Origin of the sequence: Okeania sp. KiyG1, from assembly GCF_014132355.1 — a bacterium.
GTDB lineage: Bacteria > Cyanobacteriota > Cyanobacteriia > Cyanobacteriales > Microcoleaceae > Okeania.
This window is the reverse complement of the sequence record NZ_BLZO01000089.1, coordinates 115,344-160,410: the sequence shown is the minus strand read 5'-3', so window position 1 is coordinate 160,410 and position 45,067 is coordinate 115,344. Positions and strand designations below refer to the sequence as shown.

At 34.6% G+C, this 45,067-nt stretch carries 47 protein-coding genes and 2 pseudogenes (1 of these 49 running past the window's edge); 31 read left to right on the top strand and 18 right to left on the bottom strand.

Annotation, left to right across the window (positions count from 1 at the left end):
- Nucleotides 1-144 precede the first annotated feature (144 nt).
- Nucleotides 145-2,173 (top strand): annotated as a pseudogene (ltrA, locus tag SAGCYANO_RS45125) (group II intron reverse transcriptase/maturase).
- Here ltrA and SAGCYANO_RS20660 read toward each other — a convergent pair.
- The 9 genes from SAGCYANO_RS20660 to SAGCYANO_RS45110 form a co-directional block, all read right to left on the bottom strand.
- Nucleotides 2,165-2,380 carry a dynamin family protein gene (locus SAGCYANO_RS20660; RefSeq protein ID WP_237396422.1) on the bottom strand — a complete coding sequence of 72 codons (216 nt, stop codon included), beginning with the start codon at nt 2,378-2,380 and terminating at the stop codon, nt 2,165-2,167. The pseudogene ltrA and the gene SAGCYANO_RS20660 overlap by 9 nt on opposite strands.
- Before the next feature lie 239 nt (nt 2,381-2,619).
- Nucleotides 2,620-3,039: an RNA-guided endonuclease InsQ/TnpB family protein gene (locus tag SAGCYANO_RS50555; RefSeq protein WP_375339967.1), complete on the bottom strand. Its 420-nt coding sequence runs from the start codon at nt 3,037-3,039 to the stop codon at nt 2,620-2,622.
- A gap of 46 nt (nt 3,040-3,085) precedes the next feature.
- A complete protein-coding gene (locus tag SAGCYANO_RS50550) occupies nt 3,086-3,508 on the bottom strand; it encodes an RNA-guided endonuclease InsQ/TnpB family protein (RefSeq protein ID WP_375339966.1) in 423 nt (140 codons plus the stop codon).
- Between the two features lie 20 nt (nt 3,509-3,528).
- The gene (locus SAGCYANO_RS50545; protein ID WP_375339965.1) at nt 3,529-3,699 is read right to left on the bottom strand and encodes a hypothetical protein; all 171 of its coding nucleotides are present in this window, start codon (nt 3,697-3,699) and stop codon (nt 3,529-3,531) included.
- Between the two features lie 98 nt (nt 3,700-3,797).
- The gene (locus SAGCYANO_RS45120) at nt 3,798-3,980 is read right to left on the bottom strand and encodes an HNH endonuclease (protein ID WP_237396421.1); all 183 of its coding nucleotides are present in this window, start codon (nt 3,978-3,980) and stop codon (nt 3,798-3,800) included.
- A 124-nt stretch (nt 3,981-4,104) separates the two neighbouring features.
- A complete protein-coding gene (locus SAGCYANO_RS47855) occupies nt 4,105-4,314 on the bottom strand; it encodes a hypothetical protein (protein ID WP_255502631.1) in 210 nt (69 codons plus the stop codon).
- A 4-nt stretch (nt 4,315-4,318) separates the two neighbouring features.
- Complete coding sequence (locus SAGCYANO_RS47850; protein WP_255502630.1) at nt 4,319-4,744, bottom strand: reverse transcriptase domain-containing protein; 426 nt, start codon at nt 4,742-4,744, stop codon at nt 4,319-4,321.
- A complete protein-coding gene (locus tag SAGCYANO_RS47845; protein WP_375339968.1) occupies nt 4,671-4,991 on the bottom strand; it encodes a reverse transcriptase domain-containing protein in 321 nt (106 codons plus the stop codon). Before SAGCYANO_RS47845 ends, SAGCYANO_RS47850 begins: the two co-directional genes overlap by 74 nt.
- 46 nt (nt 4,992-5,037) lie before the next feature.
- Complete coding sequence (locus SAGCYANO_RS45110) at nt 5,038-5,484, bottom strand: reverse transcriptase N-terminal domain-containing protein (protein ID WP_237396420.1); 447 nt, start codon at nt 5,482-5,484, stop codon at nt 5,038-5,040.
- Between the two features lie 2,193 nt (nt 5,485-7,677).
- Between SAGCYANO_RS45110 and SAGCYANO_RS20640 the strand changes: the two genes are divergently transcribed.
- The 3 genes from SAGCYANO_RS20640 (at nt 7,678) to SAGCYANO_RS20630 (ending at nt 14,394) form a co-directional block, all read left to right on the top strand.
- Nucleotides 7,678-8,427, top strand: a complete 750-nt coding sequence (locus SAGCYANO_RS20640; protein WP_202221778.1) for a peptidylprolyl isomerase — start codon at nt 7,678-7,680, stop codon at nt 8,425-8,427.
- A 458-nt stretch (nt 8,428-8,885) separates the two neighbouring features.
- Complete coding sequence (locus SAGCYANO_RS20635; RefSeq protein WP_202221777.1) at nt 8,886-11,888, top strand: peptidase domain-containing ABC transporter; 3,003 nt, start codon at nt 8,886-8,888, stop codon at nt 11,886-11,888.
- Between the two features lie 325 nt (nt 11,889-12,213).
- Nucleotides 12,214-14,394 carry a biotin/lipoyl-binding protein gene (locus tag SAGCYANO_RS20630; protein WP_202221776.1) on the top strand — a complete coding sequence of 727 codons (2,181 nt, stop codon included), beginning with the start codon at nt 12,214-12,216 and terminating at the stop codon, nt 14,392-14,394.
- A gap of 368 nt (nt 14,395-14,762) precedes the next feature.
- Here SAGCYANO_RS20630 and SAGCYANO_RS20625 read toward each other — a convergent pair whose 3' ends face one another.
- Together SAGCYANO_RS20625 and SAGCYANO_RS20620 are read right to left on the bottom strand one after the other, a co-directional pair.
- Nucleotides 14,763-16,193: a serine/threonine-protein kinase gene (locus SAGCYANO_RS20625; RefSeq protein WP_202221775.1), complete on the bottom strand. Its 1,431-nt coding sequence runs from the start codon at nt 16,191-16,193 to the stop codon at nt 14,763-14,765.
- Nucleotides 16,194-17,934: 1,741 nt separating this feature from the next.
- Nucleotides 17,935-18,099, bottom strand: a complete 165-nt coding sequence (locus SAGCYANO_RS20620) for a hypothetical protein (RefSeq protein ID WP_202221774.1) — start codon at nt 18,097-18,099, stop codon at nt 17,935-17,937.
- A gap of 166 nt (nt 18,100-18,265) precedes the next feature.
- Here SAGCYANO_RS20620 and SAGCYANO_RS20615 point away from each other — a divergent pair, with 166 nt between their 5' ends.
- Both SAGCYANO_RS20615 and SAGCYANO_RS20610 read left to right on the top strand, forming a co-directional pair.
- Nucleotides 18,266-19,108 (top strand): hypothetical protein, encoded by an 843-nt coding sequence (locus SAGCYANO_RS20615; protein WP_202221773.1) that lies wholly within the window; start codon nt 18,266-18,268, stop codon nt 19,106-19,108.
- Between the two features lie 80 nt (nt 19,109-19,188).
- The gene (locus SAGCYANO_RS20610; RefSeq protein ID WP_202221772.1) at nt 19,189-19,353 is read left to right on the top strand and encodes a hypothetical protein; all 165 of its coding nucleotides are present in this window, start codon (nt 19,189-19,191) and stop codon (nt 19,351-19,353) included.
- A gap of 752 nt (nt 19,354-20,105) precedes the next feature.
- Here the strand turns inward: SAGCYANO_RS20610 and SAGCYANO_RS20605 are convergent.
- Nucleotides 20,106-20,303: pseudogene (locus tag SAGCYANO_RS20605) on the bottom strand (transposase); the annotation flags it as partial.
- 656 nt (nt 20,304-20,959) lie between these two features.
- Here SAGCYANO_RS20605 and SAGCYANO_RS20600 point away from each other — a divergent pair.
- From SAGCYANO_RS20600 to SAGCYANO_RS20505, 22 genes are all read left to right on the top strand, one after another.
- Entirely contained in the window at nt 20,960-21,826 is an 867-nt protein-coding gene (locus SAGCYANO_RS20600; protein WP_202221770.1) for a bifunctional 2-polyprenyl-6-hydroxyphenol methylase/3-demethylubiquinol 3-O-methyltransferase UbiG, read from the top strand.
- A 593-nt stretch (nt 21,827-22,419) separates the two neighbouring features.
- The gene (gene rfbC, locus SAGCYANO_RS20595; RefSeq protein ID WP_202221769.1) at nt 22,420-22,965 is read left to right on the top strand and encodes a dTDP-4-dehydrorhamnose 3,5-epimerase; all 546 of its coding nucleotides are present in this window, start codon (nt 22,420-22,422) and stop codon (nt 22,963-22,965) included.
- 97 nt (nt 22,966-23,062) lie between these two features.
- On the top strand, nt 23,063-23,608 hold the full coding sequence (rfbC, locus tag SAGCYANO_RS20590) for a dTDP-4-dehydrorhamnose 3,5-epimerase (RefSeq protein WP_202221768.1): 546 nt from the start codon (nt 23,063-23,065) through the stop codon (nt 23,606-23,608).
- A gap of 2,393 nt (nt 23,609-26,001) precedes the next feature.
- Entirely contained in the window at nt 26,002-27,120 is a 1,119-nt protein-coding gene (locus tag SAGCYANO_RS20585) for a hypothetical protein (RefSeq protein ID WP_202221767.1), read from the top strand.
- A gap of 41 nt (nt 27,121-27,161) precedes the next feature.
- Entirely contained in the window at nt 27,162-28,043 is an 882-nt protein-coding gene (gene rfbD / locus SAGCYANO_RS20580) for a dTDP-4-dehydrorhamnose reductase (protein WP_202221766.1), read from the top strand.
- 828 nt (nt 28,044-28,871) lie between these two features.
- Complete coding sequence (locus SAGCYANO_RS20575) at nt 28,872-29,618, top strand: thioesterase II family protein (protein WP_202221765.1); 747 nt, start codon at nt 28,872-28,874, stop codon at nt 29,616-29,618.
- Between the two features lie 181 nt (nt 29,619-29,799).
- Nucleotides 29,800-31,092 (top strand): hypothetical protein, encoded by a 1,293-nt coding sequence (locus SAGCYANO_RS20570; RefSeq protein WP_237396419.1) that lies wholly within the window; start codon nt 29,800-29,802, stop codon nt 31,090-31,092.
- The gene (locus SAGCYANO_RS45105) at nt 31,062-31,454 is read left to right on the top strand and encodes a hypothetical protein (protein WP_237396418.1); all 393 of its coding nucleotides are present in this window, start codon (nt 31,062-31,064) and stop codon (nt 31,452-31,454) included. The genes SAGCYANO_RS20570 and SAGCYANO_RS45105 overlap by 31 nt, the downstream gene beginning before the upstream one ends.
- 231 nt (nt 31,455-31,685) lie before the next feature.
- Nucleotides 31,686-31,826: a hypothetical protein gene (locus tag SAGCYANO_RS20565; protein WP_202221764.1), complete on the top strand. Its 141-nt coding sequence runs from the start codon at nt 31,686-31,688 to the stop codon at nt 31,824-31,826.
- Between the two features lie 64 nt (nt 31,827-31,890).
- The gene (locus tag SAGCYANO_RS20560) at nt 31,891-32,031 is read left to right on the top strand and encodes a hypothetical protein (protein ID WP_202221762.1); all 141 of its coding nucleotides are present in this window, start codon (nt 31,891-31,893) and stop codon (nt 32,029-32,031) included.
- 133 nt (nt 32,032-32,164) lie between these two features.
- Nucleotides 32,165-32,305 carry a hypothetical protein gene (locus tag SAGCYANO_RS20555; RefSeq protein ID WP_202221763.1) on the top strand — a complete coding sequence of 47 codons (141 nt, stop codon included), beginning with the start codon at nt 32,165-32,167 and terminating at the stop codon, nt 32,303-32,305.
- Nucleotides 32,302-32,442: a hypothetical protein gene (locus SAGCYANO_RS20550; RefSeq protein WP_202221762.1), complete on the top strand. Its 141-nt coding sequence runs from the start codon at nt 32,302-32,304 to the stop codon at nt 32,440-32,442. Before SAGCYANO_RS20555 ends, SAGCYANO_RS20550 begins: the two co-directional genes overlap by 4 nt.
- A gap of 64 nt (nt 32,443-32,506) precedes the next feature.
- Nucleotides 32,507-32,647, top strand: a complete 141-nt coding sequence (locus SAGCYANO_RS20545; protein ID WP_202221761.1) for a hypothetical protein — start codon at nt 32,507-32,509, stop codon at nt 32,645-32,647.
- Nucleotides 32,644-32,784 (top strand): hypothetical protein, encoded by a 141-nt coding sequence (locus SAGCYANO_RS20540; protein WP_202221760.1) that lies wholly within the window; start codon nt 32,644-32,646, stop codon nt 32,782-32,784. Before SAGCYANO_RS20545 ends, SAGCYANO_RS20540 begins: the two co-directional genes overlap by 4 nt.
- The gene (locus tag SAGCYANO_RS20535; RefSeq protein WP_202221760.1) at nt 32,781-32,921 is read left to right on the top strand and encodes a hypothetical protein; all 141 of its coding nucleotides are present in this window, start codon (nt 32,781-32,783) and stop codon (nt 32,919-32,921) included. The genes SAGCYANO_RS20540 and SAGCYANO_RS20535 overlap by 4 nt, the downstream gene beginning before the upstream one ends.
- Nucleotides 32,922-32,985: 64 nt before the next feature.
- The gene (locus SAGCYANO_RS20530) at nt 32,986-33,126 is read left to right on the top strand and encodes a hypothetical protein (protein ID WP_202221759.1); all 141 of its coding nucleotides are present in this window, start codon (nt 32,986-32,988) and stop codon (nt 33,124-33,126) included.
- Nucleotides 33,123-33,263 carry a hypothetical protein gene (locus tag SAGCYANO_RS20525; RefSeq protein ID WP_202221758.1) on the top strand — a complete coding sequence of 47 codons (141 nt, stop codon included), beginning with the start codon at nt 33,123-33,125 and terminating at the stop codon, nt 33,261-33,263. The genes SAGCYANO_RS20530 and SAGCYANO_RS20525 overlap by 4 nt, the downstream gene beginning before the upstream one ends.
- A gap of 64 nt (nt 33,264-33,327) precedes the next feature.
- Entirely contained in the window at nt 33,328-33,468 is a 141-nt protein-coding gene (locus SAGCYANO_RS20520) for a hypothetical protein (protein ID WP_202221757.1), read from the top strand.
- Nucleotides 33,465-33,605 carry a hypothetical protein gene (locus SAGCYANO_RS20515; RefSeq protein WP_202221756.1) on the top strand — a complete coding sequence of 47 codons (141 nt, stop codon included), beginning with the start codon at nt 33,465-33,467 and terminating at the stop codon, nt 33,603-33,605. Before SAGCYANO_RS20520 ends, SAGCYANO_RS20515 begins: the two co-directional genes overlap by 4 nt.
- Nucleotides 33,602-33,742 (top strand): hypothetical protein, encoded by a 141-nt coding sequence (locus SAGCYANO_RS20510; RefSeq protein WP_202221755.1) that lies wholly within the window; start codon nt 33,602-33,604, stop codon nt 33,740-33,742. The genes SAGCYANO_RS20515 and SAGCYANO_RS20510 overlap by 4 nt, the downstream gene beginning before the upstream one ends.
- A gap of 778 nt (nt 33,743-34,520) precedes the next feature.
- Nucleotides 34,521-34,649 (top strand): hypothetical protein, encoded by a 129-nt coding sequence (locus SAGCYANO_RS47840; protein ID WP_255502627.1) that lies wholly within the window; start codon nt 34,521-34,523, stop codon nt 34,647-34,649.
- Nucleotides 34,646-35,482, top strand: coding sequence for a glycosyltransferase family 2 protein (locus tag SAGCYANO_RS20505; protein ID WP_307785944.1), 837 nt, complete (start codon nt 34,646-34,648; stop codon nt 35,480-35,482). The genes SAGCYANO_RS47840 and SAGCYANO_RS20505 overlap by 4 nt, the downstream gene beginning before the upstream one ends.
- Before the next feature lie 325 nt (nt 35,483-35,807).
- Here SAGCYANO_RS20505 and SAGCYANO_RS20500 read toward each other — a convergent pair whose 3' ends face one another.
- The 4 genes from SAGCYANO_RS20500 to SAGCYANO_RS20485 form a co-directional block, all read right to left on the bottom strand.
- Nucleotides 35,808-36,305: a DUF3368 domain-containing protein gene (locus SAGCYANO_RS20500; protein WP_202221754.1), complete on the bottom strand. Its 498-nt coding sequence runs from the start codon at nt 36,303-36,305 to the stop codon at nt 35,808-35,810.
- Nucleotides 36,299-36,538: a hypothetical protein gene (locus SAGCYANO_RS20495; RefSeq protein ID WP_202221753.1), complete on the bottom strand. Its 240-nt coding sequence runs from the start codon at nt 36,536-36,538 to the stop codon at nt 36,299-36,301. The genes SAGCYANO_RS20500 and SAGCYANO_RS20495 overlap by 7 nt, the downstream gene beginning before the upstream one ends.
- 288 nt (nt 36,539-36,826) lie before the next feature.
- Nucleotides 36,827-37,495, bottom strand: a complete 669-nt coding sequence (locus SAGCYANO_RS20490; protein ID WP_202221752.1) for a pentapeptide repeat-containing protein — start codon at nt 37,493-37,495, stop codon at nt 36,827-36,829.
- Nucleotides 37,496-37,720: 225 nt separating this feature from the next.
- The gene (locus tag SAGCYANO_RS20485; RefSeq protein WP_202221751.1) at nt 37,721-38,494 is read right to left on the bottom strand and encodes an amino acid ABC transporter substrate-binding protein; all 774 of its coding nucleotides are present in this window, start codon (nt 38,492-38,494) and stop codon (nt 37,721-37,723) included.
- Nucleotides 38,495-39,104: 610 nt separating this feature from the next.
- Between SAGCYANO_RS20485 and SAGCYANO_RS20480 the strand changes: the two genes are divergently transcribed.
- The 3 genes from SAGCYANO_RS20480 (at nt 39,105) to SAGCYANO_RS20475 (ending at nt 41,319) form a co-directional block, all read left to right on the top strand.
- Nucleotides 39,105-39,539: an ArsC/Spx/MgsR family protein gene (locus SAGCYANO_RS20480; RefSeq protein WP_202221750.1), complete on the top strand. Its 435-nt coding sequence runs from the start codon at nt 39,105-39,107 to the stop codon at nt 39,537-39,539.
- 566 nt (nt 39,540-40,105) lie between these two features.
- Nucleotides 40,106-40,228, top strand: coding sequence for a hypothetical protein (locus SAGCYANO_RS47835; RefSeq protein WP_255502626.1), 123 nt, complete (start codon nt 40,106-40,108; stop codon nt 40,226-40,228).
- Nucleotides 40,229-40,500: 272 nt separating this feature from the next.
- Nucleotides 40,501-41,319 carry a hypothetical protein gene (locus SAGCYANO_RS20475; protein WP_202221749.1) on the top strand — a complete coding sequence of 273 codons (819 nt, stop codon included), beginning with the start codon at nt 40,501-40,503 and terminating at the stop codon, nt 41,317-41,319.
- Nucleotides 41,320-41,327: 8 nt separating this feature from the next.
- Here SAGCYANO_RS20475 and rsmG read toward each other — a convergent pair whose 3' ends face one another.
- Together rsmG and SAGCYANO_RS50540 are read right to left on the bottom strand one after the other, a co-directional pair.
- Nucleotides 41,328-42,095 (bottom strand): 16S rRNA (guanine(527)-N(7))-methyltransferase RsmG, encoded by a 768-nt coding sequence (rsmG, locus tag SAGCYANO_RS20470; protein ID WP_202221748.1) that lies wholly within the window; start codon nt 42,093-42,095, stop codon nt 41,328-41,330.
- 758 nt (nt 42,096-42,853) lie between these two features.
- A protein-coding gene (locus SAGCYANO_RS50540; RefSeq protein ID WP_202221747.1) for a WD40 repeat domain-containing protein crosses the window boundary here: on the bottom strand, nt 42,854-45,067 show its 3' portion. Its footprint extends 378 nt past the window's final position; 2,214 of the gene's 2,592 nt are visible here — the last part of the coding sequence; its start codon lies beyond the right edge, outside the window; the stop codon is at nt 42,854-42,856.

Sequence of the window (45,067 nt, the reverse complement as noted above, 5' to 3'; positions counted from 1 at the left end):
AAGAATATAGGTCGAGAACTTAGGAAGCCATTCAAGGTCAATCTACGCAAAGGACGTAGGTCTTAGGGAGAGTAGGATTGGGTAAAAAGCTATCAATGCAGACGTACCCACTGTTAGGCGTAATGTAAAGTAACGAACTAGCTAATGAATAAAGCTAAAACACTAAAAAGAAAACTAGGAAACCCTAAACCATTTCTTGAGTGCGTCTTACATTCTGAGGAGACCTCAGAATTACGCACTCGCTTTTAAGCGTGGCATGGGATACAGAGCGATACACCTACATCAAGTCTCAGTGTCAATCCTAATCTTAAATGGAAAGATATTAACTGGAAGAAGGTAGAAAAGTATGTATTCTAAGTTGCAAAAGTTAATTTACAGAGCATCCATGAGTGGCGAAATCCGCAAGATGCGCAAATACCAAAGACTTCTGTAAAAAGTTATTACGCTAGGTTGCTAGCTTTCCGGCGCGTGACACAGGATAACCAGGGAAGAAAACTGCTGGAGTAGATGGTATTAAAAACCTACCTCCCATGCAGCGACTTAACTTGGTTGAACTTATTAAGCATCACGTTACCTCAAAGCAAGTCCCACCCGCAGAGTCTGGATACCAAAACCAGGAAAGGATGAAAAACGCCCGTTAGGCATACCTACAATGTACGACCGAGCGTTACAAGCCTTGGTTAAATTAGGTATGGAACCAGAATGGGAGGCACGTTTTGAACCTAATAGCTATGGTTTTAGACCAGGACGGTCCACACATGATGCCATTGAGGCTATTTATGCCAGCATCAACCTAAAGCCAAAATATGTGCTGGATGCTGATATATCAAAGTGTTTTGATCGAATTAACCATGATGCACTGCTAGGAAAAATTGGTCAATCTCCTTATAGACGATTAATCAAACAATGGTTAAAGTCTGGGGTATTTTACAATAATCAATTCCTAAAATCTGTGGAAGGTACACCACAGGGAGGGGTAATATCACCCCTACTAGCAAACATCGCCTTACACGGTATGGAAGAAAGGCTGATGGAATTTGCCGAAAAACTTCCGATTTAGATACCCATCTGGGAAGATAATGGGAAAAGCAGACAGAATGAAACAGTCTCATCTCTAATACGCTATGAGTCATCGACTTTGTTATCCTACACGAAGACATCAAAGTAGTGCTACAAGCAAAAGCCGTAATACAGGAATGGTTAAACCAGGTAGGACTAGAATTAAAACTAGAATTGACCAAAATTGCCCATACCTTGGAGGAACATGAAGGTAATAAAGCCGGATTTGACTTCTTAGGGTTTACCATTAGGCAATGGAAAGTCAAGACAACCAAACAAGGATACAAGACGCTGATTAAACCATCCTCTAAGAGTATAAAAACTCACTATCGGAAACTAGCGGATATATGTGATAAATACAAAACCGCTCCTACGCAAGTCTTTAATAGCTAAGTTAAATCCGATAATTAGAGGATGGGCTAACTACTTCTCAACTCGTAGTCAGTAAAGAGGTATTCAGTAAAATAGATAGCCTCTTATGGAAAAGACTATGGAGATGGGCAAGTAGAAGGCATCCAAATAAGTCGGCTAAATGGGTAAGGAAAAGTATTTCCCTCGATGTAAAGGAACCAGAAATTGGGTACTTAATGATGGCGATTATATACTTAACAAACACAAAGATGTACCTATCGTAAGGCACATCAAAGTGAAAGGTAATAAATCCCCTTATGACGGCGATTGGACTTATTGGAGTAATAGAATTGGTAAATACCCAGGCGTAAGGAAAGAGGTCACAACGCTGTTAAAACGGCAAAAGAATAAATGCGCATCTTGTGGACTAACCTTTAGACCAAATGACCTAATTGAAGTTGACCATATAATACCAAGGTCTAAAGGTGGTGATAACACATATAAGAATAAACAACTGTTGCACCGACATTGCCACGATACTAAAACTGCCCTAGATAAAAAGACATACACACAACCGAAGTTACAGGACTTACCTGAAGGTTATTTATGGGTTGAAGATATGTTGATATTAAGGCAGGGATGTACCCATGACAAGGGACGTTTAAGAGAGGAGCCGATTTGGAGGTGAAAGTCTCACGTCACGGTTCTGAAGACGAGCAGGCTCTATAAAGGAGTAATCTGGAAATGGGCTTGCTTAGTTTAACACCTCATCACTATTCCCATACACTATTTTTGTAATAATTGCGGTACAAGGAAGAAAATCTGATGGCAATACTTCTTCCCCTAACATGGCATTCAGCAGAGTACTTTTACCATTCTTAAACTCACCAAGAACAAGCACATTAAAAATTCCTTGTTCAATTTCATTAGCCCTTTGAACTAAAATATTCGCATCTCCAGAACAACCCAAACCCGGTATTATAGTTACACCAGTTTCTAAAGTTATAGACTGTTCATTTCTTTCTCCAATTAGAACAGAAATATCTCTTAAAGCAGAAGTAATTTTGTCACTTTTTCCCTAGCTAAATTAAATGCACTATTGTTCATTTTAGCCTCCTAGATATTAGCGATTTGACATACTCCCGGCATCAAATCACAGATTATGATCGGGATTCTCATCATTGATGATTCTACGCTCACAGAGACAACTTAAATTAGCCTACTAATCCAGAGGTCGGACTCTCCCGTAGCTTTTGGGTCTCCCCCAGATTCCGTTAGCGCAGCTCCTCTGTAAGAGGCGTGCCCCTCGGTACTGTTGACTATTGCTCCCAACATTTCTAACCCTTTAGCTAAAATGTTCCTTGCTGCATTGTGGTCTCTATCAGCAATATAGCCACAATGGGGACATCTGTGGGTTCTAACTGATAATGACTTCTTAACAGCTTGACCACAATTTGAACAATTTTGGCTAGTGAAATGTGGAGGTACTGCTATGCAAGCAATTCCATGCAACTTAGCATAATATTCCAGCCATTCGGTGAACTGATACCAGCTTGCATCAGATATGGACTTAGCTAAATGATGATTCTTGACTAGGTTAGCAATCTTTAAATCCTCGTATACTACCAAATCGTTAGATTGGATTAACGCCCGTGCAGTCTTTACTGCATGGTCTTTACGCAGTAAAGCTGATTTTGAGATGCTGCCTGGCTAATTGAATTCTTGCTTTGTGGTAGTTATTTGACTGAGGTTTCTTACCTTTCTCGTGGCGACGTGATACTCTCCTTTGTAGCTTTTTTAGTCGTTTTTCCGACTTCCTCAAATACTTAGGATTTTCTACAACATCACCATTACTATCAGTATAAAAAGCATTTAAACCTAAATCTATTCCTACGACATTGCCTTGAAAATTATGAGTTTCTTTTCTCTCTACATTTACTAAGAATTGACAATAATAACCATCTGCACGTCTAACAACTCTAACTCTACTTATTTGTTGTTCTGAATACCAGACTAAATCACGGCTTGTCCACAACTCAAATACACCTGCTTTAAAACCATCTTTAAATTCAATTTTCTTTCTGTCTGGAGATAGCACATAACCAGTTGTTTTATACTCTATTGAACGAGTAAATTTTTGAATTTAGGATAACCCTTTTTACCTGGTAATTTCAGTCTACAATTTTTGTAGAATCGTTGTATTGATTGCCATGCTCTATCGGCTGATGCTTGTCTTGCTTGAGAATTTAACTTTTTAGCCCAAGGAAAATTGGCATTTTTGGCTAGCACAGAACAAAGCTTTTGTAAGTCGTTGCGTTTGACATCTTTATAGCGGGTAAGGTTTGAGAGTCACCCCTCTCCCCTCCCCTAAGAACCGTGCGTGACAGTTACCTATCACACGGCTCAAGCCTTACTTCCAGCCTTTCAATTTGGGTTTTGGAATGTACCTGCTTATGACACGCTTTGTGCAAGTGCATTAGGTTTTTTGGGTCATCAGAACCACCTTCTGCAACAGGTACTATATGATGGGTTTCTATTGGCTCTCCATTAAATAGGTGATTTCCGCACACCGGACATTTCCAATTTTGGAATTTGGCTATTTGTTCATATTTTGAACCTCTTGCCCAATACTTCTTCCCAGCTTTAGTGCTTCGTTTCTCCCAATATTCTTGGAGTGAGGGGTCATCAGGACTCTTATTTTCCTTTGACTTTTATGTGCCTAGTTATGGGTGTACTACTGATATCATAGAGAACATATAACTGTTGTTTTCCCTTTCTACCAGTCCCTTTGCACATAAATGTCCAATTATCCCTCTTGAAACTACCAAAGTAGCGTTTCATAGCCCATGTTTTTGATTTGTTGGGATGCCGACGTTTTGCCCAACTGAAGAGGTATAATTTCACCCGATTACGGATGTATCCGAAGGTTTCGCATGCTAACCACTCCTCTATAGTAATTAGCAAAACCTCTGAGAAGGGGATTAAGGGTTTTGATGACTTCTTCAGTAGTCCTGGCCTTCATTTGAGCTAGGGTTTTCCCTATCTTTTTACAGAAGGCTAGAACTTTTTCTTTTTGGGGTTTTATGAGTAATTTGCCTTTGTAATGGCGTAAGTTGAATCCCAGGAAGTCGATCCCATCATTTATGTGTACTATCCTTGTCTTCTCCTCGCTGATTTTCAAGCCTCTACTTGACAACCATTGCTTTATCAGGATAAGCACTTGTTCCAAAGACTCCTTGTCTTTAGCGGTAACTATGAAGTCATCCGCATACCTGATGATGCCTAGCTTTGGGTTGACTGTTTTTATATATTCTTCGCTCCCCGTGCAGTCCAATATTTGCAAGCAATGGACTTATCACACCACCTTGAGGAGTGCCTGTTTCGGTTAGGCAAAAAACACCTTTGTCGATAAACCCTGCTTTTAACCATCCTCTAATTAGCTCACCGCGCGGGAACGAGCCAATTCTTTTGAGTATGGATTCATGGGCAATATTGTCAAAAAAGCCTTTTATGTCAGCGTCTAAAACCCAAGTATGTCTTCCTGAATGATTGTTCCTGAACTTGTTAAAACATTGTTCAATAGCATCATGGCAACTTCTTCCCGGTCGGAAGCCATAGGAATTGGCCTCAAATTGGGATTCCCATTCGGGATAAGCGTGCGTTCTTGATTATTGCTTGGGCGACTCTATCCTTAACGGTTGGGATTCCGAGAGGACGTTTCTTGCCGTTTGATTTCGGGATATATATCCGCCTTGTGGGTTTTGCTAATGGCATTTCCCATTCGTTGACAAGTTTCACTCGCTGTGCAGGAGTATTTATTACCTCCTTGTCAATTCCTGCTGTTTGCTTTCCTTGGTTAACTTGAGTGATAAGTCTTACACTAAGCAATAAGTTGGCTCGGCTTTTGATTAACAATTTCTGCAACCTTCTGAGTTGCTGACCTTGACCAAGTTTTCGGGCACGAAAGATTCTGTGACGTAAATTCCTAACAATTTGCCGGGCTTTTTTCCAGTTGACCTGTGACCAGTCCGTTAATTGTCCGTTGACTCCATTTATCGCGCTTGTGCTTGACACCTAACTTATATCCTCGTTTGGTTTCTACTTGTACTGTTTTCTTTCGTATAAGACCCAAGAGAAGTCTGCTATTCCTTTCGGTCAAGGGCAAATTTTGTAGCCGTTAGGCTTTTCGAAGAGTACCCCTATTCACCCCATTACCAGGTGACATTCGCTTTTTCTCTCATCTTCTGCCCTCCAGAGATTTCCGTCTTTGTTGCCTCAGACCTACTTAGATTATCGACCTTTTTCATAAGACTCTGTAGGGTTTATCCTGTTGTATCATTTGAAGTTTCTGTGTTGGTTAGGATGATTGCCTATTCTGCGGGAGGAGCTTTGTCTCCACGTCTTAATAATGGACAACTATTTAGACCTGCCTCCTTACCTTTTGGTTACAGCCTGTCAGGGATAATTTGGCTGTTCTATTGATCACGCAGTTTAATCAGCAACTTAGACGGTGTTCATCTTTCCAACTCTTTCCCTCTTGCTCCTGATTGCTTAATCCCTAGCAACTTTGGCTACTTTCGGGGTCTGCATTCCATCTATTTCATTGCTTACTTTAAATGTGACCGGACTCGTTGAGTCTCTTCCGTGAGGGCTAGGTGTGGAGAATCCTAGAGAACTCGGTGTTCTAATTCAAATGACCAGTTCAGGCCGCACTATCCATCCAATAGCGCAAACAACTATTTCTGATGAATTGACCTGTGAGAATCATTTCATCTAAAACTTTGTACTGATTTTGACTGCCCTTTAATTTGGCCTCAATTACTAGCAAAGATATGATTAATTCCTCGACTACATATATTGTTATAGCTAAATTTACCCAAAATGTCTACTAGATAAACTATTAATATTTGTGTATAATTATGACATCTTTTGCTTCGCGGTGACAAACGGAAATTAAATTATACACCCATCATTCACCCAGGCACTAAATCTAGCGATTATAGTGCTAGCCTTCTGATGCGTTTAGGTAAATTTTTCATTCTTTTGCCATTATATCAATTTAAAACAATACTGCTAGATGAACTCTTTATCGTAATAGAGCGAGGTATGAAAAGAGGCATGGTAGGTAAAATTAATTAAATTTGAGTGCAAATTTTTTCCTAATTCCCTATCTCCTATCCCCATCTATAGCGATCGGGAATGATTCATATGTATATTTAGATAACTAGAATTACCGGAATTAATTACTCATACTGAGAAAGAATATATGAACCTCAGTTTAGCATTAGCAACTAGCTCAGACTTACGGTGGAATTATGGAATCAAATTAGGCAAAAGATGGCCTCTAATTGCAGAAGTCAGGGAATAGGGAGATGGGGAGATAGGGAGATGGGGAGATTCGTATATTTGCACAATTTTTTATATCTTAATTATAAGACAACAAAAATTGGTAGTCCTACAGCCGTAATGGTGTACAGGAAAAAGGAATGCGTGGCACGGGAGCAAGATGCTCCCACTGTTCTCGTAACAAAAATAATAAAAATGCACCACCACCCAAAAATTAACTCTCTTGTTCTTGTTACTAAACAATGTATAAAAGGATTGTAATAATTTCAGTTCTGGTTAGCAAATAAAGTTGAGATTAAGACTGCAAATCAAGTCAAATTTTAAATAATCTAAATCAAACATAATTTAATTCTTAAAAAGCCTAAATCAAACGGAATTTTATATCCTAAAAATCGGAATTATTAATGATACTAAGACAGGAGAGGTAACTAGCAAATGCAATAAAAAAGAACCAGAAAAGCCTAGATGAAAAAAGCAAAATAAAAATTTAAAATGTAGGGAAAAAAAGACGACTATGGTATTAATTATCTGAGTATATAATCATTATTGAACTCAAGCTATTGTAGACTCTAGTAATAATGATGTTATGATTAACTAAAGTCTAATATAAATATTTTGACTAGCATATTCATCCTGATCGTACCCAAGTTAAAAAAAGTTAGTGAAATCATGGACTAATAAGTATATATTTTTACCAATATTCGTAGTGCCATGACTCCGGTATAGATACCAATAACAAGGGAACAGGTCCAAATAGCAATCCGTCAAAAGTCAAAATTACCTACTTCTTTATATATATTTTTAAAATTAAGGACAAACCAATATAAAGAAATGATAATGATGTGGTAACTTAATGTGCCACTACTTATAACAGAAGACTAAATTAAAAGAGATAGTGCAAGTCAGTTGGAGATATGAAAAATGACAGGACTGTTTCAAATCGGTGATAAATTACTGCAAGCTCAAGATATCCCATCGTTATTAACACGTTATCAGTTAATGCCTCATTTTTTACGAGGGGTGATAATCGACCAAGCGATCGCTAACTTGACTTGCACAGAAGCGGAAAAAACTACAGCGGTAGAAAAATTTGAGAGCCAATATCAGTTAAATTCCCCCGAAACCAAACAAGCATGGCTCAAAAACCAAAACATGACCCAAGAACAGTTAGAAGAAATGGCAATTAGGCCAATATTACTAGAAAAATATAAACAAGAAACTTGGACTAATCAAGTAGAAAGATATTTTATGACTCGTAAGAGCAGTTTAGACCAGGTAGTATACTCCCTGATTAGGACAAAAAATCCTGGTCTGGCCCACGAACTGTATTTTCGCATAGTAGAAGAAGAACAAACCTTTGCAGATGCAGCTCGTCAATACTCTGAAGGTCCAGAAGGGCGCTCGGGAGGATTATTGGGTCCAGTACCCCTAAGTCAACCACACCCTGCTATAGGCAAAATTTTATCAGTAAGTCAACCAGGTCAGCTCTGGGCACCGCGTCCATTAACAGAATGGACAGTAATTATTAGACTAGAAAAATTTATCCCGGCACAGCTTGATGACTCAATGCGACGCGCTTTAATAGATGAACTATTTGAAAATTGGCTCAGAGAACAAATAGGAAAAATAGGCACCCTCAAACCACTACGTTCAGACGTAAAAGCATATTAATAATTAATAATTAATAATTAATAATTAATAATTACTTCTTCTGAAAACAAGTAGGATTGACTAAAAAGAAAATTGTTCTTTTTATCCTCTTATCCTCTTAAAAGAGGAGATTTTAAGCCACAATTTTTCGGTAACTACAAGCTTATTATCAAAATAAAGCACGCCATACTACCAAATAAACCAAAACTAATTGGTAACTATTCAGGTGCTGGGGTTGACAAATGATCATAGCTATGTATTTATCACTTTCCAGAAACCTTTCAGTCTAATTTATATACACTATTTAGTATTCTTAGATACAGTTTTCAGTTTTGAAACACTGAGTATTCACAAAATCAAGAATAATGCAACCCCAAGACCTGAATGCTTACACTAATTCTGAATTCTAAATTCTAAATTTTACTACCAAATAAACCAAAACTAATTCTAAATTCTGAATTCTAAATTCTAAATTCTACATGGCTACTTCCTCAACAATATCAAGAACCCAAGTACAAGAATTTCTAGCAGACAAACCACCATTTAATCAACTTTCAGAAAATGCACTGAAAACTCAATTAGTGGGAAAGTGTCAACTGCTTGGTTACCGTAGTGGCCAACCACTATTTGAAAGAGAAAAAATGCCCACCCAGATAGCAATTATCTATCAAGGTCAGGCACGAATATTAGGTTATGACCAGCGATCGCAACGTCATGTCAGTTTGCAGTTAGCAGGGCCAGGAGAAGTCCTTGGTTGGGCTGGGTTGTTACGAGGGACGCCTTGTGAAACAGCACTCGCTTCAACAGACTTAATTGCCGTGACTTTACCCGCCGCAGACTTCTTAGCAATATTAGAAGCAGAGCCAGAATTTGGGGCAGCCTTTTTAGAACGTCCAGCAGTGAGTGAAGTATTTGAACTACTAACTCAAGAATTTGCCAGAAGGGCTGAAGTTAGTGGGAATGTGAAAGAACTGGCTAAAAATGTCGTCGAAAAAACTTTGGTAGTCAACCTACCTAAAGGAGATGTCAAGACTAAGGAACTAGCATCTATCTTAGAGTCGGAAAAAATCTGGCTAGTAAGTAGTGGGGTAGTAGGAGATTTTGCTCCGGGTAGTCCAGTGGTCTTAGATGGAGCGGGTAGGTCTTTAAAAATTGAGGGACCCAGAGGAGCAAGAATTTTAGGACTCCCAGAACAACAAGAACAAGGCGAACTTGAAGATACCACCGTCGAAAATGGGGCACAAAACACTGAGCTTGTGCCTTTAGATGTATCCGTAGTCCCCCAAGCACCAGCACGTCCACCAGAACCAACAGTTGCTCAAGATACTCAATCAATCAAATATCCCATTTTCCGGGGTAAGGGAGAAGTAGCTGCTGCTTTGGCTTGTTTTCAGATGCTGGCTAAACATCTGAAGCTGAAGTTTCGCCGAGATGTGATTCGCCGGGTACTGGATAATCAGGTTCGGACTGCGGGTAGGGTGTCTCTTCAAGCTTGTGGAGCGATCGCTCAGATGATGGGATTAAGTGGTCAACTGGTACAGGTTCCGGCAGCAGCAGTTAGTCGTCTGAAGGCACCAGCTTTAATTCAATGGCAAGACCATTTTGCCGTACTCTACAGCATTACAGAACAAGAGATAGTTGTTGGTAGTCCAGAATTTGGATTAACTCGCCTTAAACCTGGCCAATTTGCGGAAATTTGGGGAGAGTCTGGACAAGTTCTATTACTCCAGGCACCAAAATCAGAACAAAAGGAACAGTTTAGTTTTTGGTGGTTTGTTCCTTCTTTGATGGAGCATCGCACTGTCTTTATTGAAGTGTTGATTTCTTCATTTTTTGTACAGATATTTGGTTTGGTCAACCCCCTGATGACGATGATTATTATCGATAAAGTCATGGGGCAACGTAGCATTGAGGCTATGGATGTTCTGGGTATCTTGATGTTATTGGTGGCTCTATTTGAGGCTTTGTTGGGGGGTTTACGAACTTTCTTGTTTGTGGATACTACTAACCGGATAGATGTCAAACTTAGTTCGGAGGTGATTGACCATTTACTCCGTCTTCCACTCAACTATTTTGATAATCGTCGGGTGGGTGATTTGACGGGTAGGATTGGAGAATTAGCTAATATTAGGAACTTCCTCACAGGTACAGCTTTAACTGTGGTTTTAGATTCGGTATTTTCAGTACTTTATATTGCTGTGATGTTGGCTCTTAACCCGTTAATGACGATGGTAGCTTTGGCAGGAGTGCCTTTCTTTACTGGAATTATTATTATTAATTCGCCAATTGTTAGGAGGTTACTGCGGAAAAAGGCGGAGCGTTATGCTGATTCTCAGTCATATTTAGTAGAGGTTTTAAATGGTGTTCAAACTGTTAAAGCTCAGAATTTGGAACTTCGGTCTCGTTGGGAATGGTCGGCGCGTTATGCGAAGTTTATGACTGCTAGTTTTAATACTGTTTTGACTCAGACTACTTCTAGTTCTATTAGTACTTTTTTAAATAAACTTTCCGGACTGGCACTTTTATGGGTTGGTGCTTATTTGGTGATTGATGGTCAGTTATCAATAGGCGGATTAATTGCTTTCCGAATTATTGCTGGTAATGTGACAGGTTCGTTGCTCCGTTTTGTGAGTGTTTGGCAGAGTTTCCAAGAGGTGGGAATGTCTATTGAACGACTTCGAGATGTTTTGGATACGGAGGCAGAAGTAGATGAGGAAGACCGGAATAATATTGATATGCCGCCTATTAATGGGGGTGTTAAATTTGAGGAGATTTCTTTCCGATTTGCTCAAAGCGGACCTTTACAATTAGCTAATGTAAATTTGGAATTTCCGGCTGGTTATTTTGTGGGAATTGTTGGTTTGAGTGGTTCTGGAAAGAGTACGTTGATGAAGTTATTACAGCGTTTATATCCTCCTCTTTCTGGTCGAATTTTTATTGATGGATATGATATTCAAAAAGTAGAATTATATTCTTTACGTCGTCAAATTGGGGTGGTTTTACAAGATACTCTCTTATTTAATGGTACGGTTCAAGATAATATTGCTTTGACAAATCCTGATGCTACTACTGATGAAATTGTGAGGGCGGCTAAAATAGCAGTTGCCCATGATTTTATTATGAATTTGCCTAGTGGTTATAACACGATAGTGGGTGAAAGAGGTGCTTCTTTATCAGGGGGACAAAGGCAAAGAATTGCTATTGCTCGGACAGTTTTACAAAATCCTAAATTGTTGATTTTAGATGAGGCAACTAGCGCGTTAGATTACAGTTCGGAACGTCAAGTTTGTGAGAATTTAGCGGAGGCTTTTGCTAATACAACGGTGTTCTTTATTACTCACCGTTTAACAACAGTAAAAAATGCTAATACTATTATTATGATGGATAAAGGTTCGGTGGTGGAACAGGGAACTCATGATGAATTGATGGCTGTTAAAGGTCGTTATTTCTGTCTCTATCAACAACAAGAAGCTCAACAGTAATTAAATTCAAAAGTCAAAAGTCAAAAGTCAAAAATGAAGTCAAAAGTCAAAAATCAAAAGTTATAAATTCAAAAGCAGCCTAAGCTCTAATTATTAATTATTAATCATTAATTGTTAATTGTTAATTGCCCAAAAGCACCATTGCCTAAGTCCTGATTATTAATCATTAATTGTTAATTATTAATTGCCCAATAGAGTCTTGCTCAGTTACGCTAGCGAAGTTCGCACCCTATAAATAACTAATTATTAATTATTAATTATTAATTATTAATTATTAATTATTAATTGCTACTCCCTACTCCCTACTCCCTAATTAAAAAACAAAATGGATACTCAATCTACATCATTAAACGAACAACCAGTCATTCTAGAGAAACCAGCCATATTATCTAGGCTATTTCTATGGATGATTATGATAATTACCAGTTCAGCGGTAATCTGGGCTTACTTTGCTGAGATAGACCAAGCAGTACCAGCGACAGGGCAATTAGAATTAAAAGATGGTTCCATAGATGTCCAAGCTCCTACCAGTGGAAATGTAGTTAGACTCCATGTAGAAAATGGCGATCGCGTGGAAAAAAATCAACCATTACTAACTTTTAGTCCTACTGCTCCTAGTGCAGATTTAGGTTCTGCTAAAGAATTAAGAGATACTCTAAAAAGAGAAAATCTCTTTTATAAAGAGGTACTAAATGGTAAAGTTCCGACAGCTTTACCTCCAGATTTACAAAAATTAGCTCAAGAGCGACAAACTAGAATATCGGAAAATAAAACATACCGCGCTTTGATTGATGAACTTTATTTAAACAGAGGTAGTTTTGTTAATATCGAACCTAGTTTGCAAGGACTATATGTAAACTATAAAGCTGAATATAATTCTCGTGTAGGTGCTGTAGAATTGCAAATTACAGAGCTAGAAAAACAACTTCAACAAGCAGAAGAAGATGAAGAAGCAGGTAGGGAACAATTAAGAGTAGCTCAAGACCAATTGCAATATTCCAAGCAACAATTAGGGTTTGCTAAACAACAATTAAATAATAGTAAGCAACAACTGAATTTTGCTAATGAGCAGTTAAATAATACAGAAAAACAACTGAATTTTGCTAAGGAACAACTGAAAAATACTCAGGAACAACTGCAATATTCTCAAGAACAATTAAAGCTGGCTAAAGGACAGTTGAGTAAGTCAGAACAAGTATTAGGATCTAATCAAGAAATTTTAGGACAAATATCTCCTTTAGTAGAAGAAGGAGCGATCGCTGAACTACAAAAAAAACGTCAGGAACAAGAAGTATTTCGGGGAGAAAGTGAGCTTTTAAGGCAACAAGACCAAATTCAAGCAAGAGCAGGAGAAATAAATACTAGATTGGGAGAAGTAAATTCTCGGTTAGCGGATATTAATGCTAGAGAAGGGGAAGTAAATTCTCGCAGGTCTGATATTAATACATTGGAAGGAGAAATAAATTCTCGTGAGGCTGAAATTAATTCTGGGCTATCAGATATTAATGCTAGAGAAGGAGAAGTCAAAGCTCGTCAAGCAGAAATACAACGCGCTAGGTTAGAACAACAGCGTTTAAATGTGTCTATTAATAGAACTAAAGAACAGTTAAAAAATACTAGAGATAGTTGGGCAAGAGAACTTTATGCCAGAATAGCTGAAAATGAAGGAAGGGAAATTGCTAGAATAGATTCTCAATTTACTCGCTTACAACTAGACAACAATAAGAGACTAACTGAGGTTAATGCTCAGATTGAAAAGTTAGAAGAAACTCGTGATAATCAGGTTTTAAAATCACCCGTTTCAGGGGTAATATTTGATTTACAACCTGTTAGTAAAGAAGAGTCTTCTCTAGATATAAAAACTGACCCTATTTGTCAATATGTAATTAATGATGTTTTGAAGCCTGGGGATATTAAACCAGAAAGATGTGAAGATGCGTCTTATGAAGCACAACAAACTCAACCTTTGTTGACAGTATTGGATGATGATGAAGGTTTAGAGGCGGTAGTTTATATTCAGAATAAAGATATTGCTTTGGTTTTAAAGGCTTTAAATGATAAACGGAAAAAGTTAGAACCTTTTCACGACCAAGAGTTAGCTGGTGGGGAGGTTATTGAATGTGAACCGGGTAAAAAATGTGCTTGTCCTGAACTGAAAGAAAATCGAGAAAAATTAGGTTTAAGTGATGTGGAATGTGTACCTGTAGAGGTGCAAGTTGAAGCTTTACCAGCTAATGAATTTGGTACAGTAACTGGAGAGGTTATTTCTATTAGTGATGATGCTATTCCACCAGACCAAGAAGCAGGAAGAGCTTATTTTTCTTTTGAAACTACCATTGATTTAGAACGGCAAACATTTGTTCTGGATAATGAGAATGATTTGGAAATTGGTTTGCAGAATGGTATGGCAATTAACTCTAATATTAATGTTGGTAAGCGGACTGTTTTAGAGTTGTTCTTTAATAGATTTACTGGCAAGTTTAGGAGTCTGACTAATGTTAATTAGAATTTAGAATTTAGAATTTAGAATTTAGAATTTAGAATTTAGAATTTAGAATTTAGAATTAGCTAAATTCGCACTCAGCTAGTAAGGGTAGGAGTTAGGAGAAATGGGAATTGTAGAGGAGGTAGGAGTAAGAGTTGTCCTTTGATTTTTCTGCCTTTTTCTGCCCAAAAAGCTAGCACTTTATGTAAGTATAAAAAGGCTAAAGAGTCTATCTGTAAATAGTTTCAGGGTAATCAGCAAGCCCTAATTAGGTATCAGCTTTTAGCAATCAGTTATCCGCTAATAAAATATACTTAATTCATTTCTTAAAATCCTGGACTTGCTGCAAGTAGAATGGTTAAGTCCAGGTTTAAATTGCCTTTTTTATATTAGTTTGGAATTATTCTTTCTACACCTTCAGCATAAAACTCTTTGAGACGTTTAGCAAAACCAGTAAAGTCTGGTTCACCACTTAAAGAAGTTCTTAGTAACTCAACTTCTTTTTCCTTATTTTTAGGTATTTCCGATTCAATACCAATATGAAATTTTGGTTTAAGTCCTTGTCTTTCACGAAATGAAATAACAACAACTTCATTTCCTGTTATGTATCCTTCAAATTCAGGAAAAAATGATTTCTCTGAAGGTTTGTGCTGTATACCAACAACTCGCTGTGAAAATGTTGAGTTACTCCAGTCTATTTTTACTTCTAGTTTTGGAGACTTTCCAGATATAAAATCGCCAAAACTTGAACCAAATATTTCTGGAGCGACGATAATTCCAAAATCTGAACCAAACTCTTTAGGCATATCATAAACAATAGAATAAATTTTCTCAATAATTTTTTGAACTATATTTTCAAATAATTTCTTTTGTGTATGAGAAGAACTTGAGAGTTTATTTTTAATTCTATCTAAAATAATTTCAGTTTTATTTTCTTCTTGATTTTCTGATTCTAAAATATCTATCAAAGCTTCTTTAAGTGCAGAAATAGACTGCCAACGAGAATCTATTGTCGTCTCAAAAGCTCTATCAAAAACTATATTTATTTTAGATAGTATAGATTCTGATAAATTAGGTGAAACTGATAACTTTTGTTTAGCTTCTTTTCTCTGATGTGGCTTATTTCCATTTTCAGAATCTAAAAGATAAAGAGGAAATTTCCCTGTGATAGTAAAAAACAAAATGCCACAAATTTGTGTAATATCTGACCTGGGGTCTCTTTGTAAATTACTTTTTTCCCCAAGCTCTGGAAGTTGAAAAAATCTATTTCCTAATTGTTGCCATGTTGGTGTTAAATCTTTAGCATACTCATCAACTTTATTAAAAGAAATACCAAAATCTATTAATACTGGAGTACTAACATCGTTATTTTTGATGATGATATTATCTGGTTTAATATCTCTATGTATTATTCCTCTTTGATGACAATATTCAAGAATATCTAATAATTTGATTGTCAAATTTACAGCACTAAAAATATTCATTACTTCTGCTTTGATAAAATCAGATAAGGTATCTCCAGGTATAAATTCAGTTACTAGATAAAGAGGTATATCTAAATTTTTAAACAGCTCGGAATTTGAATCAATTAATTTTGGTATTCCTGGGCAATCTATTGTTTCTAAAGCAACCACTTCCCTACGCATTCTTGAACGTCTTTCAGGGTCATTTTGTTTATTAAGTTTTTTGAGAACATATTGATTAGCTGGAAACGAATTATTTTTAGGTTCGACTAGATAGGTTTGACCTTGACCACCGCCACCAATATTTTCAATAATTTTCCAATTTTCATCCCAGGGTTTACTATTATTTTTACTCATCTTAGATGTCTGTTTCTTTAATTATAGATATTAAAATCTACGACATTATCATACGAATAATATTATCCATAATTTCTTTCTCACAATTTACGCAACATAGGATTAATAATTTGTATGTTCTAACTGGAAATAGTGAACAAATTGAGTTTGAAATTAGGCTTAATGGTAGTGCGATGAAATAGCTTATAGCGCAATAAAAATTTTTGCTCAGTGAGATTTATCTGTGGATATTGCAATAGAAGCTTTTAGCTGAAAAATGCACAGACAAATTGTAGGGGCGAATGGTATTCGCCCTCCCTATATGTAGAGTCTCTGTGTAAGTTCTGTGCAAATCAGAAATAGAAATGTAATTCAGCTCTGTTGCTGTATACGCAATAGGAATTTTTGCTCAGTGAGATTTATCTGTGGATTTAGCAATAGAAGCTTTGAGCTGAAAAATGCACAGACAAATTGTAGGGGCGAATGGTATTCGCCCTCCCTATATGTAGAGTCTCTGTGTAAGTTCTGTGCAAATCAGAAATAGAAATGTAATTCAACTCTATTGCTATATACGCAATAGGAATTTTTGCTCAGTGAGATTTATCTGTGGATATTGCAATAGAAGCTTTGAGCTGAAAAATGCACAGACAAATTGTAGGGGCGAATGGTATTCGCCCTCCCTATATGTAGAGTCTCTGTGTAAGTTCTGTGCAAATCAGAAATAGAAATGTAATTCAACTCTATTGCTATATACGCAATAAAAATTTTTGCTCAGTCAGATTTATCTGTGGATATTGCAATAGAAGCTTTTAGCTGAAAAATGCACAGACAAATTGTAGGGGCGAATACCATTCGCCCTCCCTATATGTAGAGTCTCTGTGTAAGTTCTGTGCAAATCAGAAATAGAAATGTAATTCAACTCTATTGCTATATACGCAATAAAAATTTTTGCTCAGTCAGATTTATCTGTGGATATTGCAATAGAAGCTTTTAGCTGAAAAATGCACAGACAAATTGTAGGGGCGAATACCATTCGCCCTCCTATATGTAGAGTCTCTGTGTAAGTTCTGTGCAAATCAGAAATAGAAATGTAATTCAACTCTATTGCTATATACGCAATAACTAGATTTAATCAATTCTGATCGAGAGGTTCTGATAACAGTGTTTAGTATTCACCTCAGTATTTAACCGGACATGATATTAAATTTGATTTTTAAATATTCCAGAAAATGTCTGTATATTGGTAATATTTCCTAGAGCGATCGCTACTTCCCAATAATGTTAAAAGTCTTTTCCCGAACCAGAATATTATTACTAACCCTCTATATTTTTCCAGTCTTATTACTCCTCTGGTTTCTCGCTAATTTTAGTGTCAATGTTCCCTACTGGGACCAATGGAGATTAACCCCTATTTTTGAGCGAGTTACTGAAGGAAACGCCACATTTTTTGACTTTTTCACAGTACACGGACATCACAGAATATTAATACCAAAATTAATCATTACCACTTTAGCCTTTGCCACTAAATGGAACACTCAAGCTGAAATAATTTGTAGCGTAATTTTTGTCATCATCACATTTTTTGCTATCTGTAAAATAGCCGAAATTCAATTCAGAATAAAAACAAAAATATCCTACATATAGCAAATATATTAGTCAGTCTATTATTATTTTCTTTAGTACAACATCAGAATTGGTTATGGGGATTTACCCTATTTTGGTTTCTGACAAATTTATGCTTAATCATAGCAATCTATTTTATTTACGCATTCGATAAATTTTCAGCAAAAACAAAAATATTTCTGGCAGCAATATCCTGTTTTATTGGCAGTTTTACATTAATACAAGGATTATTTTCTTGGTTTGTACTTATACCATCAATATTTTGGCTTGAAGGTAAACCAAAACAAAAAATTAGTAGAGTCACTATTTGGATTTTACTCTTTATACTTTCATGTTTAATATATTCAATTAACTATAATCCCATTCGAGAGCCAAAACCATTTTTATTTACAGAACAACCATTCTTAATCATCAATTACTTTTTAGCTATTTTAGGTTTACCTTTAGTGAGAATTTCCATTCCAGCAATTGTGACAGGATTAATATTATTTTCTAGTTTTATATTTTTCACGTTTTATTTTCTCAAGAAACCCTGGTTTAATGAAGTCAGAAGTCGTAGGGGCGTTAACGAAGTTATGCGAAGCAAACGGCCGTTCGCCCGTACAGAAGTCAGAAGTGATTTTTGCAACGGAGATTTAAGCTCCGCTCCAAAAATCTTTCTCCTTAAAAGGTGGGGTTTTAGACCCAATTATTTTGATAAATTTACCTTTACTCCGGCAGCTATTCCTTGGTTAACAATAGGAACATTTTCTCTCATTTCTGCTCTATCTATTTCTGTAGGGAGGGCAGAATATGGTGTGGAAAATGCAATGATTTCTTCGCGGTATACAACTACGTCAATTTTATTAATTATTTCCCTAATTTATCTGTTTGGTTTATTCCTGCAAGAGCAGCAAAAGTATTTATCAATATACAAAATTTTTGCTGTAGTAATGACAGGAATTATGATGGTTAACTCGGTGTATGTTGTTACTAATGTAAAATCAAGTTTTCCCTACATGGAAAGTCGGAAAGAGTGTCTAGAAATAATTAACTATTTGGAAGATTCAGAATTTATTCAAGAATCACAGGATAGCTGTTTAGTATTAATGAATGGCAAAACCTGGTTAGTCAGAGAAGGTGCAGAAATTATGGAAAAATTAGGATGGCGAAAATTCCCACAAAATCTGGAATTTATTACAGAAACAAAAGAAACTTATGGTTATTTAGATTATCCTCAAACAACTGAAAAAACTCTAATTATTAATAGGGATGAAACTCTTAGTTTAGGGGATGGGCAATTAGACCGGATAGAAATAAACAACCAAATTTAGTTTTACTTTCTGCTGGGCAAAATAAATCTTTTTTTGCTAATGCTATTGTTAATTTAGAGAGTAATGATATTGCTAAAGTTATGAAGTCAAAAAAGTATAGTAGAGCGCGATGGAAAGTCACATTTTCAGCTAAGTCTTTACCTATGGGAGAAACCGTCATTAATGCTTGGGTTTATAATTCTGATAAACAAGAATTTATTAAATTGAATGATGAAGTTAAAGTCAGGGTAGAAAATGGTTTATAAGATAATAATAACTGCCAAAATTACCTTTAAATTTATTTCAAGACTAATATAGCAATATGATTTTAGTTGTGATATATTGGATATTTTTAGGCAACAGGCAACAGCTCCGGAAGGCAATAGAGAAGAAGAAAAAAACAAATATATATGAGTAAGATAACTGCTATATTCTAAACTTTAAAGGAATATCTCAATTTTCACATCTGATTCCTGATTGCTATAGCTAAAGTTCCTTAAAAAGGACTGAAAATACGGAGTCCTCTTGAGAGGAATTAAGCTGTGAGCATTTTAATCCTTGGCATATTGATTGAGCTGTGAGTTAGGGATTTTAATCTCTAGAGAATTTTCAAGGAAAATCGTCTTTATCAATCATTTGTTCTAGGTAAAAATTTCCCGAATAATTAAGGTTTAAAGCCTCTCATTTAAAGGATAAACAAGGAAAATTTTTCTTTTGAGTCAATCCTCTCCTTGAACAGAAGAGGTAATAATTAATTATTAATTGTTAATTATTAATTAGGGCTTGCTGATTAATTCTAAAAGTATTGACTGATATTGGTTTGAGCGTTTTATATTTGAAAAAAATACCAACTTTTCGGTGAAAAAAGCTCAAAAAGCTAGTATTTTGGGATGATTATGGCAGAAAAATTGAGAGACAATTCTTAACTCCTACCTCCTGGCTAATTCCCATTTCTCCTGTCTCCTGTCTCCTATCTCCTACCCCAGCAAAAAGACTTTCCATACGCAAACCCTAATTATTAATCGTTGAAAGTTTCTTTTGAATGATGTTGTTTTTGATTATCTACATAAGCGATCGCTCGTTCTAGTTGTGTTTTTCCCAAAGAAAATACACCATATCCTGCTTGCCAAGCAAATTTTTTTTCCTTCGGAAGTAGAAAATTATTTAAATAATGAGAACTACTACCTTTAATATTTTTCACAAAATCAGAAATAGCTAAAGTAGGTGGGACTCAAATGTAAGCATTTCTTCCGGAATGCGGAGCTAACAGCTATTAGCTGTCAGGTAGCTTCCTCCGGAGGAACTTTCCTACGGAATGCTACGCAAACGTTAACAGCAAAAAGACTTTCTCTTTAAGAACAGTGTTTAAATTAACAACTGACTTTAAGGTCAAGGGAACCACCTTTTGTAGTAAGACAATTAAATATTGCTTTGATCGTAAACTAAAGGCAATAGCTGATAGCTGATAACGCAGTTCCTCCGATAGGAGGCTAGCTGACGGCTGTTTGCGCAGCAGTCCGCAGGAAATGCTTACACTGAAACTACTAAATGAATATGATTTTCTGTACCATTAATCCCATGAATAATACAATTAATAGCATTAACTTTGCCAATAATATAATGATAAAGTTGAGGTTATATATTTAGTATGATTAGAGGTTTTCTTTGTTTAGTTGACCAAACAAAATTATAGAAAAGTCGCCATAATGCCATGCTAATTTTGATATTTTAAATGTACAAATTCAGGTTAAAATTGATATCCTGCACAAAAATGAATTTCTGTACTAACACCTTAAAATTTTTAGTCTCTTTTAAGGGACTTCAGTTATAAGCCTGGGATTTTAATCTCAGGTAATATTTTAATCAAATATTATGCAAAAAAATCATTGTCCCTTATGTCATACAGATAAATTTAACTACTACAAAGCAGGGGATGACTATCTATTAGCTAAATGCTCTGTATGTGGTATGGTCTGGGATAATAATCCACCAAAAAATCCCACTGCTATTTATCAAGAAGATTACTATAATAACGATTTTCCTAAAGGAGGATATTCTAATTATTTTCAAGGCATGAAAATTAATAGCCAGACTTTTCGAGAGCGTTTATTGAAGGCTGAGAAAAAACTTTCTAGTAAAGGTTTATTATTAGATGTAGGTTGTGCTTTAGGTGATTGTTTGGAGCAAGCAAAAGATTTAGAATGGGATAATCCTCAAGGTTTAGAAGTATCAGAATATGCAGTAAATTTTGCTAAAAGTCGTGGTTTATCTGTCTGTCAAGGAGATTTGTTTAATCATAGTTTTGAACCTAATTATTTTGATTTAATTATGTTGCAAGATATGATTGAACATACAACAAATCCTATTGCTCAACTAACAGCAGCTTATCAACTTTTGAAACCGGGAGGATGGATTTTTATTACTACTCCGAATGTGGGAGGATTTTGGCATAGATTATTAGGTTCTTTATGGTATCACTATAAACCAACAGAACATCTGACTTATTTCTCTCTTGATACGATGAAATTTGCCTTGGAAAAAACAGGATTTTCTGATGTAGAATCAAAGCCAACCAATAATTCTATGAGTGTGGAATATATACTCGATCGACTCAAATATTATCAGCCAACTTTATTCTCCTTTTTACTGAGAATTGCTCGAACTCTAAATCTCCATAAATTAGTTTTTTCTCTATGCATAGGAGAATTAGAAGCTTGGGAAAGAAAAGTAGGGGAGTAGGGGAGTAGGGGAGTGAGGGAGTGGGGGAGTGGGGGGAGTGTGGGGAGAGAGGGAAGTTTTGAACTATTTATTTATTGTATAAAAATGTACATTTTTGTGGAAATTTTATACTGAATAAAAGTGATTACTCACCCCTTTGTGAAAAACCTACCCTTGTAAGGACTAGGGAAGAAGTAAACATCAGAATAATTAACAATAACTGGGGTGCTAATTATCAAAAAAGTTCCATGGGTCTGTGTTAATTACTTAATAATTGAAATGTCGCCTAAGTTAAGTATTCTTTTTTCACCGTTGGTATGAGGGAAAAAAAGGTTGACAAAATAGACAAGATAAAGTTCTATATCTATGGAATTTTTAACTGTGAATATAGCAGAAAGAAGAAGGAAGAAGATTTTAGTTATCTAGGATAGAAGGAAAAATTTTGCGTTGTCTGAGTTTTAAGCTTTTGATATGTCCTAACCGCTTTGGCGGTTGCTATATTTTCACTCTAAAACCTACAACCTAAAACCTAACACCTAACACCTAACACCTAATCAGACTTAAAACTTAAAACCTAAAACCTACTACCTATTAAATAAATTGAGGTCATATAAATGAATGTAATTCAAACAGAAATCCCAGAAGTATTGCTGATAGAGCCAAAAGTTTTTGGAGATGAACGTGGCTTTTTTATGGAAAGTTTTAATCAACGCAATTTTTCAGAAAAAACAGGAGTAAGTCTGGAATTTGTACAAGATAATCACTCTCGTTCTAGTCAAGGTGTACTTCGAGGTTTACATTATCAAATTCAACAAGCTCAAGGTAAATTATTACGAGCAGTTGTGGGAGAAATATTTGATGTTGCTGTAGATATTCGGAAAAATTCTCCTAATTTTGGTAAATGGGTAGGTTATCTTTTAAGTGCAGAAAATAAACGACAACTTTGGGTGCCTCCTGGTTTTGCTCATGGTTTTTTAGTGGTGTCTGAAACTGCTGATGTTTTGTATAAGACTACCGACTATTACGCGCCAGAATACGAACGTTCAATTATTTGGAATGACCCAGAAATTGGTATTATTTGGCCTCTAGAAGGAATTGAGGTGAAATTATCTAAAAAAGATCAAGCTGGTACAACCTTAAAAGATGCTGATTTGATGTAAATGCTCTGCAAAAGGGATTTACCTAATGTCTGCACCCTAAATTGTAGTGCTATATTTACTATTCCCTATTCAATTCAATCAACTGAGGTCAAAAAAAATGAATGTAATTCAAACAGAAATCCCCGAAATATTGTTAATAGAGCCACAAGTTTTTGGAGATGAACGAGGCTTTTTTATGGAAAGTTTTAATCAACGCAATTTTTCAGAAAAAACAGGAGTAAGTCTGGAATTTGTACAAGATAATCACTCTCGTTCTAGTCAAGGTGTACTTCGAGGTTTACATTATCAAATTCAACAAGCTCAAGGTAAATTATTACGAGCAGTTGTGGGAGAAATATTTGATGTTGCTGTAGATATTCGGAAAAATTCTCCTAATTTTGGTAAATGGGTAGGTTATCTTTTAAGTGCAGAAAATAAACGACAACTTTGGGTGCCTCCTGGTTTTGCTCATGGTTTTTTAGTGGTGTCTGAAACTGCTGATGTTTTGTATAAGACTACCGACTATTACGCGCCAGAATACGAACGTTCAATTATTTGGAATGACCCAGAAATTGGTATTATTTGGCCTCTAGAAGGAATTGAGGTGAAATTATCTAAAAAAGATCAAGCTGGTACAACCTTAAAAGATGCTGATTTGTTTTAACAATAGGAGTCAGGAGTCAGGAGTCAGGAGTCAGAATATTTTTGTAAAAATTACTTGCTAGAATGATTTTGCTTGTAGTTTAGTTTTGCTTATCTACCTAGTCAAAGGAAGAGAAAATCAGGAAATTATCAAACTGTGAAAGACTCAAAACTCAGAATTGGGAATTGAAAAGATTTCGGCAAACTTTCTAGCTGAAGTAATTTTTTAGAGAGAGTAAAATTTCACCGATCTACTTACTTAAAGGCAGAATGAAAATCGGCAAATTCTCAAACTGTAAAATACTCAAAAATCAGAATTGAGAATTCCGAAGATTTGAGCAAAGAGAGAGTAAAATTTCACCGATCTACTTACTTAAAGGCAGAATGAAAATCGGCAAATTCTCAAACTGAAAATTCTCAAAACTCAGAACAGAGAATTCCAAAGATTTCGACAAACTTTCTAGCTGAAGTGATTTGTCAGAGAGGGTGAAATTTTTCTTATCTACTTACTTAAAGACAGAATGAAAATCGGCAAATTCTCAAACTGTAAAATTCTCAAAACTCCAAATTGAGAATTGAGAAGATTTCGGCAAACTTTCTAGTTGAAGTAATTTTTCAGAGAGGTTGAAATTTTGCCTATCTACTTACTTAAAGACAGAATGAAAATCGGCAAATTCTCAAGCTGTAAAATTCTCAAAACTCAGAATTGGGAATTATCAAGATTTCGGCAAACTTTCTAGTTGAAGTGATTTTTCAGAGAGGGTGTAATTTTCTCTATCTACTTACTTAAAGACAGAATGAAAATCGGCAAATTCTCAAGCTGTAAAATACTCAAAACTCGGAATTGAAAATTGAGAAGATTTCGGCAAACTTTCTAGCTGAAGTGATTTTCTGGAGAGAGTAAAATTCTGCCGATCTACTTAGTTAAAGGTAGAATGAAAATTGGAAAATTCTCAAGCTGCCAAATACTCAAAACTCAGAATAGAAAATTCAGGAGATTTGAGCAAACTTTCTAGCTGAAGTCATTTTTCAGAGAGAGTGAAATTTTGCTTATCTAATTACTTCAAAGACATAATGAAAATCGGCAAATTATCAAGTGGTAAAATACTCAAAACTCTGAATTGAAAGTTCTGGAGATTTCGGCAAACTTTCTAGCTGAAGTGATTTTTCACAGAGAGTGAAATTTTGTCTATCTACTTACTTCAAGACAGAATCAAAATCGCAAAATTCTCAAACTGTAAAAGACTCAAAACTCAGAATTGGGAATTCCGAAAATTTCGGCAAACTTTCTAGGTGAAGTGATTTTTCACAGAGAGTGAAATTTTGTCTATCTACTTACTTCAAGACAGAATCAAAATCGGCAAATTCTCAAACTGTCAAATACTCAAAACTTGGAACAGAGAATTGAGAATATTTCGGCAAACTTTCTAGTTGAAGTGACTTTTCAGAGAGAGTGAAATTTTTATTATCTACTTACTTCAAGACAGAATCAAAATCGGCAAATTATCAAGCTGTAAAATACTCAAAACTCAGAACAGAGAATTGAGAATATTTCGGCAAACTTTCTCCCTGAAGTAATTTTTTAGAGAGGTTTAAATTTTGCCTATCTGCTGACTCAAAGGCAGAATGAAAATCGGCAAATTCTCAAGTAGTAAAATACTCAAAACTTAGAACAGAGAATTGAGAATATTTCGGCAAACTTTCTCCCTGAAGTAATTTTTTAGAGAGGTTTAAATTTTGCCTATCTACTTACTCAAAGGCAGAATGAAAATCGGCAAATTCTCAAGTAGTAAAATACTCAAAACTTAGAACAGAGAATTGAGAATATTTCGGCAAACTTTCTAGCTGAAGTAAATTTCCAGAGAAGGTAAAATTTTCCTCATCTACTTACTTAAAAGAAGAATGAAAATCGGCAAAATTCTCAAGCTGTAAAATACTCAAAACTTAGAACAGAGAATTGAGAATATTTCGGCAAACTTTCTCCCTGAAGTAATTTTTTAGAGAGGGTGAAATTTTGCCTATCTACTTACTTAAAGACAGAATGAAAATCGGCAAATTCTCAAGTAGTAAAATACTCAAAACTCGGAACAGAGAATTGAGAATATTTCGGCAAACTTTCTAGCTGAGGTTATTTTCCAGAGAGGGTGAAATTTTGCCTATCTACTTACTCAAAGACAGAATGAAAATCGGCAAATTCTCAAGTAGTAAAATACTCAAAACTTAGAACAGAGAATTGAGAATATTTCGGCAAACTTTCTAGCTGAGGTTATTTTTAATAGAATGCTTTATTTTGCTTATCTATCTAGTTAAAAGCAAAATAAAAAGAGTAAAATTATGAATATGAATCTGGCATATTTTGTAAAGCAAAAGAGTTCTATTATATTTGGTTGTATGGCTTAATTTGAGGTAATTATTATGGTAGATCCAATTAGTGTGAGCGTGATTTTCAATCTGATCAATCTGATCGATCAAGATAACAAAGGTAACAATGACACTTTCTGTCTTTCCTTAAATAAGGATGACATATTTAGAGATATTTTAACGACTGACCAAAATATAAAGAATGATTCGTCAAAACTACTGAAGGGAATTTTCTTATATACAGATGTAGACAAAGAGATAGTTAATTATACAAGAGATAACTTTCAGGAATTTTACAAATTAACTGGAGACTGGAGTAAAATATACATCTTAGAAAAACCTGAGCCTAACCTTGGCTCACTCATAAAATATTGGCAGTCAATTCTTTATGCAGAATTGTATGAAAAGTTTTCTTTAAGTAGATGGTTATTTGAAACTAAACCATTTAATAGAAACGAATCTTACGATATAGCTAGACAACTAGATATCCTTCCCGAACAATTACCTTGTTTAGTCTTATTACCACCCTTAACAGAAATATCTGGTCGAGAAAAACTAATTATCCCTATTCAAGAAGTATCAGCAAATTATTTTAGAAAAATATTTTCGACTTTAGAACAGATAGTTAAACAAACAGAGGAGAAAAATAAATATGAAGCTATCAAAATCAGATTTAGCGACCTGATAGAATACTTAGATAAAAATTCCGAAAAAATTGTTCAACGAACAACAACAGAATATCAAATAAATGGAACAAATATTTTTGTTAATAGCCAAACGGAGAATTTTCAAATGACCGAAAATAATCGCGATATTCAAATTAGCGGAGACAGTAAAATCGCCAGCATTGTTGGAGGAGAAGGAAAAATATATACAGCGAATATTAACCAGAATAATTATTCATCCGAACAAAGACAAACCTTACAAGAGGCAGCAAAAGAAATTCAACAATTATTAGAACAACTATCTAAAACAGACTATTCCTCAAATCCCACCAATAACTTAGAAATTGCTAATCAAGCAATTCAAGAAATAGAAAAAAATCCCTCTCTAAAATCTCGAATAATTACAGCATTAAAAGCAGGAGGAAAAGAAACATTCAAAGAATTAATAGACCATCCAGCAGTTAATATATTAATGGCTTCAATTGAAGGTTGGAGTAGTGCCAAATAGAAAAACAAAAATCAAATCTAAATATTATTGAAAAATCACAAATGAAAATCTTATTAACAGGCATTAACGGACAACTTGGCCACCAACTACAACCCCTCCTCACAAATATTGGAGAAGTAACCGCAGTGGGGCGAGAAAACTTAGACCTTGCAGACCCCAATGCCATCTCTCAACTAATTAGCCAAGTTAAACCAGAAATTATTGTCAATGCTGCTGCTTATACCGCAGTTGACAAATCTGAAAATGAGCCAGAATTAGCCAATGCGGTAAATGGTATTGCCCCTGGAATTATGGCAACCGAAGCCAAAAAATTAGGGGCAACCTTAATCCACATTTCCACCGACTACGTTTTTGATGGGAGTCAAAGTACACCCTACACAGAAACCGACCCTACCAACCCCCTCGGTATCTACGGCAAATCTAAATTAGCGGGAGAAAAGGCAATTCGAGAAACAGAAGCTAATCATATTATTATCAGAACAGCTTGGGTTTATGGGGTTTATGGTAAAGGTAACTTTGTCAAAACCATGTTGCGGGTAGGTAAAGATAGGGAAGAATTGAGAGTAGTTTACGACCAGGTAGGTTGTCCAACTTGGACCGGAGACTTAGCAGAAGCGATCGCTCAAATTATTCCTCATCTTAATTCAGAAACCTATGGAACTTATCACTATACAAATAGTGGAGCTATTAGTTGGTACGATTTTGCCATGACTATTTTTGAGGAAGCAAAACAATTGGGTTTTCCTTTAGAGGTAAAACGAGTAGTTCCTATAACTACTGCTGAGTATCCAACTCCAGCAAAACGACCTGCTTTTTCAGTTTTGAATAGTGGGAAAATTTCCCAAGTTTTGGGAAAACATTCTCCATATTGGCGAGATGGTTTGAGGCAAATGTTAAAGCAGTTAGCTGCTTTGAGCAATTAACAATCAGCTCTAACACAAGAGTTACTCAAAGAAACTATATGTTATGTAGTAGTAAGCAAAAACTATAACGTTGCAGTTTTTTATCTGAAACTCATGGGTACGATAAGTATGGAAAAACTTACTAATCAACAGCTATAGTTTTTTGTTATACCTATTTCCAGATAATAAATTTGTCTAATGAATTCTACTATTACTCCCTCTCCTTGGATAAAAATATTTTCCACAGAGTGATAAACACAAGAGTGACTCAAAGAAACTATATGTTATGTAGTAGTAAGCAAAAACTATAACGTTGCAGTTTTTTATCTGAAACTCACGGGTACGATAAGTATGGAAAAACTTACTAATCAACAGCTATAGTTTTTTGTTATACCTATTTCCAGATAATAAATTTGTCTAATGAATTCTACTATTACTCCCTCTCCCTAGATAAAAATATTTTCCACAGAGTGATAAACACAAGAGTTACTCAAACAGGCTATATATATTAAGCAAAAACTATAACGTTGCAGTTTTTTATCTGAAACTCACGGGTACGATAAGTATGGAAAAACTTACTAATCAACAGCTATAGTTTTTTGTTATACCTATTTCCAGATAGTAAATTTGTCTAATGAATTCTACTATTACTCCCTCTCCTTGGATAAAAATATTTTCCACAGAGTGATAAACACAAGAGTGACTCAAAGAAACTATATATATTAAGCAAAAACTATAACGTTATAGTTTTTGTATCTGAAACCTATGAGTGAGGTAAGTGTTGAAAAAATTACTCCTCAACAGCTATAGTTTTTTGTTATACCTATTTCCAGATAATAAATTTGTCTAATGAATTCTACTATTACTCCCTCTCCTTGGATAAAAATATTTCAACCAATTTCTCAACCCACCCTACGTTTATTCTGTTTTCACTCTTCTGCATCTGGTGCTTCCTTATTTCGCCTCTGGGGAAAACATTTACCATCTAATATTGAGGTTTGCGCCATACAATTACCAGGAAGAGAAACTCGGATAAAAGAAACTTTAATTACTAAATGGGATGACCTACTTTTTTCCCTAACTAAAGATTTGCAACCGTTTCTGACAGAATATCCCTTTGTGTTTTTCGGTCATAGTCTTGGTGGATTAATTTGTTTTGAAGTTGCCCGTAAATTACGAGCAAAAAAATTACCGACTCCTAAATATATGTTTATTTCTGGTCGTCGCGCTCCTCACATTCCTATTGATAACCAACTTCATCAAGCATCTAATCAGACTTTAATTTCGACCTTGCGTGAATACGGTGGTACCCCTGAAGCAGTCTTGGAAAACCGAGACCTGATGGAATTATTTTTGCCTATTTTACGAGCAGACTTTACCCTCAATGAAAAATATATTTATTCTCCTGAAGCACCTTTTCAATTTCCTATTGTTGCTTTCAGAGGTATAAATGATACAGCAGTAAATTTACAACAGTTATCTGAATGGGAAAAGTATACTGTTGGTAATTTTGCTTTACATGAATTTCCTGGCGGCCATATGTTTTTCCTACAACAACCAGAAACTTTAATGGAGGCAATTTTCAAATTTCTGTAGGGTAAAAAAGATGAACCTATTTTAAATTAATCTGTACATCCGTGCCCAAATTCCTGTCTTGACATCCGTGCCCAAATTCCTGTCTTGCCTTCCAATTTATGTTAGTCAAAAAAAAGTCAGAAGTTACCTTTCTAATTCTCACCACCATTGTAATTTTACTCCCTGCCTTCTATATACTTTTATGATATCTAAAGCAGGAGAGCTGCTAAATTTTGACTATTGGTGGATGATTCAAAATATCTATTCTATAGATGGTTTTTCCACTAATATTTTTGACTGGATGTTTCGGGCAAATGAACACTTTGTTTTAATTCCTGCCATAATTTATGCTCTAAATATTGTTATTACCAAAGGTTCCAATATTGGATTGTGTCTAGCTACATTTTTCCTGGCTTCTATTCAGGGAATTTTATTAATGGCATTAGTACCTAATACCCTGAAAAAAGATCGGACAATACTTCTATTATTAATTCTATTTATCTCCATTTTTAACTTTACTCCTGCTGCTGCTCATAATTGGATGCGTGGATATAGTGGTGTACATTGGGTAATTGCTAATTTATTTGTTATTGCCTCAATTTTTTGTGTAAATAGATTGGTCGAATCTCCACAAAATAAATGGTTAATTGTCAGTATCAGCTTAGGAATTTTAGGATGTATTAGTTATAGTACAGCTTTGGGAATTTGGCCGATATTATCTGCCGTTGCTATTTTATTTAAACTGCCGAAAAGATTTACTATCTCCTATATTATTTTTTCTATTTTAGTAATAGGAATTTATTTCCTCACTTACACAACACCCTCTCATCATCCCTCTTTGTCTAAACTAAATTTAATTAATATAATTGCTTATATTCCTGTTTATCTAGGAGCAATTTTTACTCATAATATCCCCGTAGCTTCAACAATAGGTTGGTTCGGATTAATTTTGACAGGATTATTTTTTACTTATTGGTTATTTTCATCTTATCCTCAAGACTGGCTACCGTGGTTATCAATAATAACTTATACTTTAGGCACTGCTTTAATGGCAGCAGTTAGTCGTTCTGGGTTTGGAGTCGAACAAGCGATCGCTTCTCGTTATGCTACTCTACCTTCTCTATTTTGGTTAAGTCTAATTATCCTAATTTTCTTATGGCTCCAACAACAGCAACCCATTCTCAAAAAACAGTGGTATTTTGTTATGCCATTAGTGGCAGTTTTGACTGTTTTAACTATATTAATGTATCGAGTAGGCACGGAAACTTTTAGAGAAATTGCTCATCGCGCAACTTATCAACCTTTAGTAGGATTATCTTTACAACTTGGTATTTCTGACCCGGTTTTAATTAAAGAAAAAGTAGGCAACCGACCTGCTGCTTTTTTAGGTTTAGTAGATGCTTTAAAAGCTGATGGTTTAGTACCTTTTAATCGAGATATAAAAAGGATAATTTTTGTGCAAATTTGGATGAAAAAATTAACCCAGATTTATTAACAGCAAAGCAACCAGAAAATTTCCAGGGATATTTTGATACTGTGACTAAATTTTCTTCTACTACAGCTAGAGTAAATGGATGGGTAAATCAAGTTAAAAGTCCAAAGTTAAAAGTCCAAAGCAAAGAGAATGTTCAGATTAAATGTATTGCTATTCTGAATCAAGAAAATGTGGTTAAAGGTTTTGGAATGTCAGGTTTTCCTCGTGCTGATGTAGCAGAATTATTAGGAGGTGAATATGAATTATCCGGCTGGAAAGGATATATTCAAGCCTCAAAAAACGATGTTTTAACAGCTTATGTTAAATTGAAAAATAGTCAAGATTGGATAGCTTTAACCAATCAACATAGTTTTGAGAATTAGAATTAAACCTAGAATCTTCATTAATTGATAATGGATAATGGATAATGGATAATTACCTCTGGTTAAAACCGTTACGGAATTGAAGATAAGGAAATATTATTTCTTTATTTTCCCCTTGTAGAGCGACAGCTCGCGGCGCAGCTAAGGGGAGGCTTTTAACCTGAATTATTTAATTAATAATGATTAATTATTAATTATTCGGTAAATACCTAAGTTTTGTGATGGAATTAAATGAAATTTCTTACTATTCTCAATCAAGAAAGAATTGTCAAAAGTTTTAGAATATCAGGTTTTACTCCTGCCTATGTCGCAGAATTATTCGGAGCTGAGAATCTTAAATACCTCAATTTTGTGATTCTGGGAATTAAATGAAATGTCTTACTATTCTCAATGCTGAGAATCTTAAATACCTCAATTTTATGATTCTGGGAATTAAATGAAATGTCTTACTATTCTCAATCAAGAAAGAATTGTCAAAAGTTTTAGAATGTCAGATTTTACTCCTGCCTATGTCGCAGAATTATTCGGAGCTGAGAATCTTAAATACCTCAATTTTGTGATTCTGGGAATTAAATGAAATGTCTTATTATTCTCAATCAAGAAAGAATTTTCAAAAGTTTTAGAATGTCAGATTTTACTCCTGCCTATGTCGCAGAATTATTCGGAGCTGAGAATCTTAAATACCTCAATTTTATGATTCTGGAAATTAAATGAAATGTCTTACTATTCTCAATCAAGAAAGAATTGTCAAAAGTTTTAGAATGTCAGATTTTACTCCTGCCTATGTCGCAGAATTATTCGGAGCTGAGAATCTTAAATACCTCAATTTTATGATTCTGGGAATTAAATGAAATGTCTTACTATTCTCAATCAAGAAAGAATTGTCAAAAGTTTTAGAATGTCAGATTTTACTCCTGCCTATGTCGCAGAATTATTCGGAGCTGAGAATCTTAAATACCTCAATTTTGTGATTCTGGGAATTAAATGAAATGTCTTACTATTCTCAATGCTGAGAATCTTAAATACCTCAATTTTATGATTCTGGGAATTAAATGAAATGTCTTACTATTCTCAATCAAGAAAGAATTTTCAAAGGTGTTGAAATGTCAGATTTTACTCCTGCCTATGTCGCAGAATTATTCGGAGCTGAGAATCTTAAATACCTCAATTTTGTGATTCTGGGAATTAAATGAAATGTCTTACTATTCTCAATCAAGAAAGAATTTTCAAAGGTGTTGAAATGTCAGATTTTACTCCTGCCTATGTCGCAGAATTATTCGGAGCTGAGAATCTTAAATACCTCAATTTTATGATTCTGGGAATTAAATGAAATGTCTTACTATTCTCAATCAAGAAAGAATTTTCAAAGGTGTTGAAATGTCAGATTTTACTCCTGCCTATGTCGCAGAATTATTCGGAGCTGAGAATCTTAAATACCTCAATTTTATGATTCTGGGAATTAAATGAAATGTCTTATTATTCTCAATGCTGAGAATCTTAAATACTTCAATTTTGTGATTCTGAGAATTAAATGAAATGTCTTATTATTCTCAATCAAGAAAGAATTTTCAAAGGTTTTAGAATGTCAGATTTTACTCCTGCCTATGTCGCAGAATTATTCGGAGCTGAGAATCTTAAATACCTCAATTTTGTGATTCTGAGAATTAAATGAAATGTCTTATTATTCTCAATCAAGAAAGAATTTTCAAAGGTTTTGGAATGTCAGATTTTACTCCTGCCTATGTCGCAGAATTATTCGGAGCTGAGAATCTTAAATACTTCAATTTTGTGATTCTGAGAATTAAATGAAATGTCTTATTATTCTCAATGCTGAGAATCTTAAATACTTCAATTTTGTGATTCTGGGAATTAAATGAAATGTCTTATTATTCTCAATCAAGAAAGAATTGTCAAAAGTTTTAGAATGTCAGATTTTACTCCTGCCTATGTCGCAGAATTATTCGGAGCTGAGAATCTTAAATACCTCAATTTTGTGATTCTGAGAATTAAATGAAATGTCTTATTATTCTCAATCAAGAAAGAATTGTCAAAAGTTTTAGAATGTCAGATTTTACTCCTGCCTATGTCGCAGAATTATTCGGAGCTGAGAATCTTAAATACTTCAATTTTGTGATTCTGGGAATTAAATGAAATGTCTTACTATTCTCAATCAAGAAAGAATTGTCAAAAGTTTTAGAATGTCAGGTTTTCCTCGTGCCGATATAGAATACAGCAATTTTGGGTTAAAGAAAGAAGGCAGAAGGCAGAAGTTTTGTAGTCTACCTTAATAGTTTTGATAATCAGAATTGAACCTTGAATAGTAAATACCTCAGTTTTGTCATTCCAGTTTATAACGAAGAAGTCACAATCAAACCCTTGTTTGAGAGAATTTTAGATGTCATGAATTGAGCTGAAACTAATAGTTATGAAATAATTTTTGTCCATAGCCCTAGTAGCGATCGCTGTTGAATATAAATTAATCAATTAATCAAAATATCTATTCAAGCCAAAACTAACTAGATAACTTTAAATAAAGCTCAGAATCTCAAACAAACTCAAGATAGTCACAATCAAAAATCAAGAAAATATTCAACGCTCAAAGATAATGTTTGAAAAGTTTATGTTACATTGTAAAATTGCCTAGATTTGCTAGCTTTACCAAATCAACATAGTTTTGATAATCAGAGTTGAACCTTGAATAGTAAATACCTCAGTTTTGTCATTCCAGTTTATAACGAAGAAGCCACAATCAAACCCTTGTTTGAGAGAATTTTAGATGTTATGAATTGAGCTGAAACTAATAGTTATGAAATAATTTTTGTCCATAGCCCTAGTAGCGATCGCTGTTGAATATAAATTAATCAATTAATCAAAATATCTATTCAAGCCAAAACTAACTAGATAACTTTAAATAAAGCTCAGAATGTCAAACAAACTCAAGATAGTCACAATCAAAAATCAAGAAAATATTCAACGCTCAAAGATGATGTTTGAAAAGTTTATGTTAAATTATAAAATTGCCTAGCTTTACCAAATCAACATAATTTTGATAATCAGAATTGAACCTTGAATAGTAAATACCTCAGTTTTGTCATTCCAGTTTATAACGAAGAAGCCACAATCAAACCCTTGTTTGAGCGAATTTTGGATGTAATGAATTTAGCTGAAATTAATAGTTATGAAATTCTTTTATAGATGATGGTAGTAACGACTCGTCTTGGATAGAAATTAATAAATTAATCAAAGAACATCCCCAGAAAATCAAAGGAATTAGATTAAGAAGAAACTTTGGTAAATCTTCCGCCTTATCTGCTGGATTTAAAAAAGCTACAGGAAATATTATCTTTACTCTAGATGCAGATTTACAAGATGACCCCGCAGAAGTACCTAAATTTTTGGAAAAGTTAGAGTCAGGATATGATTTAGTTTCTGGATGGCGAAAACATCGTAACGACCCTTTTTCCAAAACATTACCATCGAAATTATTTAATGGAGTAACATCAATTTTAACTGGAGTAAAATTACATGATTTTAACTGTGGCTTAAAAGCTTATAAAAAAGAAGTATTAGACTGTATCAAAGTCTATGGAGAATTACATAGATATATTCCAGTATTAGCCCATAGTTTGGGATTTAAAATTTCTGAAGTAGCGGTGCGACATCATCGGCGGAAACAGGGAAAATCTAAATATGGTTTAGAGCGTTATACCCGTGGTTTTCTCGATTTATTAACTGTTTTAGCAACTACTCATTATTTACATAAACCAGGTCATTTATTTGGAAGTTTAGGATTATTATTCGGTGCTTTGGGAATGACATCTTTAGGTTATTTGACTATACTTTGGTTTATGGAAATTCGACCTATAGGTACTCGCCCTTTATTTTTATTTGGAATTTTGTGTATTATTCTGTCCGTACAATTAATATCTTTAGGAATTTTGGCAGAATTAATAACTAAAAATATAGATGATGATTATGTGGATAAGCAGATTTGTGAAGTTATAGAAGAGAGTGAAGAAAATGTTTAGGAGAACTAGGTAATTTCAGTTATCAGTTATCAGTTATCAGTTATCAGTTATCAATTATCAGTTGGAAAAAAACAGCCGGAAATCCTCTACTTTTAGGAATAGCAATTGTTTATTCTGTCTTAAAACATGAGACTTTAGTAACTTGCCTCTATAGATATAGAGTCAGAAATAGATGAGCTTATTTTAGAAGAACTACTTCCCATTTCTCCTGACTCCTGACTCCTGACTCCTGACTACTCCCCTTATCAAAAGACTTTTTCAGCAAACCCTAAGTAGAATCAATAGAGTTCGATAATAATTAAAATATTGCCTATCCAAAGTTTAATTAGAAGTCGTAAAATACACAATCAAAAATAGAACGAGAAATTCTAAACTTGATGTTGATGAGATTTTGATAAAATTCGTTTTTATCATTTATTTCTATTTTTCCTGACTGAGCTAACTTTTTTAAAATTGCTAAAGTACCTCTAACATTTAGCCCTAACTTAATAGCCATCTTTCTAGCAGCTAAATCATCTAAAATAATAAAATCAGCTTGCAATTCTGTAGCTAAAGCAATAGTCTCTGACTCGCCTCTTCCCAAACTAACATTAAGCCTATTAAACAGGGATATTAAATTAGTTGCCTGTACCATAACTTTTTCTTTTCCTAATAACAGCTCACTCTGCTGAGTAATTTCATCATTCTTAGACTGAATTTCAGTAATAACCGATGGAGTTAAATAAAAATCATCATTAGCATTAAGAAATAACTCCAAAGCTTGCAACCTGACTAAAAAAATAATCGGAGATGAATCAATAAAAATTTTCAAATCTTTTACCACTTCCGTTCCTGTTCTACATCCTCTAAGGATAGATAAGAAAATTCAATTCCTAATAAATCTAAAGTATGCAATAATTCCTCAGAATCAATACCCATAATTTCAGCACCTTTCTTCAAACTAATTAATCGCGTCATCAAAGCACCTATTACAAACAGAATTTTTTCTTTTTGTTCCGTTTCTAAAAATACTGGCAAAGATGCTGCAATATCTTTGAAATCAACAGTGCTTGTCATTTTTATCCTGCCTATTAATCAATTTATTTAATCTCAGAATTAGGTTCATTAGAAACTTCAAATTTGTATATAAATAGAAGTGGGAAAAAGAAAAGCAAAAAGAAAAAAATCAAGCAGGTAATTAATATTGATAATCAAATATAAAAATCATATTTATGATATTTCAGATGTAGAAATAGTTCCTAATAATTAAAATTAAATATTTTGATTTAGTAGCTCACATTCTCGCGAGCAAAACATCAGAAAGCCTGGGCCATGCAATTTAGCATCGGTGTCAGGCTTTAAGTACTAATTTTGCATACTTCTTTGAAACTCTTCATAACTTGCGCCATCTGGCATTATGGCTCCTTGGAGAGCTGCTCCATCTATATTCAAGCTAGAAATATTAGCACCCAAAAGACTTGCTTCATTTAAGTCCGCAGCACTCAAAATAGCTTCTGTTAAATCAGCTCTCATTAAACTTGCTCCAATTAAATCAGCTCCTGCCATATCTGCTCTGGTCAAGTTAGCCCCAATTAAGTCTGCTTCATTCAGAATAGCGCGTCGGAAATTCACGCCATATAGGTTTGCCCCGTGCAAGTCTGTTTCACAGAGGATAGCTCTTGAGAGGTCAGCATTAATCATATTAACTTGACTAAAATTAGAACGACTTAAGTCTGCTCTAGTAAGTTTTGCTCCTGTTAAGTCAGCTTTGTTGAGTTTAGCCCCTGTCAGAATAGCTCCAGATAAATTGGCCCCACTTAGGTCTGCTCCAATTAGATTAGCTCGACTAAGATTAGCTTTGGCCAAATTTACTCGACTGAGATTAGCCCGACTCAGGTTGGCACCTATTAAGTCTGCTTCAAAAAGATTAGCCCCTTCTAATTCAGCTTCTAGCAAGTGTACTTCATGTAGATAAACACCACTGAAATTTCTTTCTCCTCTTGCGTACTGTCTTAATAATTCCTCTATTTTCATAATATGTTCATCAAAACTTTTCTTTAAAATATACTCCCATCAGAATAGATAAACAGGATGTTATGGCAGAAGGAAGAAGGAAAAAGGAAGAAGTAAAAAGGTGTTTAGTTATCTAGGATAGAAATAAGAAGGAGGAAGGAAAAATTTTGCGTTTTCTGAGTTTTAAGATTTTGATATGTCCGCGCCTTTTCCTTCGACTGCTATATACTAAACTTCATTCATAGATTATCTGAAACTTTCATAAGGAAATTTACCTTTTTCAGGGTCAAACCACTGATGTAAAAGTTGGGTATTTTCATCACTAGCAATAGTAGTATCAACAAATTTATCCCAATCTGGATTTTGTAATGGTAAAATACAACCATAATTTTCAAAAGTAAAAGGAATTTCAGGTATTAATTCAAACTCACTAATAGTTTTATTTTGTTGCCGAATTTCTCCTAGTAATAAAATTCCATCACTAGCAACAGCATCAATTTTACTATGATCTAATTGACTAATACCTTCAGCTCTGTTGGAAACTGACTGCCAATTTGCATTGGGATAAATAGGGCGAAATTCTTCATCAGTAGTTGAGTTTGCTAAAAATCCTATGGATACTTTTCCAGTAGTACCTCTCATGGGGTCAAATCTTTCTACATCTGTTTTTCTTACTAACAATTGAATACCTGTAGTAAAAAAAGGAATGGAAAAATCTACTATTTCTTCTCTAGTATTATTAATAGTTGTAGCAGCACAGACAATATCTAGTTTTCCATCTTGGATTAGTTGAAAACGGTTTTCTAGAGATACTTCTTGCCACTCCAATTTAATCGAACTACCAAGTTCTTGTTCTAGACGTTGATGAATTAATTTAACCAATTCAACAGAATAACCTTCTAATTGATTGGTTTCGCTGCTGATATAGCTAAAAGGAGCTGCATCACTTCTAAATCCTGCTTTTAGTACCCTAGTTTGTTGAATTTTTTCTAATACAGTTTTTTCTACAGTTTCTGCCAAAGTTGTTAGAGGAAAACTGATGAAAAATATGGTGATTAAGAAGGAAGAAGGAAGGAGGAAGAAGGAAAAAAATAACTGGAACATTAAAATTAATAGATTAATAATTTCATTGAGTTGATTAAGAAGGAAGAAGGAAGGAGGAAGAAGGAAGAAGGTAACTGGAACATTAAAATTAATGGATTAATTATTTCAGTGAGTTGATTAAGAAGGAAGAAGGAAGGAGGAAGAAGGAAGAAGGTAACTGGAACATTAAAATTAATGGATTAATTATTTCAGTGAGTTGATTAAGAAGGAAGAAGGAAGGAGGAAGAAAATAACTGGAACATCAAAATTAATGGATTAATTATTTCAGTGAGTTGATTAAGAAGGAAGAAGGAAGGAGGAAGAAAATAACTGGAACATCAAAATTAGTGAACTGATAATTTAAGTATTTATTAAGTATTTATATAGAAAAGTTGGCTTTTTGATAAGTATTTTATCTGAGATAAAAATCAGATATTGAATTATACCATACTTGACAATCAAATTTCTTGATGATTGGTAACAATTTGCTATTTAAGTAGGGATTAATATGAAAAAATCACCAAGAAACTGCTGAGGAGATAATACAATGGCAAAGGTGATTTTTTATGAAAAACCAGGTTGTAAAAACAATACCAAGCAAAAGACTTTGCTAGAAGCAGCAGGTCATCAATTAGAAACTCACAACCTGTTGAAAGAAGCTTGGACAAAAGATAATTTGCGTTTATTTTTTGGCGATCGCCCAGTAGTAGAGTGGTTTAATAAAGCTGCTCCAAAAGTTAAATCTGGAGCAGTAGTTCCCGAACAAATAGATGCTGAAACTGCTCTAACAATGATGCTGAGTGACCCATTACTTATCCGTCGTCCTCTAATGCAAGTGGGCGATCGTAGAGAAGTGGGATTTGATGTAGAAGTTGTGAATAACTGGGTTGGTTTACAAGCTGTAGATGAAACCCAGAGGGAAAAGAGTGAGGAATTGATGGGTCAAGACTTACAAACTTGTCCAAATAGTCATCATCACTAGAATTTCATACCTTTTCACGAAAGTCGTAGGAGCGAATGGCATTCGCCCTTGAATGGCATTCGCTCGTACAAAAGTAAGATTTTATAGACTTGAAACTTTGATGCCACAGTAATTTCAGGAAATTATTTCAGATATAGGGTTTGAAACTATTTGTGACATCTTTAAAGTGAATTGGTATAATAAAAGTTATACATAAATATAGTCATATATAGTCAAGTGATGTCAAATATCTTCGTTGATTTGTACAAGCATAGCTACTAAATATTTGACAACATTTAATCACTCTTGACTATCTGTATTAATGGTATAATCAAATTGGCCCAGAGTTACTGGGTTAATCAATGAGTTATGTGAACAGTTCTCTAAACATAATGAGAAAAGCAGCTCTCTTATGTCTTTGACTATGGGATAGAGGAGCCAGTGCGTTGGGCGGGTCCCCCGACTTAAAGCAACTGGCGTGGTGTTGTAGTTCACCCAGTCAGGGTAACTCCTGCAAAATAAGGATATGTCATATTTGACTATATTTTTATGAACTATCCGGAAGTTTATTTTTATCAATAAATTTGTTGAATCTCTCGTTAGAAAATTTTCTGGCGGGAGATATTTTTCATAGCAGTTATGGCAGAAGAAAGAAGAAAGAAGAAAGAAGAAAGAAGGAAGAAGAAAGAAGGAAGAAGGAAGAAGGGTAGTGGTGCATAGTAATGGTAGAGATAGTAGGGAACAAGGGAAAATTGGCTTGCGCAGCATTCAGACCTAAAAAATATTCTCGCTTAGAGAAGACCTTTTGCAAAAGTGTTAATTAAATCAATTCAAGACTATGAAATAAACAATTTCATCTCTCTATTCCCCATTCCCTATTCCCTATTCCCTGAATTCTGCAAGAAGTCTAGAGAAAAACATTTTTATTATGACTAATTAATCAGACTTGATATAATATATCCGATCGAATTAAGTATGAACAATGAAAAAAGAAAATAAAGTCTTAAAGTTGTATAATTTTTTCCAAAAATCCTCAATAAATCCACCAATTATGTTCATCAAGTTTCCCTTTTTCCTTCTGACTTATTGCTTCTTAATTCTTTCTTCTTTAACATTACCTGTCAAAGCAATAACCTTCATTACTGAACGTCCAATGTTGGAAGAAAATGACCAACTTAATTGGTCAAGCTTAGGTCAAATTTTCAACCCTTTTTCACCAGAAGACCCCAATGCGTTTTTACCAAATAAATTTTCTGCAATATCTACAGGTGGTACAGGAATAAATGTAGAAATTCCTTTCCCATCTTCCCTGCAAATAACTCCTCCTTTTGTCTTTCAAACATCATTCCCACCATTTGGTATTCCCACTAATTTTGCCGATGGTGATTTTATCTTATTTACTGGCTTTAATCCTACAACATTTCCAGCAGTAGGAAATGCCGGACCTATAACTATTAATTTTGATACTCCTGTCAAAGGAGCTGGTACTCAAATAGCTGTTGATGATACTTTTGAGTTTGAAGCGTTTATCTCAGCTTTTGACAAAGAAAATAATCTTTTAGGAACTTTTTCAGCTAATGGAACTTCTTCCTTAGCACTAGATAATTCAGCAGTATTTTTAGGAGTAAAAAGCGATATTCCAGAGATTTCAAAACTGGTTTTTAGTAGTTCTGTACCAGAACGTGCTTTGGGAATTAATAATCTTAGTATTAGCGCAGTTACTGTTGATGAACCAAGTACTATTATGGCAATTGGAATCTTGGGTTTTGGCTTGTTTTTAGGGAAAAAACGAAAATATTAGAGCTTTTTTCAAAATTTATTTAAACAATTCAAAGGTTTTTGAGTAGGTACGCCAACTGGACGTGGATAATTTATCGGAGTTTTATTTACTTTTTGCAAATATATACAGTGACGAATACTTTGACTTAAGGGAGTTTTAAATTCCTCAATAGTATGGATTTTCCCTCCTAAAATTTTGACAACTTTTTGTAAATTAACCTGTTCCTCGGTTGTAAAATTTCCCCGATATAAAATTCCCATGCCACCTATTTTTAACATTGGCAAAGCATATTCAGCACAAACTATTGTAGGGGCAACGGCTCTTAAAAGAGCAAAATCATAAATTTCTCTGTGTTTAAATATCCGACCAATTTGTTCAATTCTGTTAGTTAAAGTAAAACAATTTTTAATAGCTAAATCTGCCAAAATAGTTTCAATAAAATTAATTTTTTTGCGTGTTGAATCTAGTAAAGTAACAGTATATTGAGGTAAAGTAATAGCAACTGGTAATCCTGGAAAACCTGCACCAGTTCCAATATCAATAACCTTTTTTTCTTCTTGTGAGTTTATCTGATTTTCTAAGATAAATTTAATGCCTCTAAGGGAATCCCAAAAATGCTTTTCCCAAAAATCTTCTGGGGTAGTAATTCTAGTTAAATTTAACTTTTTATTGCCAATAAGAATCAACCGATAAAGTTGCTGAAATTGTTGTTGTTGTTCTGCTGTTGGTTGCCAATTTAATGTTTCCTGCCAAAGAGAATTCATTTCAGGCAATATCTGGTTATCATTATCATTCATTTCGCTTTTTATAGGGAACAGGGAATAAAGTCAAAAGTCAAAAGTCAAAAGTTAAAAGTTAAAAGTAATATTTTATGGACTCAAAACTTTGACACTACAGTAATTTACGGAAGTCAAAAGTCAAAAGTTAAAAGTTAAAAGTAATATTTTATCCCACATTCCGCACTTCAATTTGTAATATCATGTTCGGATAATCAGTTATAAATAAAATTTAAGGACTGACAATACCGACTGTACCAAAGAAATACTGAAACTATCTTTACTTTTCTCCAATATTTCCTCTTTTTCTCCTTTCTTCCCTCCTGACTCCTGAGGACTGACTCCTGAGGACTCACAACAGTTATTTATAAGTATTCAACCGAACATGATATAACATGAAAATTAGTATAAAATCCTTTAGGTTACTTAGGTATTTATACTATATAAATTATCTTCATTTATCTCGATCAGGAGTCAAATTCTCAGTTAAGTATTAAGCATGAATACTTACTGAATCTTTGATTTAGATTGACCACGATAATTTTTTCTTACTTTTGACTTTTGACTTAGCATATTCATAGCAAACATTTATAAAACAGGTAATTCTAAATTCTTAATTTTTAATTCTTACTTCTTACTTTTGACTTTTGACTTGGCATATTCGTAGCAAACATTTATAAAACAGGTAATTCTAAATTCTTAATTTTTAATTCTAAATTCTTAATTTTTAATTCTTACTTTTGACTTTTGACTTTTGAATTTTGACTTGAAAAGGCTTTTTAATTTTGACTTTTAAAGACTTGACATAGCTGACGATCGCTATCAGAAACATTAGGATTAGTATGTAAATAATCACTCACCCAACTACAACCTTTCTCTAACAAATTATCCAATGCCAAATTCCACAAAATAATAGTGTTATCTCTACTACCTGAAGCCAACAATTTACCATCAGGACTAAAACTAACGCTCATCACACTATCTCCATGACCGCTCAAAGTTTTCAATAAATTCCCATCATTAAGACCCCATAATTTCACTTTACCATCATAACTAGATGAAGCAATTACCTGACCATCAGGACTAAAACTAACACTGGTTACACTATCACTAGAACCTTTTAAAAAAGTTTTCAATAACTCACCATCTACACTCCAGAGTTTGACCATATTATCATAACTAGCCGTAGCGATCGCCTGACCATCAGGACTAAAACTTACCCCCAACACCCAATTATCATGAGCAGGAATAGTTCTGAGCAACTCACCATCCATACTCCACAGTTTCACAGTACCATCATCACTGGCAGAAGCAAGCATTTTGCCATCAGGACTGAAACTAACACTATTGACCCATTTTTTATGACCAACTAAAGTTTTGAGTAATTTACCTTTGCGGTTCCACAACTTGACTGTTTTATCTTTACTAGCAGAAGCAATAATTTGATTGTTTGGACTAAAGCTGACACTCATTACACTATCACTATGCCCGATAAGATTAATATTCTTAGAGATAGGATAAGCAGAATGATAATTTATATTCCAATTCCAATCAAGACAAATATTTCTAATATCCTTTGAACAACATTGTAGCCTAGTTAAAAATTCTACTTGTAGGGACGTTGCATGCAACGTCCCTACTGGGGGGATATTAGTCAAATTGCTATAGTTTCCTTCTTCAAAATATTGATTTGTAGAAAAATTGAACTGTGGTAAAAGGGTAATTTTATGGGGAAATAAAGTAATAATTTTGCTGAAGGGAACTAGACAAAAATTACCTATTTTCACGAAACATCCAATCTCCCCTACTCCCCTACTCCCCCAGTCCCCTACTCTCTTACCTATCCGTATATCCGTGCCATAATCCGTGTGAGTCGCTCCCCCACTCCCCCACTCCCCAACTCCTCCTCGTGGTTGCCAATACCTGGAATAATCAAGTAATCCTGAATTCCAGATTTTCTCTGGATAGTTAAGATACCACAACCTTACTGTATTGTCATAACTACCAGAAGCAAGAATTTCACCATCAGGACTAAAATTTACACTTGCGACTCTATCTGTATGTCCCTGAAGAGTCTTGAGTAACTTACCTGTAGGACTCCATAGTTTAATCGTGTTATCTTGAGATGCAGAAGCTAACATATTACCATCTTCATTGAAAGTCACACCCAGAACTCTGTGTTGATGTCCTCGTAGAATATTGAGAGAACTGTTTTTGAGACTCCACAATTTAATAGTTTTGTCATAACTTGCTGAAGCCAAGGTCTGACCATTGGGGCTAAAACTAACCTGAGTAACTTTGTCTCCATGACCAGCAAAAGTCTTCAACATACTTCCATCTCGGTTCCAAATTTTGATAGTATTATCCGCACTAGAGGAAGCTATTATTTGACCATCAGGGGAAAAGTTAGCGCTGAGAACTTCTTGCTTGTGCCCGACAAGTTTAGTTTCCAGAGTAACTCTGTTTCTAGAAAAGCGCCAAATTTTAACTGTTCGGTCTCCTCCTCCTGTAGCTATGCTGCGACCATCAGGAGAAAAATTGACACTGTAGACTGCATAATTATTATTGTCATTTCTATGTTTTAAAGTTGCCAATAGTCTACCCTTGAGGTTCCATAGTTTGACAGTGCCATTTGCATTAGCAGCCGCAATGACTTGTCCATCTGGGCTAAAACTAACTGAATTGACAACAGCTTTGGTTTTAATTGTTCTGAGTAGTGTTCCTGTTTTGTTCCAAATTTTGATGGTTTTGTCTTGGGAACCCGATGCTAATATTTTACTATCTGGACTGAAGCTAACTGCTGTTACTTCATCCCTATGACTTTTCAGGTTCAAAGGCTTAATTTTTGTTTGCTGGAGGTTCCATATTTTAACTGTGCGGTCATGGGAAGCAGAAGCTAGATATTTTCCATCTGAGCTAAAACTAATTCTGCTGACACTATCTGTATGACCTTTTAATGTCTTTTCTAATTTGCCATCGTGGGTCCATAATTT

Coding starts and splice junctions, on each gene's coding strand:
- SAGCYANO_RS20640 (WP_202221778.1), top strand. CDS start 7,678: ATGACAGGACTGTTTCAAATCGGTGATAAATTACTGCAAGCTCAAGAT.
- SAGCYANO_RS20635 (WP_202221777.1), top strand. CDS start 8,886: ATGGCTACTTCCTCAACAATATCAAGAACCCAAGTACAAGAATTTCTA.
- SAGCYANO_RS20630 (WP_202221776.1), top strand. CDS start 12,214: ATGGATACTCAATCTACATCATTAAACGAACAACCAGTCATTCTAGAG.
- SAGCYANO_RS20625 (WP_202221775.1), bottom strand. CDS start 16,193: ATGAGTAAAAATAATAGTAAACCCTGGGATGAAAATTGGAAAATTATT.
- SAGCYANO_RS20610 (WP_202221772.1), top strand. CDS start 19,189: ATGAAGTCAAAAAAGTATAGTAGAGCGCGATGGAAAGTCACATTTTCA.
- SAGCYANO_RS20600 (WP_202221770.1), top strand. CDS start 20,960: ATGCAAAAAAATCATTGTCCCTTATGTCATACAGATAAATTTAACTAC.
- rfbC (WP_202221769.1), top strand. CDS start 22,420: ATGAATGTAATTCAAACAGAAATCCCAGAAGTATTGCTGATAGAGCCA.
- rfbC (WP_202221768.1), top strand. CDS start 23,063: ATGAATGTAATTCAAACAGAAATCCCCGAAATATTGTTAATAGAGCCA.
- SAGCYANO_RS20585 (WP_202221767.1), top strand. CDS start 26,002: ATGGTAGATCCAATTAGTGTGAGCGTGATTTTCAATCTGATCAATCTG.
- rfbD (WP_202221766.1), top strand. CDS start 27,162: ATGAAAATCTTATTAACAGGCATTAACGGACAACTTGGCCACCAACTA.
- SAGCYANO_RS20575 (WP_202221765.1), top strand. CDS start 28,872: ATGAATTCTACTATTACTCCCTCTCCTTGGATAAAAATATTTCAACCA.
- SAGCYANO_RS20570 (WP_237396419.1), top strand. CDS start 29,800: ATGATATCTAAAGCAGGAGAGCTGCTAAATTTTGACTATTGGTGGATG.
- SAGCYANO_RS20565 (WP_202221764.1), top strand. CDS start 31,686: ATGAAATTTCTTACTATTCTCAATCAAGAAAGAATTGTCAAAAGTTTT.
- SAGCYANO_RS20560 (WP_202221762.1), top strand. CDS start 31,891: ATGAAATGTCTTACTATTCTCAATCAAGAAAGAATTGTCAAAAGTTTT.
- SAGCYANO_RS20555 (WP_202221763.1), top strand. CDS start 32,165: ATGAAATGTCTTACTATTCTCAATCAAGAAAGAATTGTCAAAAGTTTT.
- SAGCYANO_RS20550 (WP_202221762.1), top strand. CDS start 32,302: ATGAAATGTCTTACTATTCTCAATCAAGAAAGAATTGTCAAAAGTTTT.
- SAGCYANO_RS20545 (WP_202221761.1), top strand. CDS start 32,507: ATGAAATGTCTTACTATTCTCAATCAAGAAAGAATTTTCAAAGGTGTT.
- SAGCYANO_RS20540 (WP_202221760.1), top strand. CDS start 32,644: ATGAAATGTCTTACTATTCTCAATCAAGAAAGAATTTTCAAAGGTGTT.
- SAGCYANO_RS20535 (WP_202221760.1), top strand. CDS start 32,781: ATGAAATGTCTTACTATTCTCAATCAAGAAAGAATTTTCAAAGGTGTT.
- SAGCYANO_RS20530 (WP_202221759.1), top strand. CDS start 32,986: ATGAAATGTCTTATTATTCTCAATCAAGAAAGAATTTTCAAAGGTTTT.
- SAGCYANO_RS20525 (WP_202221758.1), top strand. CDS start 33,123: ATGAAATGTCTTATTATTCTCAATCAAGAAAGAATTTTCAAAGGTTTT.
- SAGCYANO_RS20520 (WP_202221757.1), top strand. CDS start 33,328: ATGAAATGTCTTATTATTCTCAATCAAGAAAGAATTGTCAAAAGTTTT.
- SAGCYANO_RS20515 (WP_202221756.1), top strand. CDS start 33,465: ATGAAATGTCTTATTATTCTCAATCAAGAAAGAATTGTCAAAAGTTTT.
- SAGCYANO_RS20510 (WP_202221755.1), top strand. CDS start 33,602: ATGAAATGTCTTACTATTCTCAATCAAGAAAGAATTGTCAAAAGTTTT.
- SAGCYANO_RS20495 (WP_202221753.1), bottom strand. CDS start 36,538: ATGACAAGCACTGTTGATTTCAAAGATATTGCAGCATCTTTGCCAGTA.
- SAGCYANO_RS20490 (WP_202221752.1), bottom strand. CDS start 37,495: ATGAAAATAGAGGAATTATTAAGACAGTACGCAAGAGGAGAAAGAAAT.
- SAGCYANO_RS20480 (WP_202221750.1), top strand. CDS start 39,105: ATGGCAAAGGTGATTTTTTATGAAAAACCAGGTTGTAAAAACAATACC.
- SAGCYANO_RS20475 (WP_202221749.1), top strand. CDS start 40,501: ATGAAAAAAGAAAATAAAGTCTTAAAGTTGTATAATTTTTTCCAAAAA.
- rsmG (WP_202221748.1), bottom strand. CDS start 42,095: ATGAATGATAATGATAACCAGATATTGCCTGAAATGAATTCTCTTTGG.